General features: G+C 61.0%; 44 protein-coding genes and 1 tRNA gene. 25 read left to right on the forward strand and 20 right to left on the reverse strand.

Features of this window, described 5'->3' with window-relative positions; genetic code table 11:
• Window positions 1–646 precede the first annotated feature (646 nt).
• The 3 genes from imuA to BM438_RS40980 are packed head-to-tail and all read left to right on the forward strand — an operon-like array spanning window position 647 to window position 6,790.
• Window positions 647–1,486, forward strand: a complete 840-nt coding sequence (imuA, locus tag BM438_RS40970) for a translesion DNA synthesis-associated protein ImuA (protein ID WP_093646570.1) — start codon at window positions 647–649, stop codon at window positions 1,484–1,486.
• Window positions 1,386–3,170 (forward strand): Y-family DNA polymerase, encoded by a 1,785-nt coding sequence (locus tag BM438_RS40975; RefSeq protein ID WP_093646572.1) that lies wholly within the window; start codon window positions 1,386–1,388, stop codon window positions 3,168–3,170. The genes imuA and BM438_RS40975 overlap by 101 nt, the downstream gene beginning before the upstream one ends.
• A 5-nt stretch (window positions 3,171–3,175) precedes the next feature.
• On the forward strand, window positions 3,176–6,790 hold the full coding sequence (locus tag BM438_RS40980) for an error-prone DNA polymerase (RefSeq protein ID WP_093646574.1): 3,615 nt from the start codon (window positions 3,176–3,178) through the stop codon (window positions 6,788–6,790).
• Here BM438_RS40980 and BM438_RS40985 read toward each other — a convergent pair.
• Entirely contained in the window at window positions 6,784–7,716 is a 933-nt protein-coding gene (locus tag BM438_RS40985) for a dTDP-4-dehydrorhamnose reductase family protein (RefSeq protein WP_093646577.1), read from the reverse strand. The two genes, BM438_RS40980 and BM438_RS40985, sit on opposite strands and share 7 nt — an antisense overlap.
• 13 nt (window positions 7,717–7,729) lie before the next feature.
• Window positions 7,730–7,948: a heavy-metal-associated domain-containing protein gene (locus BM438_RS40990; protein ID WP_093646579.1), complete on the reverse strand. Its 219-nt coding sequence runs from the start codon at window positions 7,946–7,948 to the stop codon at window positions 7,730–7,732.
• A gap of 123 nt (window positions 7,949–8,071) precedes the next feature.
• Between BM438_RS40990 and cueR the strand changes: the two genes are divergently transcribed.
• The 4 genes from cueR to BM438_RS41010 all read left to right on the forward strand — a co-directional run bounded on the left by cueR (window position 8,072) and on the right by BM438_RS41010 (window position 10,846).
• Entirely contained in the window at window positions 8,072–8,494 is a 423-nt protein-coding gene (cueR, locus tag BM438_RS40995) for a Cu(I)-responsive transcriptional regulator (RefSeq protein WP_054042147.1), read from the forward strand.
• Window positions 8,495–8,788: 294 nt separating this feature from the next.
• Window positions 8,789–8,935 (forward strand): DUF3563 family protein, encoded by a 147-nt coding sequence (locus tag BM438_RS41000; RefSeq protein WP_012432419.1) that lies wholly within the window; start codon window positions 8,789–8,791, stop codon window positions 8,933–8,935.
• A 228-nt stretch (window positions 8,936–9,163) separates the two neighbouring features.
• On the forward strand, window positions 9,164–9,517 hold the full coding sequence (locus BM438_RS41005) for a hypothetical protein (protein WP_093646582.1): 354 nt from the start codon (window positions 9,164–9,166) through the stop codon (window positions 9,515–9,517).
• A gap of 279 nt (window positions 9,518–9,796) precedes the next feature.
• Window positions 9,797–10,846: an ABC transporter substrate-binding protein gene (locus BM438_RS41010; RefSeq protein ID WP_093646584.1), complete on the forward strand. Its 1,050-nt coding sequence runs from the start codon at window positions 9,797–9,799 to the stop codon at window positions 10,844–10,846.
• An 81-nt stretch (window positions 10,847–10,927) separates the two neighbouring features.
• Here BM438_RS41010 and BM438_RS41015 read toward each other — a convergent pair whose 3' ends face one another.
• Complete coding sequence (locus BM438_RS41015; protein ID WP_054042170.1) at window positions 10,928–11,773, reverse strand: 23S rRNA (adenine(2030)-N(6))-methyltransferase RlmJ; 846 nt, start codon at window positions 11,771–11,773, stop codon at window positions 10,928–10,930.
• 222 nt (window positions 11,774–11,995) lie between these two features.
• Complete coding sequence (locus BM438_RS41020; protein WP_093646587.1) at window positions 11,996–12,967, reverse strand: potassium channel beta subunit family protein; 972 nt, start codon at window positions 12,965–12,967, stop codon at window positions 11,996–11,998.
• A gap of 222 nt (window positions 12,968–13,189) precedes the next feature.
• On the opposite strand from BM438_RS41020, the gene BM438_RS41025 reads away from it, so the two are divergent.
• Both BM438_RS41025 and BM438_RS41030 read left to right on the forward strand, forming a co-directional pair.
• On the forward strand, window positions 13,190–13,987 hold the full coding sequence (locus tag BM438_RS41025; protein WP_093646589.1) for a 3-hydroxybutyrate dehydrogenase: 798 nt from the start codon (window positions 13,190–13,192) through the stop codon (window positions 13,985–13,987).
• Window positions 13,988–13,997: 10 nt separating this feature from the next.
• A complete protein-coding gene (locus BM438_RS41030) occupies window positions 13,998–15,236 on the forward strand; it encodes a DUF3734 domain-containing protein (protein ID WP_093646591.1) in 1,239 nt (412 codons plus the stop codon).
• Between the two features lie 182 nt (window positions 15,237–15,418).
• Here BM438_RS41030 and BM438_RS41035 read toward each other — a convergent pair whose 3' ends face one another.
• The gene (locus BM438_RS41035; protein WP_093646594.1) at window positions 15,419–16,618 is read right to left on the reverse strand and encodes an amino acid aminotransferase; all 1,200 of its coding nucleotides are present in this window, start codon (window positions 16,616–16,618) and stop codon (window positions 15,419–15,421) included.
• A gap of 404 nt (window positions 16,619–17,022) precedes the next feature.
• Here BM438_RS41035 and uvrB point away from each other — a divergent pair, with 404 nt between their 5' ends.
• The 5 genes from uvrB to BM438_RS41060 all read left to right on the forward strand — a co-directional run bounded on the left by uvrB (window position 17,023) and on the right by BM438_RS41060 (window position 22,797).
• Window positions 17,023–19,116, forward strand: coding sequence for an excinuclease ABC subunit UvrB (gene uvrB / locus BM438_RS41040; RefSeq protein ID WP_093646596.1), 2,094 nt, complete (start codon window positions 17,023–17,025; stop codon window positions 19,114–19,116).
• 341 nt (window positions 19,117–19,457) lie between these two features.
• Window positions 19,458–20,006: an iron transporter gene (locus BM438_RS41045; RefSeq protein WP_054042141.1), complete on the forward strand. Its 549-nt coding sequence runs from the start codon at window positions 19,458–19,460 to the stop codon at window positions 20,004–20,006.
• Window positions 20,007–20,127: 121 nt separating this feature from the next.
• The gene (locus BM438_RS41050; protein WP_093646599.1) at window positions 20,128–20,460 is read left to right on the forward strand and encodes a cupredoxin domain-containing protein; all 333 of its coding nucleotides are present in this window, start codon (window positions 20,128–20,130) and stop codon (window positions 20,458–20,460) included.
• A gap of 88 nt (window positions 20,461–20,548) precedes the next feature.
• On the forward strand, window positions 20,549–21,394 hold the full coding sequence (locus tag BM438_RS41055) for an FTR1 family iron permease (RefSeq protein ID WP_093646601.1): 846 nt from the start codon (window positions 20,549–20,551) through the stop codon (window positions 21,392–21,394).
• Window positions 21,391–22,797 (forward strand): 4Fe-4S binding protein, encoded by a 1,407-nt coding sequence (locus BM438_RS41060; protein ID WP_093646604.1) that lies wholly within the window; start codon window positions 21,391–21,393, stop codon window positions 22,795–22,797. Before BM438_RS41055 ends, BM438_RS41060 begins: the two co-directional genes overlap by 4 nt.
• Before the next feature lie 301 nt (window positions 22,798–23,098).
• Here BM438_RS41060 and hemP read toward each other — a convergent pair whose 3' ends face one another.
• The 4 genes from hemP to BM438_RS41080 all read right to left on the reverse strand — a co-directional run bounded on the left by hemP (window position 23,099) and on the right by BM438_RS41080 (window position 25,567).
• Complete coding sequence (hemP, locus tag BM438_RS41065; protein ID WP_093646606.1) at window positions 23,099–23,359, reverse strand: hemin uptake protein HemP; 261 nt, start codon at window positions 23,357–23,359, stop codon at window positions 23,099–23,101.
• Between the two features lie 129 nt (window positions 23,360–23,488).
• Window positions 23,489–23,971: an SRPBCC family protein gene (locus BM438_RS41070; RefSeq protein WP_093646609.1), complete on the reverse strand. Its 483-nt coding sequence runs from the start codon at window positions 23,969–23,971 to the stop codon at window positions 23,489–23,491.
• Between the two features lie 125 nt (window positions 23,972–24,096).
• On the reverse strand, window positions 24,097–24,495 hold the full coding sequence (locus BM438_RS41075) for an OsmC family protein (protein WP_054042165.1): 399 nt from the start codon (window positions 24,493–24,495) through the stop codon (window positions 24,097–24,099).
• A 193-nt stretch (window positions 24,496–24,688) separates the two neighbouring features.
• Window positions 24,689–25,567: a pirin family protein gene (locus BM438_RS41080; RefSeq protein ID WP_093646611.1), complete on the reverse strand. Its 879-nt coding sequence runs from the start codon at window positions 25,565–25,567 to the stop codon at window positions 24,689–24,691.
• Window positions 25,568–25,690: 123 nt separating this feature from the next.
• Between BM438_RS41080 and BM438_RS41085 the strand changes: the two genes are divergently transcribed.
• Entirely contained in the window at window positions 25,691–26,680 is a 990-nt protein-coding gene (locus BM438_RS41085) for a LysR family transcriptional regulator (RefSeq protein ID WP_093646614.1), read from the forward strand.
• A gap of 403 nt (window positions 26,681–27,083) precedes the next feature.
• On the opposite strand, the gene BM438_RS41090 is transcribed toward BM438_RS41085, so the two are convergent.
• The 8 genes from BM438_RS41090 to BM438_RS41125 form a co-directional block, all read right to left on the reverse strand.
• Window positions 27,084–27,503, reverse strand: a complete 420-nt coding sequence (locus tag BM438_RS41090; protein ID WP_093646616.1) for an ExbD/TolR family protein — start codon at window positions 27,501–27,503, stop codon at window positions 27,084–27,086.
• 16 nt (window positions 27,504–27,519) lie between these two features.
• Complete coding sequence (locus tag BM438_RS41095) at window positions 27,520–28,248, reverse strand: MotA/TolQ/ExbB proton channel family protein (RefSeq protein ID WP_093646618.1); 729 nt, start codon at window positions 28,246–28,248, stop codon at window positions 27,520–27,522.
• Between the two features lie 27 nt (window positions 28,249–28,275).
• Complete coding sequence (locus tag BM438_RS41100) at window positions 28,276–29,001, reverse strand: energy transducer TonB (RefSeq protein WP_093646621.1); 726 nt, start codon at window positions 28,999–29,001, stop codon at window positions 28,276–28,278.
• A gap of 288 nt (window positions 29,002–29,289) precedes the next feature.
• The gene (locus BM438_RS41105; protein WP_054042125.1) at window positions 29,290–29,526 is read right to left on the reverse strand and encodes a (2Fe-2S)-binding protein; all 237 of its coding nucleotides are present in this window, start codon (window positions 29,524–29,526) and stop codon (window positions 29,290–29,292) included.
• A 216-nt stretch (window positions 29,527–29,742) separates the two neighbouring features.
• Entirely contained in the window at window positions 29,743–30,630 is an 888-nt protein-coding gene (gene murI / locus BM438_RS41110) for a glutamate racemase (RefSeq protein ID WP_093646623.1), read from the reverse strand.
• Between the two features lie 100 nt (window positions 30,631–30,730).
• Window positions 30,731–31,210 carry a bacterioferritin gene (gene bfr / locus BM438_RS41115; RefSeq protein WP_054042121.1) on the reverse strand — a complete coding sequence of 160 codons (480 nt, stop codon included), beginning with the start codon at window positions 31,208–31,210 and terminating at the stop codon, window positions 30,731–30,733.
• A 198-nt stretch (window positions 31,211–31,408) separates the two neighbouring features.
• Window positions 31,409–32,932, reverse strand: coding sequence for a fumarate hydratase (locus tag BM438_RS41120; RefSeq protein ID WP_093646625.1), 1,524 nt, complete (start codon window positions 32,930–32,932; stop codon window positions 31,409–31,411).
• 57 nt (window positions 32,933–32,989) lie between these two features.
• On the reverse strand, window positions 32,990–33,598 hold the full coding sequence (locus tag BM438_RS41125) for a TIGR00645 family protein (protein ID WP_093646628.1): 609 nt from the start codon (window positions 33,596–33,598) through the stop codon (window positions 32,990–32,992).
• Between the two features lie 803 nt (window positions 33,599–34,401).
• Here BM438_RS41125 and acs point away from each other — a divergent pair.
• The 8 genes from acs to BM438_RS41165 all read left to right on the forward strand — a co-directional run bounded on the left by acs (window position 34,402) and on the right by BM438_RS41165 (window position 44,662).
• Entirely contained in the window at window positions 34,402–36,384 is a 1,983-nt protein-coding gene (acs, locus tag BM438_RS41130; RefSeq protein WP_093646653.1) for an acetate--CoA ligase, read from the forward strand.
• Between the two features lie 148 nt (window positions 36,385–36,532).
• Window positions 36,533–36,925: a DUF4212 domain-containing protein gene (locus tag BM438_RS41135; RefSeq protein ID WP_093646631.1), complete on the forward strand. Its 393-nt coding sequence runs from the start codon at window positions 36,533–36,535 to the stop codon at window positions 36,923–36,925.
• A 4-nt stretch (window positions 36,926–36,929) separates the two neighbouring features.
• On the forward strand, window positions 36,930–38,948 hold the full coding sequence (locus BM438_RS41140; RefSeq protein ID WP_093646633.1) for a sodium:solute symporter family protein: 2,019 nt from the start codon (window positions 36,930–36,932) through the stop codon (window positions 38,946–38,948).
• 60 nt (window positions 38,949–39,008) lie between these two features.
• Window positions 39,009–39,099: transfer RNA gene (locus BM438_RS41145), tRNA-Ser, on the forward strand.
• Between the two features lie 424 nt (window positions 39,100–39,523).
• Window positions 39,524–40,786: an MFS transporter gene (locus BM438_RS41150; RefSeq protein WP_093646636.1), complete on the forward strand. Its 1,263-nt coding sequence runs from the start codon at window positions 39,524–39,526 to the stop codon at window positions 40,784–40,786.
• 109 nt (window positions 40,787–40,895) lie between these two features.
• A complete protein-coding gene (locus tag BM438_RS41155) occupies window positions 40,896–41,840 on the forward strand; it encodes a LysR substrate-binding domain-containing protein (protein ID WP_093646638.1) in 945 nt (314 codons plus the stop codon).
• A 204-nt stretch (window positions 41,841–42,044) separates the two neighbouring features.
• Window positions 42,045–43,352, forward strand: a complete 1,308-nt coding sequence (locus BM438_RS41160) for an MFS transporter (protein ID WP_093646641.1) — start codon at window positions 42,045–42,047, stop codon at window positions 43,350–43,352.
• A 62-nt stretch (window positions 43,353–43,414) separates the two neighbouring features.
• Complete coding sequence (locus BM438_RS41165; protein WP_093646643.1) at window positions 43,415–44,662, forward strand: metal-dependent hydrolase family protein; 1,248 nt, start codon at window positions 43,415–43,417, stop codon at window positions 44,660–44,662.
• 46 nt (window positions 44,663–44,708) lie between these two features.
• Here the strand turns inward: BM438_RS41165 and BM438_RS41170 are convergent, their stop codons facing one another.
• Window positions 44,709–45,620 (reverse strand): DMT family transporter, encoded by a 912-nt coding sequence (locus tag BM438_RS41170; RefSeq protein ID WP_093646646.1) that lies wholly within the window; start codon window positions 45,618–45,620, stop codon window positions 44,709–44,711.
• 124 nt (window positions 45,621–45,744) lie between these two features.
• Here BM438_RS41170 and BM438_RS41175 point away from each other — a divergent pair, with 124 nt between their 5' ends.
• Together BM438_RS41175 and BM438_RS41180 are read left to right on the forward strand one after the other, a co-directional pair.
• The gene (locus BM438_RS41175) at window positions 45,745–46,665 is read left to right on the forward strand and encodes a LysR family transcriptional regulator (RefSeq protein WP_093646648.1); all 921 of its coding nucleotides are present in this window, start codon (window positions 45,745–45,747) and stop codon (window positions 46,663–46,665) included.
• 148 nt (window positions 46,666–46,813) lie between these two features.
• Window positions 46,814–47,923 carry an asparaginase gene (locus tag BM438_RS41180; RefSeq protein ID WP_093646649.1) on the forward strand — a complete coding sequence of 370 codons (1,110 nt, stop codon included), beginning with the start codon at window positions 46,814–46,816 and terminating at the stop codon, window positions 47,921–47,923.
• A gap of 24 nt (window positions 47,924–47,947) precedes the next feature.
• Here the strand turns inward: BM438_RS41180 and BM438_RS41185 are convergent, their stop codons facing one another.
• Together BM438_RS41185 and BM438_RS45960 are read right to left on the reverse strand one after the other, a co-directional pair.
• The gene (locus tag BM438_RS41185) at window positions 47,948–48,727 is read right to left on the reverse strand and encodes a hypothetical protein (protein ID WP_093646651.1); all 780 of its coding nucleotides are present in this window, start codon (window positions 48,725–48,727) and stop codon (window positions 47,948–47,950) included.
• 501 nt (window positions 48,728–49,228) lie between these two features.
• The coding region (locus tag BM438_RS45960) for a hypothetical protein (RefSeq protein WP_208620761.1) at window positions 49,229–49,446 on the reverse strand (218 nt) is incomplete at its 5' end.

Raw genomic sequence — 49,446 nt, forward strand, 5'->3', positions numbered from 1 at the left:
TCCCGAACAGGACCGTGAAACGACTCCACGCCGATGATAGTGCGGATTCCCGTGTGAAAGTAGGTAATCGTCAGGCTCCCCAGCATGACCAGAAACCCCACCCCGCAAAGGTGGGGTTTCTGCGTTTACGGCACGAAACGCAGAGGCAGAACGAGTCTTCTGCCTCCAGCCGGGTCATCACGACGACGATGGCATGCTCACGCCGGGACTTAGTCCGGGCGTCTGTCCGTCCATCACAATGGTCGGATCTGAAAACATCATTCCGCGCAGCTTTGCCCAATGCGCCTCAGTTCTCCTTGCCTTACTTCTCCCCGATCCGCAGCACGATCGCGTAACCGTTGGCTCTTATCAATTCCGCGACATACATGCGCAGGCTCTCTGCTCTTCTCATTCCTCCCAGAGCACGTGAGATTGGACCCTACTTGCTGAGCGACAGCGCCAAAAAGTAGCTCTCCCGCAGGCGAAAAATCTGCAACAAAAACAGCTTCGCCACCCCTTTTTATTTCCCTCTTGCGCGCGCTTCGTCGCATCGCTTTGCCTTAACATCCGTCCCAGAATACTGTATAAATATACAGTGAAAACTCGTCACCCCATGCTTGCCCGATGCCGGGCAGGGTGGAGTATTCCCTATTGAACGAGCGTGTCTATGGCAGCAGCGATTCATCTGGCGACGACAGCGTTGTCGTCGAGATTGCGGCGTCAGGTGTGGCAGGGCAATGAGCTTGCCGAGGCGGACTCGCGGGTGATTTCCAGCGGCTATGCTGCGCTGGATCAACTGCTGCCTGGGCAGGGCTGGTCGGCCGGCGGCCTGACAGAGTTATTGATTGAGCACGAAGGAGTCGGCGAACTGCGCCTGCTGGCCCGCGCGCTTCGGCATCTTACGGCACAAGCTGAACGGCACGTCATGCTCGTGGCGCCCCCTTACCAGCCCTGTGCTTCGGCATTGAGGTCGTGGGGTATCGATGTCGAACGCGTCTTATGGGTGCGTTCGAGTGAAGACCAGTCTCTGTGGGCTGCTGCTCAGGCATTGAAGCAGGATGGCATCGGCGCTGTGCTGGTATGGCTACCGAATGCGCGCGCCGATAAGGTTCGGCGTCTGCAGGTGGCGGCTCAGGAATCGGGATCGCTGGCATTTTTGATCCGGCCTGTCGAGGCAGCCACGCAATCTTCACCGGCGCCATTACGAATGATCTGCGAGCCGCTCTTGCCGGCCAATGCGCAGACGATCAACCGTCGTGAATGGTTGCAGGAGATTGGTATTTCGATCGACATCTTCAAGCGTCGCGGCCCGCCGTTAGCGGAGCCTCTGCGTCTCATTTTGCCGTTACAAAGCGTCTTGTTGCCGGAAAGCGGGATCGGTAGCAATCAAGGACGAGAGATCAAACATGTTGTGGATCGCAGTCACATTGCCACTCTTATCGCTGGAAGCGGTGAAGCCTCTCGAGCCGCTTCCGGATGGTTCGCTCGCGAAGCCGAATCGGTGTGAGTCCGGCGAGACAAGCCAACCTCCGGGTGCCGACAGCGTTACCGAGGCGCGCTGCTATGCGTTGGCCGATCACGCGCACATCGTGATGCCGGATTTCGACGCATTGCGTGCCGGGGTGCACGTGGGGCAATCGCGCTCGTACGCATTGGCCTTGGCGCCCGGTCTCAAGATGCTTGCCGCAGACACAGTCCGCGAAACGCAGGCGTTCGAAGCGATGGCGCTCGCTTTGCTGACGTACACCCCGAAGGTGTCGCTCGGGCACGCGCATACCTTGTTGCTGGAAGTCGGCTCCGGCTTGCGGTTGTTTGGCGGCTTGCGGGCGTTGTTGTCGCAGGTGTCCACGACGGTGGCTGAATTCGGCTATACGGCGCGCATCGCGTGTGCACCGACAGCCTGGGGCGCGTGGTTGTTGGCTCAGGCGCACGCCGATCGGCAGGGGCATCGTTGGCATGTGATAAAGGAGACGTCGCTTGCTCGGGTCCTCGACCGCTTATCCGTGTTGTTGTTGCCGGTTTCGCAGGCGGATCGCGATGCGTTTACGCATGTTGGTTGCGCGACACTGGCCGATTTGCGTCAGTTGCCAAGGTCGGGTGTCGTGCGGCGTTTCGGCAGCGGAATTCTGGATCTGCTGGCGCAGGCATATGGTGCGCGTCCGGATCCGCGCGAATCGTTTCGCGCGCCGGCATCGTTTCATGCTCAGTTGGAGTTGCCGTCGCGGGTCGACAATGCCGATGCATTACTGTTCGCCGCGCGTCGGCTGATTGTGCAACTGGCCGGATGGTTGAGCGCGCATCATGCAGCGCTCAGTGGTTATACGTTGTTGCTCGAACATGAATTGGCATCCCGTCATGCGCCGAAAACGTCGAGTCTGAAGGTCGCTTGGGCCATACCGTCGCGCGATGCCGAGCATCTGATCTGGCTGTTGCGTGAGAAGTTGAATCAGACGGTTCTGGTGGCGCCCGTGATCGAGTTGAAGCTGGTCGCGGATCAGATCGGCGACCATGCAGGGCGGTCGGACACTTTGTTTCCAATGCCCGAATCAGACGGCGATTCGATCGCACGTCTGCTCGAACGCTTGAGCGCGCGTTTGGGGCCGGAGAACGTGTTGCAGATGTCGGTGCAGGACGATCATCGGCCCGAGCGGGCAATGCGCGTCGAGGCCTATCAGGCGCAAGCGTTTTCGCGCAAGAAGCGCTCATCTGCGAAGACTAAGACAAAAATCAAAGCGGATAAAACCTGGCTGACCGATGAGTTGCAGCACGCTGCATTGGAGAGCGTGGGTGCAGACGACGATGGGGCGAGACACGCGGAACGCACAGCACACCCAGAGCACATATCCCGAGAGCCCGAAGAAGCGAGCGACGCTAAAAGCAGCTACCTATTCGTAACACAAGCGGCCGATGCTCAAGCCTCACTCGATCTGCCCGACAGTGCATTGCCATCACAGCCTCGCCCCGTCTGGATGCTCGACAAACCGCTGCACCTGATGATGCGCGACCAGCGGCCGATCTATCGTCGGCCACTGAAAATGCTCACGCGTACCGAACGGATTGAAGCAGGGTGGTGGGACGGTAACCTCGTCGAACGGGATTACTACGTTGCGGCAGACGATCGTGGGCATATGTTCTGGGTGTACCGGGAACGCCTTGGCGGCGAGTGGTATCTGCAGGGTTTATTCGGCTGAGCATCATGGCAGATTCCCAAGTCTCAGGTTCATTGGAGCAGGCGCTTGTGCCCCAATTGCCTCCGTATGCGGAGTTGCACTGCCTGACTAATTTTTCGTTTCTGCGTGGCGCTTCGCACCCGCATGAACTGGTCGAGCAGGCGATGTCGTGCGGTTATAGCGCGCTCGCGATCACCGATGAATGCTCGCTGGCGGGCGTCGTGCGCGCGCACACGGCGGTGAAAGAAATCGAACAGGAGCGGGAGCGCCAACGGAAGGAGCGCGATGACAAGGCGAAAACCGCGCAGGCAGGAGCGGCTTTGGAAGAAGCAGTAGAGCCGGCGGCCGCGAAGCCAACGTGCACCCCACAAGCAACCACCCAACAAGCAACCACCGAGCCAGAAACCCCTGACCAAGAGAAGCTAAAACCCATCCCCCACCTCATCATCGGCAGCGAACTCAATCTAACCGACGATGCAGGCGAGCCATTCTGCACACTGGTTGCGCTCGCAACCAATCGCAATGGTTACGGCAACCTTTCCGAACTGATCACGCTGGCCCGTTCGCGTGCAGACAAAGGCAGCTATCGCCTCGGTCCATCCGACTTCACCGACTCGCTACCGCATCTCGAGCATCTCAAAGCCTTGCCCGATTGCCTCCTGATCCTCGTGCCGCAGCGCACGGCGACGCTCTCGCACACATTGCGTTGTGTGCACTGGCTGGCATCGTTCGCGCCGCAACGCTCATGGATCGCACTCGAACTTTGGCAAACCGGTAGCGACGATCTTCAGATCGACGCATTGCGAATGATTTCAAAAGCGAGTGGTTTGCCTTTGGTCGCAGCAGGAGGCGTCCTGATGCATGTGCGATCGCGCAAGCCGTTGCAGGACACCCTAACCGCGATTGGCCTCGTCACACCGCTATCGGCATGTGGTCACGCGCTCGAGGCCAATGCCGAACGGCATATGCGTACTCGCGTGCGGCTCGGCAAACTGTATCCACGCGACACGCTCGAGGAAACGCTGCGTATCGCCGCCCTGTGTCGCTTCTCGCTCGACGAACTCAAGTACGAGTATCCGGAAGAACTGGTGCCCGCCGGTGAATCGCCATCAAGCTATCTGCGCAAACTGGTCATGGCCGGCGCGATGGAGCGCTGGCCGAAGGGAATAGATCTCAAACGAATCGATCAGATCGAGAAAGAGCTGCAACTGATCGCCGACCTGAAATACGAAAAGTACTTCCTGACGGTACAGGATATCGTGAGCTTCGCGCGCTCCAGAAACATTCTCTGTCAGGGACGAGGCTCAGCGGCCAATTCGATCGTGTGCTACTGCCTGCACGTGACGGAAATTGATCCGGTGCACATGAACATGCTAATCGAACGGTTCATCTCGCGTGCGCGTAACGAACCGCCTGATATTGACATCGATTTCGAACATCAGCGTCGGGAGGAGGTGATTCAATATATTTATGGGAAGTACGGCCGTCATCGCGCGGCGCTCACTGCAACGCTGATCACCTATCACGCCCGCAGTGCGCTGAAGGACGTCGGCAAGGCGTTAGGGCTCGAAGCGTCATTGATCGAGCGAATCAGTAAATCGCAGCAGTGGTGGGACGGCACGGATGCGGTCGCCAAATATCTGGCCGAAGCGGGCTTCGCTGCCAACTCGCACATCACGCAGAATCTGATTCGCCTCACCAAAGAGTTGCGCAACTTTCCGCGTCATCTGTCGCAACACGTCGGCGGCTTTGTGATCGCGAAAGACAAGTTGTCACGGCTAGTACCTATCGAGAACGCGACGATGAAAGACCGCAGCGTAATTGAGTGGGATAAGGACGACATCGATGCGCTCGATCTATTGAAAGTCGACGTGCTGGCGCTCGGCATGTTGTCGGCGATTCGTCGTGCGCTGGAATTCGTCGCCTTGCGGCGCGGTTTGCTGAAATTCAGGATGCAGGATATTCCGCGCGAAGATCGCGGTGTCTACGAAATGTGCGGTCATGCCGATACGATCGGCGTATTCCAGATCGAATCGCGTGCGCAGCAAAGCATGCTGCCGCGGCTGAAACCGAACAAGTACTACGATCTTGTGATCGAAGTTGCGATCGTGCGGCCCGGACCGATCCAGGGCGGCATGGTGCATCCGTACCTGCGTCGCAAGCAGGGTCTGGAGGCGGTGGACTACGCTAAAGATGAGTTACGCCCCGTGCTCGAGCGCACGCTCGGCGTACCGATTTTCCAGGAGCAGGTGATGCACCTCGCGATGGTTGCCGCGCTCTACACCGGCGAGCAGGCCGATCAATTGCGGCGCGCGATGGCCGCGTGGCGGCGCACCGGCAATCTGGCGAAGTATCAGCAGGATCTGACTGACCGCATGTCGGCGCGCGGCTACGAAAAGGAGTTCATCGCGCGCATCTGCAAACAGATCGAAGGCTTCGGCGAATATGGTTTTCCTGAAAGCCATGCGGCGAGCTTTGCCTTGCTCGTCTATCTCAGCGCGTGGTTGAAACGTTATGAGCCGGCCGCCTTTCTGGCGGGGTTGCTGAACAGCCAGCCGTTGGGATTTTATTCGCCGTCGCAACTCGTGCAGGATGCCAGGCGTCACGGCGTCCAGGTGTTGCCGCCGGACGTAACCTTGAGCGATTGGGAGTCGACCTTCGAAAGACGCGGCCATGAAGGGCAGCGGATTTCATCGAGCGAGACCTGTTTGCGTCGTCAGCAGGGCGCATTGTCTGCACAGCAATTCCGTGACATGTCGTTGCGGCGCTTCACATTGGCCCGGACGATCCGGCGTGCGGCAAAACAGCTGACCGCCCGCGTATTTCAATCGTCGAAAACCTATGGTGCACGCGGTCCGGCAGTACGCATCGGCATGCATCTGATCAAAGGTCTTTCGCAGGTAGCGGCCGAACGCATTATGGCGGCTCGCAGCGACGCGCAGTTTACCGACGTCGACGATCTGGCGCGTCGCGCGGCATTGACGCGGCGCGATCTCGAAGCGCTGGCCGCGGCGAACGCGCTGGTCAGCATTGCGGGCCATCGGCGCGAAGCGTGGTGGCAGGTGACCGCGCAGCACACGGTACCCAAGCTGCTGCGCGATGCGCCGATCGCCGAAGCGCCGTTGACATTGCCGCAGGCAACAGAAAGTCGCGAGATCGTCGACGACTACGCGAGCATCGGCCTCACGCTCAATCGTCATCCGCTCGCGCTATTGCGCGAGCGTCTTGCCAAGCAGCGTTTTCGCACGGCCGCAGAACTTGCCGCGTGCGGACACGGCACGCTGGCACGCGCCTGCGGCATCGTTACCGTGCGGCAGCGGCCGGGCACGGCAAACGGCACCGTGTTCGTTTCCATCGAAGATGAAACCGGTTCGATCAATGTGATCGTCTGGCCGGCGCTGGTGGAAAAACAGCGCAAGGTACTGCTGGGTTCATCCTTGCTGGCGGTGTATGGCGTCTTGCAGCGTGACGACGGCGTTTCTACCGGCGGTGACAGCGCCGGCAATGCGATGAACGCAAGTAAAACGGGCAACGCGAAACGGAAACAGAAGGGCGAGGTGATCCATCTCGTCGCGCATCGACTTGAAGATCACAGCGACTGGCTCGGCGAACTGGCTACGGCGAGCCGTGATTTTCATTGAGGCTGATCTGCCGCCGGCTCGCCCCGCCATGGAAATGCGGCCAGCACTTGCCGGATCGCAACGTCGAACGGCGTGCGGCGACCAATGCCGAGCGCCTCGAGCCGGTCCGACGCCAGGTGGCAGTTATGCGGACGCGGCGTCGCGTCGGTGGGCGTATGTTGTGGCGTCAGTTGCGCATCCAGTTGCAGTGCTTCGGCCAGCCGCACGGCGATTTCATACTTGTTCATCGGCTCATCCCCCGACCATTGCACGATGCCGCCGATCGCATCGCCACGCGCATGTCGTTCGAGCATCTGCCGGATCACGAACGCGACGTCCGGCGTAAAGGTCGGGTAGCGAATCGCCCATGCATCCATGATCGCGGCTTTGCCCTCGCGTGAAGCCGACGCGGCAATCGCCGGCACGAGACTCGTCACCGCCGATTCTGCCCAATCGACGATCGGCCCATAGAGCAGCGGCAAACGCAGCACGCAGCCGAGATCGGTAGATTCCGTCAGCGCGCGCTCGCCTTCGAGTTTGCTGCGCCCATAGGCATTGAGCGGCGCGGGCGCGGAATCGTGCTGATAGGGCGGGCGGGTGCCGTCGAACACATAATCGGTTGAGATCGAGAGCGTCCACGCGCCGCGCCGCGTTGCCGCCGTGGCCAGGGTGCGCACCGCATCGACGTTCAACGCCCGGGCGAGCGCCGGATCGTGCTCGCACACATCCGGCCGACGCTCTGCTGCGGCAATCACGAGCGCGTCCGGCGCTTCACGCTCGACAAATTGCTCGACCGCCCGCGCATCGCGAATATCCAGCGCGACCGTGTTCGGCCCCGGCCGGCTGAACGCCGTGGCGACAACTTGCCAATCAGCCTGCTGCGCCAGTTCGTCGACGAGAGCCCGGCCGAGCAGTCCGGAAGCACCAATGACGGCAACTTTGAACATAACGGTCGCTCGCTTAGCGGGCTGGGCCGCTGGTCACGCCGGTCACCGTGTAACCGGCCTCGTCGATTGCGGCTTTGAGCGTGTCGACCGGTTGTGCCGATTCGACTGCCACGCGGCCGGATGCCAGATCGACCTCGACCTGAGCGGCGCCATCGTGTTCACGGATCGCGTTCGTGACCGCAGCCACGCAATGCTGGCAGCTCATGCCTTCTACCTGGAATTCGATCGTCATCGGGATTGCCTCAAAAAAATGAATATTGCGATGCTTGAATTATGCCTGCCGATGCGCAATTGAGTGGCTGACCTTCCCACTATGGGAAGGTGTACGATCGACGCACACACTGGGGAAACAGTCATGAACATCGGTGAAGCGGCCCGCGCCTCGGGCGTCACGGCGAAGATGATTCGCTACTACGAAAGCGTGGGCCTGTTGGCGGCGAAGGCGCGTACGAGCGCTGGCTATCGCGTATACGGGCCGCAAGAGGTTCATTCGCTGCGTTTTATTCGGCAGGCGCGCCGTCTTGGTTTTCTGGTCGAAGACATCCGCCGCTTGCTGGCGCTGTGGCACGACCGGTCGCGCGCCAGCGCCGAAGTGAAGGCGATTGCGCTAGAGCACGTTGCGGAGCTCGATCGCCGTATCAACGAACTGACCGACATGCGCGACACATTGGCGCATCTGGCGGACCATTGTCACGGCGACGAGCGCCCGGATTGCCCGATTATCGAGCGGCTCGCCGATACCGATCTGGTGTCGGGGAAGGGTTGTCATCCGATCTGAAAGCGCGGAGTGCAACCTGTCGAGGACGTTATCGCAACCGAGCCTCAAAAAGCACCTAAATGGTGCAATTTAATGTGGGGCAGCATCAATCGCCGCAAGAAAATCGTCTTGAATTCAGATAAATCAACAGCTTAAGTGCACCACGGGCGTGCACCATTCCAAAACGGAATGCACGTCATGCGGGCATTTCACTAGCAAGGTTGCACCATAGGGCTATAATCCGGGTTAACCCTTTTACGGGAAATCCCTGATGCCGAACTCACCGGGGATTCAATCTGATCCTTGGAGAACATCATGTTTGCATACGTACTTGAAAAGCTGAGCACCTGGTTTGAAACTGCAGAACGCACTCGTCGTGAAGCCTATCTGGCGTCGTCGTCGGATATCGTTCAGCTCGAACAGCGCATCCGCTCGCTCGAAACCAACGGCTACTCGCTGTAAGTTTCAACTGCATCAAGTTTGACCCGGCAGCGCTCGTGCGCGGCCATTGCAGTAAAGTGTTGAGCCCCGTATAGACGGGGCTTTGTCACATCTGGACCACGAAAATCCACAGCAACTGGCGCTTCTTGGCGACTCATGGCTAATAACGACTAGCCTGAAGGATGCCGCCGCGGTAAGGTAAAGCGTTTTCTGCGCAATCCGGCATTCTCAAACTCAACCGGTCCGCCCATGCGTCCTGTCCGCTTGCTCAAATCCGTCCTGGCCATGACCGCCGCAGCTTCGCTGACAACGGTTTTTGCCGTATCGGCAACGTTCGCCGCGTCGAGCACTACCGCCCGCAAGCCCGTGATACTCGACTCGCAGAGCGGTATCAGCGATGGTCAGAGCGGTACCGTGCTTCAGACCGCGCCGCTCTCGCGGCAGCCGATCGTAGGGGCGCAGCCTATCGCAACGCCCACGGAGCTGGCGCCGAATTCGTCGGTACCGTTCGTTGTCGCGCCTTACATTCCGGTGCCTGTTGGCGGCGGCACGCCGTCGACACAACCGCAGCCGCAGACTCGTCCTGTACTTCGCGCGCAATAAGTCGCAAGAAGCGACTCCGCCGCGATATCTCCTAGTAGTTCTTTCCATCCATCCGTTGATGGTTCGAGCGGCAGGCCCTCTGCCGTGCTGCCGCATGTGCACGCGCGTCTTTATCTTCAGCTAACGCGCGAGACACTGCATACGCTATTCGGGTTTCGATGCATGGCGTGCGCGACACCGTCCGACGACAATCGTTGCGCGCTCTCTCGCCAACGATGTGGACCATGCATCGTACGTAGCGCCATCGCATCGAATGAAAACAGAACAAGGAGACATCACATGCCTATTCACTGGATGCGGCGTGCCGCCAGCACCTGCGCCACGTTGCTCGCGCTGAGCGTACCCGCGACGCTGCCCGGCGTCGCGCTGGCCAAAGACACTCCGGAAAAGCCCACGCTCACGATGGCCGTTGGCGGTTTGCCGGGCCTTTACTATTTGCCGGTACTCGCCGCCCAGCAGTTGGGCTACTTCAAGGACGAAGGGCTCGACGTCACGCTCGAAGATTTCGCGGGCGGCTCGAAGGCGTTGGAAGCGGTCGTAGGGGGCAGTGCTGACGTGGGAGCCGGCGCATTCGAGCACACGCTGTTCATGCAGGCAAAAGGGCAACACTACCGCGCGTTCGTACTGATGGGCCGCGCGCCGCAGATCGTTGTCGCGGTGCTGAAGTCGAAGGCGGATCAGATCAAGACATTGGCGGACTTCAAGGGCGCCAAAGTCGGTGTGAGCGCACCGGGTTCGTCGACGGATCTGGTGCTCACCGTGGCTTTGCGCAAGGCAGGCGTGCAGCGTAACGAGATTTCGGCGATCGGCGTGGGCAGTGGCGCCACGGTACTGGCCGCGGTGAGCGGCGGTCAGCTCGACGCGCTGTCCAATGTGGATCCGATGATGACCAAGCTGGCGCGTAGCGGCGCGATCAAAGTGCTGGTCGATACACGTACTGTGCAGGGTACGCAGGAGGTATTCGGCGGGACGATGCCGGCAGCGACGCTCTACGCATCGGAGACTTTCATCCAGAAGTATCCGAAGACGACACAGGCGCTCGCCAATGCGATCGTGCGCGCGGACCACTGGTTGCAGACCGCGAGCGACGCCGACTTGCTGAAGATGGTGCCGCCGGCCTATTTGCTCAACGATTCGGCGCTCTACGTGGAGGCATTCCACAACGTGCGCGACGCGTATTCACCGGATGGCTTGATGCCCGCGGATGGCCCGGCGACTTCATTGCGTGCTTTGTCGTCGTTCGATAACCGCCTCGATCCGAAAAAGATCGATCTGAACGCGACCTATACCAACGATTTCGCCCGCAAGGCAGCGGCGCAACTCAAGTAAGTGGACTGATGGCGGGTGATTTACCCGGCCGCGCGCGCGTCATACCTCTGGTAAGGCGCCCACGTGCGGCCCGGGGCGTGCTCAATCCCCGCGATATTCGACCTTGAACTGCGCGGCCTTGTCCTCGCCGAGCGCCTCGACCAGCCAGGGCATCTGGTCTTTCAGCGTTTTTGCCAGCGTATACGGCGGATTCAGGATGAACATGCCACTGCCGAACAACCCGAAGCCGTCGGTCGGCGGATTGCTGACGGTCAGGCTCACATGCAGCCAGTTGCGCTCCTGCAGCTTCTTCAACTGATCGGGGAAGCGCTGCGATTCAAGGCGTCTTACCTGCGGATACCAGACCGCATAGGTGCCGGTCGGAAAGCGCTTCAGGCTTTCTTCGACGCAGCGCAGTGTGCGCGTGTAGTCGCGCTTGTCTTCGTACGACGGATCGAGCAGCACCAGCGCGCGGCGCGGCGCCGGCGGCAGCAACGCGAGAATGCCGTCGAAGCCGTCGCCCGCATAAAGCATTGCGCGTCTGCCTGCGTCGCGGAAGTTATGGCGCAGCACGTCGATTTCAGTGGTATGCAGCTCGAACAGGCGCATGCGGTCCTGCTCGCGCATTTGCCGCCACGCGATATACGGCGAGCCCGGGTAGAAGCGCAACTGGCCGTCCGGATTCAGCGCGCTCACTTCGTCGACGTACTCCGCGAAGACCGACGGCAGGTCGTTACGCTCCCACAGTTTGGCGATGCCGGTCTGGAACTCGCCGGTTTTCGTCGCGTAGCCTTCCTTCAGCGAATAGACGCCGGCGCCCGCGTGCGTGTCGATATACCAGTAGGCTTTGTCCTTCTGGCCGAGGTAGCGCAGTAGCTGCAACACGACGGCGTGTTTCAGAACGTCGGCGTGATTGCCTGCATGAAAGGCGTGGCGGTAGCTGAGCATGATGAGGAGACACTGAAAGAGGGCGTGCCGGTCCACGGCGGATTCGGCGATGCGAGTGCAATGCGGCAGCACAACTGAAGTGCAGCGCGGTCGCGTATTGTACGCGACGCCGCGCTGCACTCCGCAGTGCGTTGCGCGTGACACAGTCCCGATAGTGCGTGGGCCATGCTCCGCGGACCGGTCCGCGCCCCGATCGGATCTGGACCAGTCCGGCGCGGCCGATCAGTCGTAGGCGTCGCCGATGACCGCCTCGATCCGCTCTTTGATCTCCGGCGTGATCCGTTCCGCCACCTCGGCGGATTTCATGTTCTCACCGATCTGTTCGACGCGCGACGCGCCGGTGATCACGGTGCTCACATTCGGATTCTTCAGAATCCATGCAATCGCCAACTGGCCGATCGTGCAACCCAGCTCGTCGGCCACTTCGCCCAGCTTGCCGACCACGTTGTTCTTGCCGGCGTCGGTGACCTGCTTGCGTAGCCAGTCGTAGCCTTGCAGTTGCGCGCGGCTATCGGCAGGCACGCCGTTGCGGTACTTGCCGGTGAGCAGGCCGGACGCGAGCGGGCTCCAGGTGGTCAGCCCAAGGCCGATATCCTCGTAAAGCCGTTTGTATTCCTGCTCGACGCGCTTGCGGTGGAACAGGTTGTACTGCGGCTGCTCCATGACCGGTTTGTGCAGATGATGCCGTTCAGCGATCTCGTAAGCGGCGCGGATTTCGTCGGCGCTCCATTCAGAGGTGCCCCAGTACAGGGCTTTGCCGCGCGTGATCATGTCGCTCATGGCCCAGACGGTTTCTTCGACCGGCGTGTTTGGGTCAGGGCGATGACAGAACACGAGATCGACATAATCGAGTTGCAGGCGTTTGAGCGACGTGTCGATGGCGTTCAGCAAATATTTACGGTTCAGCGTGTGGTACTGGTTCGGCGCTTCGTTGAGGCCCCAGAAAAATTTCGTCGAGACCACGTAGCTCACACGCGGCCATGCCAGTTCCTTGAGCGCCTGACCCATGATTTCTTCGGATTGGCCGGCGGCGTACACCTCGGCATTGTCGAAGAAGTTGACTCCCGCATCGCGCGCGGCTGCGAGTGACTCGCGCGCTGCACGATGACCCACCTGATTGCCGTAGGTGACCCACGAGCCGATGGACAGTTCGCTGACTTGCAGGCCCGAACGGCCTAGACGTCGATAATTCATGCATTCCTCCTTGGTAGTCATGCCGCCGGAATCCCGCTGAAACGTCCAGTTTAAAGAGATAAAGCGCAATGTGCAGTTTACGGATGCAGTTCACACGGTTCATGCACAATAGCAGCGTTGGCCGCAGTGCAGCATTCAGCCAAACGGTCTATGCCGTTTGGCTGACTTCACGCCGCCCGCGGTCCGTGGTCTCATTGCTCATCAACTGCATGGAGGTTCTGGATGTCGTCACTGAACACGAATCTGAATGGCAAGGTTGCGGTGGTTACGGGTGCCGCGAGCGGCATCGGCAAGCAGATTGCGCTCACGCTTTCCGCCGCGGGCGCAGCGGTCGCGATTGCCGACCTGAACCAGGACGGCGCGAACGCCGTCGCTGAAGAAATCAAAAAGGGCGGCGGCAAGGCAATCGGCGTGGCAATGGACGTCACGAACGAAGACGCCGTCAACCAGGGCATAGATAAAGTCGCGGCCGAATTCGGCTCGATCGATATTCTGATTTCCAACGCCGGCATCCAGATCGTCAATCCGATCGAAAACTATTCGTTTTCCGACTGGAAGAAGATGCAGGCCATTCACGTGGACGGCGCCTTCCTCACCACCAAGGCCGCGCTCAAGCACATGTACAAAGACGATCGCGGTGGCATCGTGATCTACATGGGCTCGGTCCATTCGCACGAAGCGTCGCCGCTGAAGTCCGCCTATGTGACGGCCAAGCATGCGCTGCTGGGTCTTTCACGCGTACTGGCCAAGGAAGGTGCGAAACATAACGTGCGCTCGCATGTGGTGTGTCCGGGTTTCGTGCGTACGCCGCTGGTCGACAAGCAGATTCCCGAGCAGGCCAAGGAGCTCGGCATCAGCGAAGAAGACGTGATCAAACGCGTGATGCTGGGCGGCACGGTCGACGGCATCTTCACCACGGTGGAAGACGTCGCACAGACGGTGCTGTTCCTGTCCACGTTCCCGACTGCGGCGCTGACCGGCCAGTCCTTTATTGTGAGCCACGGCTGGTACATGCAATAAGGAGGCGCCCATGGCGCAACGCAATCTCAAGCGGGCACGCGTCGGCGCACCCGGCGGCGGGGAAGGCGAGGGCGCCGGTCCGGCGCCCGCCGCGCATCCCGGCAAGCATCTCCAATTGCCGAACTACGAAACCGTCGCGTTGATGCTGCAAGGCGGCGGCGCGCTGGGCGCCTATCAGGCAGGTGTCTTTCAGGGGCTTTACGAAGCCGGTATCGAGCCGAACTGGCTCGCCGGCATTTCGATCGGCGCGCTGAATACGGCCGTCATTGCCGGCAATCCGCCGGAGAAACGCGTCGAGCGGCTGCTGCAATTCTGGGAGACGATCTGCCAACCGGCGTTCGGACCGCCGTTGCCGGCCTTTATCGAGCACGCGCTGTTTAATTCCAGTGAAGCCGTGCGCAAGGCTTTTACGGCGACCCAGGCGATGGGCGCGATCGTGGAAGGGCAAAAGGGCTTTTTCGTGCCGCGCTTCCCGCCGCCGTTGCCTACCGTCTCAGGGCCGCCGCAACTCGCGAGCTACTACGACACCACGCCGCTCAAGGCCACGCTGGAAGCGCTCTGCGATTTCGATCGGATCAATTCCGGTGAGATGCGTGTGTCAGTGGGGGCGGTGAATTGCGGTACCGGCAATTTCGCCTACTTCGATAACAAGCATACGAAACTGAGGCCTGAGCATTTCATGGCGTCAGGTGCGTTGCCGCCGGGTTTCGCGGCGGTCGAAATCGACGGTCAGTTCTACTGGGACGGCGGCTTGATGTCGAACACGCCGCTCTACGAGGTGATTCAGACCACACCACGTCGCGATACGCTTGCGTTCCAAGTTGATCTCTGGAGCGCGGTTGGGCCGGTGCCGGACAACATCACCGATGTTCAGGGGCGCATGAAGGACATCCAGTACTCAAGCCGCACACGTCTCGTGACCGATATGCTGCAACGTTCGCAGCGTTTCCGGCATGTGCTGCGCGAGGTGCTCGATCGTGTACCGGCTGACCAGCGCGACGATCCGTGGTGCAAGCTGGCAGATGATCTGTCCTGTTCGAAACGCTACAACGTGATCCATCTCATCTATCGGCAGAAGGAATACGAAGGGCATTTCAAAGACTTCCAGTTCGGCCTTTCTACAATGCGTGAACATTGGAGCAGCGGCCTGGAAGATATCCGCCAGTCGCTCGCGCAACCGGACTGGCTCGACATGCCTGATAACGACGCAGGTTTTGTCACGCACGATATCCATCGGGATTCGCGCTGAAACGGACCTAGGTGACAGAAGGAGTGCCGGCAGCGGGGCCTATCGGCGGGTCACACTCACACGTCCGGCAACAACAGCCGGCCAATAAAAAACGGCGCCCGAAAGGGCGCCGTTTTTACATGCAGCTTAAGCAGCAACAGCAAAGTAAAGCGCGTGCGACTAACGCCCGCGCCCTGAAAGCCTTACTTCAGCACATGAGCGATCGCGCTAGCCACCACGTCGAGGTTGCGCGTATTCAGCGCAGCCACGCAGATGCGGCCCGTACCCACTGCATAGATGCCGAACTCTTCACGCAGACGGTCCACTTGCGGAGCCGTCAGACCCGAGTACGAGAACATGCCGCGTTGTGCGTTCACGAAGCTGAAATCGCGATCCACGCCGCTGGCCTTCAGACGTTCGACCAGACCGTTGCGCATTGCGCGGATACGGTCACGCATTTCGGCGAGTTCGCTTTCCCATGTGGCGCGCAGTTCAGCCGATGCGAGCACCGCAGCAACCACCGAGCCGCCGTGCGTCGGCGGGTTCGAGTAGTTCGTGCGGATCACGCGCTTCAGTTGCGACAGCACACGAGCTGATTCTTCCTTGCTTGCCGTGATGATCGACAGCGCTCCGATGCGCTCGCCGTACAGCGAGAACGACTTCGAGAACGACGACGACACGAACACGTTCAGTTCCGATGCCGCGAACAGACGAACCGCTGCAGCGTCGGATTCGATGTTGTCGCCGAAACCCTGGTAAGCGATGTCGAGGAACGGCACCAGATTGCGCGCCTTGACGACTTCGACGATCTGCTTCCATTGGTCAACGGTCAGGTCGACGCCGGTCGGGTTGTGGCAGCACGCGTGCAAAACGACAACCGTGCCGGCAGCGTAGCTGTTCAGCGCGTTCAGCATGCCTTCGAAGTTCACGCCGTGCGTGTGCGCGTCGTAGTACGGGTAGTTCACGACTTCGAAGCCGGCGCCTTCGAACAGCGCGCGGTGGTTTTCCCAGCTCGGATCGCTGATCGCGACCTTGGAGTTCGGGTTCACACGCTTCAGGAAATCGGCGCCGATTTTCAACGCACCCGTGCCGCCCAGTGCTTGCGCCGTCACGACGCGACCTGCGGCGATCAGCGGCGAGTCGTTGCCGAGCAGCAGCGTTTGCACGGCAGCGTCGTAGGCAGCGATGCCTTCGATCGGCAGATAACCACGCGGCAGCGCGGCTTCGACGCGAGCCTTTTCCGCGTCGCGCACGGCGCGCAGCAGCGGAATCTTGCCTTCTTCATTGAAGTACACGCCAACGCCAAGGTTGACCTTGGTGGTGCGCGCATCGGCGTTGAAAGCTTCGTTCAGGCCCAGAATCGGGTCGCGGGGAGCAAGTTCGACGGCGGAGAACAGAGACATGATGGATGGGCAGCAGTTGTGAAAAGAGGGCGGCTTCAAGCCCGGGCGGGCCGGCCAACGGTGTCTGACGGACAACAACGGACAATTCAGACGGCGGGCGGGCATCGACAGGCGAGCGCAACTTGCCATTGTAGCGAATTCACGGGCGTTTTTCGGGCGACAAAGCCTGCTGGACTGAATTATTTGCTTGAAAAACAGGCACTCCGGCGTCATGTCGTCATAGCGGATTTGCCTGGAGCGAAGCCGGCGAAGGCCGAACAGCGGCCTCGAGCCGTCGGGAAATCGCCTCCGCATCGGCCAGCTGGCCTGCATCGTCCACCCCGCAATCCCTACGCAGACCCGCTCAGCCCGGGTTCCCGCAACCCGTTAGAATAGTTCTTTGCCCAAGGCCCGGTGCCGCCCCCATGTCCGAACAACATCTGACTGAAGTCGACGAGACGCTTGATGAATCCAAATTCATCACGTTCGAAGGCTCGCCGTTCCAGCTTTACCAGCCGTATCCGCCCGCGGGCGACCAGCCGACGGCAATCGACACGCTTGTCGAAGGCATCGAGGACGGTTTGTCGTTCCAGACGCTGCTCGGCGTGACCGGCTCCGGCAAAACCTTCACGATGGCCAACACCATCGCGCGGCTCGGCCGGCCGGCGATCGTGTTCGCGCCGAACAAGACGCTCGCCGCGCAGCTTTATTCCGAGTTTCGCGAGTTCTTTCCGCGCAATGCGGTCGAGTACTTCGTCTCGTACTACGACTACTACCAGCCGGAAGCGTACGTGCCGCAGCGCGACCTGTTCATCGAGAAAGATTCGTCGATCAACGAGCACATCGAGCAGATGCGGCTGTCGGCCACCAAGAGCCTGATGGAGCGGCGCGACGTGATCATCGTCGGCACGGTGTCGGCGATTTACGGTATCGGTAACCCCTCCGAATACCACAAGATGATTCTGACGCTGCGTACCGGCGACAAGCTCGGCCAGCGCGACATCATCGCCCGCCTGATCGCGATGCAGTACAACCGCAATGAAGCCGACTTCCAGCGCGGTTCGTTCCGCGTGCGCGGCGACACGATCGATATTTTCCCGGCCGAGCACGCCGAAATGGCGGTGCGCATCGAGTTGTTCGACGACGAGGTCGAGACGCTGCAACTGTTCGATCCGCTCACCGGCCGCGTGCGGCAGAAGATTTCGCGCTTCACCGTCTATCCGTCGTCACACTATGTGACGCCTCGCGACACCGTGGTGCGCGCGGTCGAAACGATCAAGACCGAACTGCGCGACCGGCTCGAGTTCTTCTACAGCAACGGAAAGCTTGTCGAAGCGCAGCGGCTCGAGCAGCGCACCCGCTTTGATCTGGAAATGCTGCAGGAATTGGGCTTCTGCAAGGGCATCGAGAACTACTCGCGGCACTTCTCGGGCGCCGCACCCGGCGAGCCGCCGCCGACGCTGGTCGACTATCTGCCGTCTGACGCGCTGATGCTGCTCGACGAGTCGCACGTGCTGATCGGGCAGTTGAACGGCATGTACAACGGCGACCGGGCGCGTAAAGAGAATCTGGTCGACTACGGTTTTCGCTTGCCGTCGGCGCTCGATAATCGCCCGCTCAAGTTCAATGAGTTCGAGCGCAAGATGCGCCAGGTGGTGTTCGTGTCGGCCACGCCGGCTGACTACGAAAAGAAAACGGCCGGGCAGGTGGCCGAGCAGCTGGTGCGTCCTACCGGCCTCGTCGATCCGGAAATCGAGGTGCGTCCGGCGCGCACCCAGGTCGACGACGTGCTGGCCGAGATCAACGAGCGCGTCAAAGTGGGCGACCGTGTGCTGGTCACGGTGCTGACCAAGCGGATGGCCGAGCAGCTGACCGAGTTTCTGGCCGACCACGGCGTCAAGGTGCGCTACCTGCACAGCGACATCGACACGGTAGAGCGGGTGGAAATCATCCGCGACCTGCGGCTGGGCACATTCGACGTGTTGGTCGGGATCAACCTGCTGCGCGAGGGGCTGGATATTCCGGAAGTCTCGCTGGTCGCGATTCTCGACGCGGACAAGGAAGGTTTCCTGCGCGCCGAGCGTTCGCTGATCCAGACCATCGGCCGGGCGGCGCGTAACGTGAACGGCAAAGCGATTCTCTATGCGGACCGGGTGACCGACTCGATGCGCCGCGCCATCGACGAAACCGAGCGGCGGCGCGCCAAGCAGATCGCCTACAACCTGGAGCACGGCATTACGCCGCGCGGCGTGGTCAAGCGGATTCGCGACATTATCGACGGGGTGTACAACGTCGACGACGCCCGCGCTGAACTGAAGGAACAGCAGACTCGGGCGAAATTCGAGGACATGTCCGAGAAGCAACTCGCCAAGGAACTCAAGCGCCTCGAAAAGCAGATGATGGAGCACGCCAAGAACCTCGAGTTCGAAAAGGCCGCACAGACCCGCGACCAACTGGCGCTGCTGCGGCAGCGCGTATTTGGCGCGAACGTCGGCGACCACGTGCCCGGCGTCGAATAAATTCTTCCTACGTATCAAGCAAGGTGCGAAGAAAGGCGCGGCAATGTGCCGCGCCTTGTCTTTCCTGCGCTTTACACCCGCCAACACCTTCGCCCGCGCTTTCCTTAACACAGCCTTAAGTCCCTGCTGCCGTAAGGCTTTGCGAGCGTCCTCGTTTGTTCTCCCTGCCGATCAATGATAAACTTGACCAATATTGAGAATGGTTCGCATTAACGTTCGTAATGCGATTGTCTGTGGTCTGTCGCCCCCTGTCGGTGGATGTGGGGCCGCGGCTTAAAACGCACGCGCACCGCACTGTTCCAATGAGTTCGATTCCAGTCTGATAAAAACAAGGAGTTTCAATGCGGATTTCTTCATTTGTGCGCGGTGGCGCAGCAGCGGTGGCCGCAGTAGCGGCGCTTTCCGCAACGGCAGCGGAATACCCGATCGGGAAGCACCAGATTCAGGGCGGGATGGAAATCGGCGCGGTCTATCTGCAGCCGATCACGATGGAACCCGAAGGCATGATGCGCAAGGCGTCGGACTCGGACGTCCACCTCGAAGCCGACATCCACGCGGTCAAGAACAACCCGACCGGTTTCGCCGAAGGCGACTGGATGCCGTATCTGCAAGTTCGTTATGAATTGACCAAAGCCGGTTCGAATCAGACCCAGAAGGGCGACATGATGGCGATGGTCGCCAACGACGGTCCGCATTACGGCGACAACGTCAAGCTGCAGGGCCCCGGCAAGTACCACCTGAAGCTGGTGGTCGAAGCGCCGATGCAAACCGGCCACATGGCGTTCGGCCGTCACGTCGACAAGGAAACCGGCGTGGGCCCGTGGTTCAAGCCGATCACGCTCGAATACGACTTCACGTACGCGGGTATCGGCAAGAAGGGCGGTTACTGATCAACGCGGATCAACGCGGATCAACGCGGTTCGCCGCGCCAAACGCGGGGCGGACCGCATGAATGAATGCAGCAGACGGCGCCGGGCGTAAACTCCAGCGCCGCGTTTTCCGGAAAGGCTAATGAGAATTGACCGAAAGATCGCGATCCTCGCCATGACCGTTTTGACGGTGGGGGCCGCGCACGCAGCGGATCTGCCGACCTTCAACCTGGAAATGAACGACGGCAAGCTCAATCCCGCGCGCATCGAAGTGCCCGCAGGGCAGCGCATCAAGATCGCGATACGCAACACCGGCAAGGGCGCGGCCGAATTCGAAAGCGTGCAATTGCGTAAGGAAAAAGTGTTGGCGCCGGGCGGCGATTCGTTCGTCGTCATCGCACCGCTCTCGCCGGGCGAGTACAAGTTCTTCGACGATTTCCATCAGCAGGCGCAGGGCGTAATCGTCGCGAAGTAAGAGTGGTGGCTTGGGGTGCGAGCGCATGCCTTGAACAACCGGATTGTGCGTTCGCCGAAGCAGTGGAAGGGTAGAGGGGAGAGCTTGGATGGGTCAGATTCTGTTCATCGTGTGGCGGGAAAGCGTTGAGGCCTTGCTGGTCGTCGGCATCCTGTACGCGTGGTTGAAAAATGGTGACGACGATGCGCGCCGCGGTTTGCCGTACCTGTGGGGCGGCGTCGCGGCCGGTGTGATCGCGGCGGTCGCGCTCGGCGCGGCGCTGGTTGGTTTCACCGAAGTGCTCTCCGGTGACGCGCAGGATTATTTCCAGACCGGCATGGTGCTGGTCGCGTGTGTGCTGATCGTGCAGATGGTGCTGTGGATGAAGCAGCACGGCCGGTCGCTCAAGCGCGACATGGAACAGTCGCTGCAAAAGAGCAAGCGCGATTCGAACTGGTGGGGTGTCGCATTGCTGGTCGCGTTGGCTATCGCGCGCGAAGGCAGTGAAACGGTGATCTTCCTGTACGGTCTCGGCTTTGGCCAATCGGGTCACGTGGATGGCAGCCAGATGCTCGCTGTGCTCATCGGCCTCGGTCTCGCATTCATGACCTTCTATGTGCTGCAGTTGGGCGGCAAATACTTCTCGTGGCGGCTCTTTTTCCGCGTCACTGAAATCATGCTGCTGTTCCTCGGCGCGGGCCTGTTCCAGACCGGTGTCGACAAGCTGATCGACAAGGAAATCCTGCCGACGATCATCGACCAGATGTGGAACTCGTCAGCCATCCTCGACGATTCGAGTACCTTCGGTTCGCTGGTTGCGACGCTCACTGGCTATCGCGCCCACCCTGCACTGATGAATCTGGTCGCCTACGCCGCGTACTGGGCGGTCGTCTATCTGCTGGTGCGTCGCGCGAATCGCAAGCCGGCGCAGCAGGCTGCAGGGCGCGCGGCATGAGCACCGTCATGACCCGTCCGGGCCGCCTTGCCGCGGCCGGGCAGTGGATGCAGCGTCACGGCGGTTTGATCCGCGGCATTCAGTGGGTTGTGGTGGCGGTGTATGCGTTCCTGATTCTCGTGCCGGCGGTGACACCGCTGCCGGACGACACCGCGCATTTGTGGAACAACCTGACGCTTGCCGCGCAGTTCGTGTTCTGGGGCATCTGGTGGCCGTTCGTGCTGCTGTCGATGGTGATGCTCGGCCGGGTCTGGTGCGGCGTGCTGTGTCCGGAAGGCGCGCTCGCCGAATTCGCCAGCAAATATGGCCGCGGCTGGGCGATTCCGCGCTGGATGCGCTGGGGCGGCTGGCCGTTCGTCGCGTTCGGCATCACCACGATCTACGGGCAGATGGTAAGCGTCTACCAGTATCCGAAAGCGGTGCTGCTGGTACTCGGCGGCTCGACCTTCGCGGCAATGATCATCGGCTTGCTGTACGGACGCGAGAAGCGCGTCTGGTGCAAGTACCTGTGCCCCGTGAACGGGGTTTTTTCGCTACTGGCGCGTCTCGCGCCGTTTCACTACAAAGTCGATGAAGAAGCGTGGCGCCGTTCGTACAAGAACGGCGAACATGGGCATCGCGTGATTCCGATCAACTGCGCACCGCTGGTGCCGCTGCGCAATATGAAGGGCGCGTCGGACTGTCATATGTGCGGCCGTTGCAGCGGACACCGCGACGCGATCGCGCTGACGTGGCGCGCGCCGTCGTCGGAAGTCGTACAGCTCGGCGACAAACAGGCGAACCCGTGGGACACCGCGTTGATCCTGTACGGCCTGCTCGGCATCGCGATCGGCGCATTCCACTGGACCGCTTCGCGCTGGTTCGTGGACCTGAAGATGTTCTTTGCAACCTGGCTGGTCGATCACGACATCACCTGGCCGCTCGACACCAACGCGCCGTGGTTCCTGTTCACGCATTACCCCGAGCAGAACGACGTGTTCTCGTGGCTCGACGGCACGATGGTGATCGGTTACATCCTCGCCACGGCGCTGGTGTACGGCACGGTGCTGCTCGTACTGCTGATGGGGGCGTCGCGCATGCTGGGACGCTTCAGTTTCGTGCGTCTGCATCATTTGACGCAGGGCCTGATTCCGATTGCCGGCGCAGGTGTGTTTCTCGGCTTGTCGGCGACCACCCTGTCGCTACTGCGCGCGGAGCATCTGTCGTTGTGGTGGGCGTCGGATATGCGTATCGCGATTCTGGCGATTGCCAACCTGTGGAGCGCGTGGCTCGCCTGGCTCGTCACACGTCGCTATAGTGAGCGCTTCGTTCAGCGCGGCCTTGCGATGGTGTGGTTCGCAGCGGCGCTGGCGGTGGTCGATAGCGCATGGTGGCTGATGTTCTGGGGCTGGGCTTCGAAGTAAGTCTCAAAGAAAGCTTCAACGCGCTGCCGCGACCGGATCGGCACCCTGTAAAACAAAAGCCGTGGAGATGACAGCATCCCACGGCTTTTTCATTTTCTGCATGTGCGACACACGTCGTTTCGTATGTCCGCATTGGGTGAGAACCAAAAAAGCGGCCTGGCTGGCTGCGACGACTGGCTTGGTGTCTGCACGAAGGGGTCTAGTTCTCACGTGCAAGCCGTCGTGGCTGGCTAATGCCTAACACCTCTCGAGGAGGTGGTCCCCACAATACCCGGTACATACTGCTATTCGGTGTTGCCTGTTACTTCGTCAGGATCAGCTTGCCTAAGCGCGTCGCACGCAGCTGGTAGGTTTCGCCGTTATGCAGGATGCTGACGTGGCTATGTCCTTGCAGCAGCGCGTCGCTGCGCACCACCCGATCCGACTTCTCGCTCGTACCGCTCGCGTGATCCGCTGCAGGCTTCGCGGCGGTTGCCGTCGCCGTCGATGCTTTCGGACGGCTGGTCAGCGCGGCCGCCGGGCGGCGCAGGCTGAGTGTGGAAGAGCGGTTGAGATCGGTCATTCGTTTTTGCTGTTGGTCGATTCGATGGATTAATTCTAAATGATAACTATTCCCATTTACAAGAAAGAGAAATTCATCGGATTCGACTTTCGATAGTTGAATGACGCGGGCGGAATGCCCGCGCATGCATCAATGCAATGAACCGGGTTCCTGCTTGGCCTGCACGTACTGGCGGATCAGCCGCACGGTATCGATATCGTTCTCGCGATACGCCGACTTCACGATTTCCTGCGTCTGCACGGCGTCCTGGTCGTCGGATACGGGCAGGGTGGTCGTGTATTCGAAGCGCAGGAACAACTGCAGTTCGTCAGGCTGCTCGATCGTCATGGTCAGCGAGCCGCCGACATAGTCCGCCGTCGGCAGAATGTCGTAGCGCACGCTCTGGCGATCCTCCAGCGTGACACGGTCGCGCACGGTGGCCTGGCCGTAGTGCAACTCCCGTTCGAGCGTGTCGCCTTGTCGCGAAAGGATGGTGCAGCTGTCGAGTCCGATCACGAACAGTTGCGGCTGTTCGGCGCGCAGCACGAGACCCTCCCACAACTGCTCGCGGGTCATCGAGTCGACAAACGGATTCAACGGATCGTTGATCTGGATAAGGTGTTCGAAATTCAAAACGGCGGCTTCCTATGAAAGCGTTGCATAACGTTCAGCCCGGTTGAGCCGATCACGCCATTGTCGCGCTCCGCGAGCTATCGCGCCAATGTGCCGGCAACGAGGCCCGAATGGCCCGCACGACTTCAGACGACGGCAAGACCCGAGCGGATCGTGATCGAATGCGTGAGGATCTTGTGAACCGGGCACGCATTGGCAATTTGCAAGAGCCGTTCCCGCTGCTCGTCGGATAGATCGCCTTCCAGCATGATCTTGCGGTCGATGGTCGAGCCCGCGTCGCCGGTTTCGAGCGACAGCGCCACGCGCACGTCGGCGAGCGGCCAGCCCTTGCGCTGAGCGTACATCTTCAGCGTAATCGACGTACAGGCACCGAGGCTCGACAGCAACAGCGAGACGGGCGTCGGCCCGCGATCGCCGCCGCCAAGCGACTCGGGTTCGTCGGCGAGCCATGTGTGCTTGCCGTCGTCGAAAAGGACCTGGAAATTCGTCGAACCGATGTGGGCGGTGACGGTGGACTCTGCCATGCGCGCTCCTGAACAGGGACGGAAATCGCCGCGCGCCACGAGTCGTCACGTCTGGACGGTGTGGTGCGCGGCATGAATTGCTATTGTGAACGAATTCACCGGCCTTCGTGCCTATGCGCGGCGGCGGCGCGGGCGGCATGGTGAGCGCCGTGCCACCGCAATCGTGCGCGGCGGCGCGTGCCGGCGTGGCAGATCAGTGGGTGATCGCGCCCATGCGCCCGGCCTGGTAATCGGTCACGGCCTGACGGATTTCGTCTTCCGTGTTCATCACGAACGGACCGTAGCGCACCACCGGTTCTTTCAGCGGTACGCCACCCAGCAGCAGCACTTCGAGCGGCTCGGCGCCGGCCGTCAGCGTGATCGAGTCGCCGTCGTTCCCAAACACCACCATCTTCTGCGCGTCGATTTCCTGGCGTGCTTCCCCTTCGCCGTAGAAGCCCTTACCGGACAGGCTGTAAGCAAACACGCGATAGTCGGTCGGCACCGGTTGCTGGATCGTCGCGCCCGGTTGCAGCGAGAAATGCTGATACAGAATCGGCGTGCGCGTTTCGATCGCCGCCTTCACGCCGAGCGCTTCGCCCGCGATTACCTTCACGCGGACCTTGCCGTCCACGGACGTTGCGACCGGAATGCTTGCCGACGGTATCTCCTGATAGCGCGGCGCGATCATCTTGTCGCGGCGCGGCAGATTCACCCACAGTTGCACGCCATGCACGCGCCCACCGTCGCGCACGAACGACGGGTCCGGCATCTCACTGTGCACGACGCCTGCGCCCGCGGTCATCCATTGCACGTCGCCGGCACGCAGCGTGCCCGAATGGCCCGCCGAGTCCTTGTGGCCGAACTGACCCTCGAGCGCGTACGTGACCGTTTCGAAGCCGCGATGCGGATGATCCGGCGCGCCTTTGGCCTCGCCTGGCGCGTAGTCGATCGGCCCCATTTCGTCGAGCAGCAGGAACGGATCGAAATCCATCAGCAAGCGGGTCGGAAACGGACGGTGGACGATAAACCCGCCGCCTTCGGTCGTGCGAACGGCGGGAAACGTGCGTTCGATCGTGCGTGTCGTGCTCATCAAAAGTCACCTTAAAAAATGGGGAATAGCGTTATTTTTGAAACATAGAGCTATTATAGGGACCGTTTTCCTAGGCGCCAGCCACCCTCACGCAATGGATTGTTCTATTACTGGAACGATGAGATGAAGATCGATTCACACAATCTGAATGACCTGATGTATTTTTCGCAGGTCGTCGAACATGGCGGTTTTTCTGCCGCCGAGCGCGTGCTGGGCATTTCCAAGTCGCGCCTGTCGCGCCGGCTCACTGAGCTGGAGGCGTCGTTAGGCGTACGTTTGTTGCAGCGTTCCACCCGCAAGCTGGCGCTCACTGAAGCCGGCCAGCTCTTCTACCAGCACTGTCAGGCGATGCTGAGCGAGGCCCAGGCGGCGGTCAATGTCGTGCAGCAACTTCGCTCTTCGCCGCGTGGCACGGTGCGCGTGAGCGTGCCGGTGACGATTTCGCAGACCATCCTGTCGCAGATCCTGCCGGAATTCATGCATCGCTACCCGGAAGTGCGGGTGGTGATGCGCGTGACGAACCGTGTGGTTGATCTGTTCGAGGATTCGATCGATATCGCGTTGCGTGTGCGCTCCGCTCCGCCTGAGAACGCCAATATCGTCGTGCGGCCGTTGTGGCGCACGCAGCAGATGCTGGTCGGCGCGCCGAGCCTGTTGCAGCAGAATGCGCCGCCGCTATTGCCTGCCGATCTGAGCCGCTTTGAAACGCTCGACGTGCCGACCGGCGACGGACGCCACGTCTTCGATCTGATCGCCCCCGACGGCACGCGCCACGCGCACGAACACGAGCCGCGCCTCGTCACCGCCGATCTGATGACGATTCGTGAAGCCGTGCTGTCCGGCGTGGGTATCGCGGCATTGCCGGAGATGATGTACGGCAGCGCGCTGCGCGCGGGGCAATTGTCGCCGGTGATGCCCGGCTGGACCCTTCCGACGCCGCAGTTGTACGCGGTATTCGTGTCGCGGCAGGGAATGGTGCCGGCTGTGCGCGCGTTCGTCGATTATCTGGTCGAAATGCTCGATCCGGACGAAGGTAAGCACATTACGGGCGAGTGCCCGACGCGTGCGGCGGCGCAAGACGCAGCGCAGCCTGTTCTTGCAGTCGCGTCATAGCACTTATTAGACACGGCAACATCGCTTTTAGCATTTAAGCGCCGCCTGTCATGAGTACTTTCAATGGCAGTTTGCTTGAATGCGCGCGCTCGCAGGCCTATAGTGAAATCCCTTCGCTAAGGAGTCTCTTATGCGAAAACTCATGGCCTCTATGATAGTGGGCCTGATAGGGCTGACCGCGCTGTCCGTGTCGATCACGGCTGTCGCATGCGGTGACTCGAGCTATCAGTCATCTTCTGATGGTAAATGATCCCGCCGCCCGAAGGCGCCGAGTGCGCAAAAAAAAGGCCTTCATCTGACGATGAAGGCCTTTTACTTTTAGCCCTTGAAACAAGGGCTTTTCTGTTTTTTCGGCAGGCGCTGCGTAACAAGGGCAGCATTGCTGCGCTCAGATCACTTGCGCTTATTTGCCTTTGGGCTGCGTGACGAAACCGATCTTCGTGAGACCGCCGGCCTGCGCCGCCGACATCACCTCCGCCACTTTCTCGTACGCGACCTTGCGGTCCGCATCCAGATGCAGCTCCGGCTGCGGATTCGCTTGCGCAGCCTCTGCAATCTTCGCGCGCAGCGCTGCGTCGTCGACCTTCTTGTCGTCCCACAAGACGTTGCCGTCAGCATCGACGGAGACCGTGACTTGCGCGGGCTTGGTGTCTTCTTTCTGACTGCTCGCGTGCGGCAGATCGATTTTGACCGCGTGACGAATCACCGGAATCGTCACCATGAAGACGATCAGGAGAACCAACATCACGTCGACGAGCGGCGTCATGTTGATTTCGTTCATCAGGCCGTCGTCATCGTCGCTGGCGAAAGGGCTCATTGCCATCGGAGTGCCTCGTCGATCAGTTGGCGCGCGCGAGGCGCAAACCGTCGCCGCGCTTGGATGACGACAGGCGGGCGCCCGTCACGAAGAACGCATGCAGACCGTGTGCAAAGCGGCTCAGCTTGGCGACGATCGCCTTGTTGGCGCGCGTCAGTGCGTTATAGCCGAGCACGGCCGGAATTGCGACGAAGAGGCCAAACGCGGTCATGATCAGTGCTTCACCCACCGGGCCCGCGACCTGATCGATCGACGACTGGCCGCTTGCGCCGATCGCCAGCAGTGCGTGATAGATGCCCCACACCGTGCCGAACAGGCCGACGAACGGCGCCGTACTGCCGATCGAGGCGAGAATCGCCAGACCGCTTTGCATGCGCGCAACGCTTTCGTCCATCGTGTCCTTCAGGCAGCGCGTCACCCAATCCGACACGTCCATGCGATCGTGCAGATGCGGCTGCGTCTGATGATGGTGATCGGCAGCTTCCTGTCCCGACAGCGCGAGTGCGAGGAACGGGTTGTCGTGCGGCGTCGACGCTCCGGCGCCGAGCTTCTTCACCCCGTCGGCGAGATCGTCCGAATGCCAGAACTGCTGCTCGGCATTCTTCGTGAGACGCTTCAGGCGCATCACATTCCAGCCTTTGATGACGATCACGCTCCACGACATAACCGACATGATCAACAGCGCGAGCGCGATACCGCGCGTCACGAAATCCCCTTGCGCCCACACGTGCGCCAATCCGTAGTTTTGCATTGCAATTCCTTGTTTTTAAAATCTGCCTCAATCGTTCAGATTGAAGTTATAAGGCTGGGTGGCCGTGGCCCGAATGGCCTGACCGTTCTCGAGATAGGGCTTGCACGAGCTCGCATGCGCGGCGGCGATGGCGGCGTCGTCCAGGCGGCTGAAGCCGCTGCTCTTTTTGAGCGAGATGCTTTCAACCTTTCCTGTCGGTCCGATGACAAACGTCACATAGGCCGTACCGGTTTCGCCGCGGCGCTTCGACAGCGCGGGGTAGTCCGGCGTGATCATGCTGCACTCGATATGCGAGACGTTCTTCGGCGCCGTGATGTCCATGGTCGGACGGCCGATCGCCGGCGCGGCCTGAGCGGCTGGCGCCGCCGGTGCGGCAGGCGCGGGCGTCGGTTCGGGCGCGGCGACAGGTGTCGGCGACGGAGCCGCGGCGACCGGCAGCGGCGTGGGTGTCGGCGTAGGAGTCGGTTTGGGCTGGACCTTCGGCTTGGTGTGAACCGGCGGTGTCGGCTTGGGCGGCGGCGGGGCGATCGATTGCACCGCGACGGGCGCGGCGACCGGCGCCGGCGCCAGCAGCTGCGCGGTCATCACCTTCGCTTCGATCACGGGTTGCAGCGGTTCATGACGCAGCGTCAGGATCACCGCAAGCAAAGCGATGTGAATTGCCGCGACCGCAGCAGTCGCGGACAGCGCACGGGAATTCATTCGGGGGGACGAAGCCGACGTGGCGGCTGAAATGGTATGCGAGGCCTGCATGTTAGCGTGGCGGCGTGCCGTCGATGCGGCACGTCAGACAAGACATCGTCATGTTCGAAAGATCAGCAGCGAAATGAACAAAGTAGTCACGAAACCAATCAGCAATTCCATCTCGAACTCCTTTTAACGGGTGAGCGGGTAGCTGGCTGGTACGGATACTGGCTTGCTGACGGCAGTGGGATAACGCGTGAAGCAGCGCGTGAAACCGCGCTTAGAAACTGAGCATGAGGCAGTGAGGCAGTGAACACCCAAGGCGCGCCGCGTGGCGCCGCGCCCTCAAGCCGCGATTCAGGCGGCCTTGCGTTCGTAAAACGTCAGCGGGATAGCCTGCGAGTGATGATCGAAGCCGCAGCGGCTCGCGCACACGCCGCTTTCCATCATGACGCCGCGCACGGAATCCGCGCACTTGCCACAGCAGGAAGCGACGCCGAGTTCGAACTGGAGTTCGTCGAACGAATCGACGCCATCCGCGATCGAGGCACGGATCTTTCGGTCAGAAACAGACTTGCAGACACAGACAATCATGGCAGGGCGTCATAGCTAACGTTAATGCGAACTATTATCATTTTGATTGGCCGGTTTGGCAAGCGTCCTGCATGATTTTTTGTAACAAAACCAGACTCTTAGAAGGGTTTCGACTAAGGAGCGGGGGCCCGGCCAAGCGCCGGAGAAGGGGCGAAAACGGCTAAAAAGCGCCCCAAAAGGCCATGCGGCGGCGGGAAAACGCGCTGGCGAGAGGTTTTATGCGGCTTGGGAATCCGGCGCTGCCGTGCGGCGCGACGGGATTACAACCTGGTCGACTGCGGCGTCGATTTGCAGAAGGGTCGCGGCGAGCTGTTGCTGATGGGTGCCGTCGCTGGTCGAATAAAAGCGGGGCAGAACAGCGGCGGCGCTTTCCGGGGCGGCGCGCAATCCGTGCTGGTCGAGTACCCGCTCCAGCTGACGCGCAATGGCGACGCTTGTGTCGATCAGCATGAGCCGGTCGCCGACGATATCGCGGATCGCCGCATCGAGAAACGGGTAGTGGGTGCAGCCGAGCACCAGGGTGTCGGCGCCGGCATCGAGCATGGGTTGCAGGTAGCTGCGCAGTAGCGCGCGCAGTTCGGCGGAGTCTACGTCGCAGCGTTCCACTGCCTGCACGAGCCCGTGGCCCGGCTGGCAAAGAAAACGGCAATCGGCGGCGTAGCGCTCCAGCAGCCCCTGAAAGCGGGCGCTGCGCAAGGTGACCTGGGTGGCGAGCACGCCGGCTACGCGTGTTTTCGACTGCAGCGCGGCCGGTTTGATGCCTGGCTCGACTCCCACCAGCGGAATCGCCAGCTTTTCGCGGACCAGTGCGATCGACTGCGCGGTCGCCGTGTTGCATGCGACCACCAGCGCCTTCGCGCCCTGGCTGGCGAGCCATTGCCCGATTGCAAGGGTGCGGTCGGCGATGAAGTCGTCGTCGCGTTCGCCGTAGGGGGCGTAGAGCGAGTCGGCGACATAGATGAGCGCCTCGCCGGGCAGTTGCGCCCGGACCGCTCGCAGCACCGACAAACCGCCCAGACCCGAGTCGAATATGCCGACCGGCGCTCGCGAACCGCCACCTGAGGTGGCAATCGTGGCACTTGAGGACGGCGATTCTGCGGTCATAGGCGATGAGGACACGCGCGGCACAGCGGTCACGGCAAACTCACAAAACGGGGAAGTGCGCAAGTATACCGCCCGCGCTGGCCGTTCCAACGTGGTCCGATCAGGACTCGATCGAACCCATTGCGGTTTGCTGGTAGTTCTGGATGCCGACCTTGTCGATCAGGTCCAGCTGCGTTTCAAGCCAGTCAATGTGTTCTTCGGTGTCGTCGAGAATCTTCACGAAGATTTCGCGCGAGATGAAGTCACGCACGGATTCGCAGTACGCGATGGCTTCCTTGCAGGTGCTTTGCGAAATCTGTTCGAGCTTCAGATCGCACTCGAGGATTTCTTTGGTTTCTTCGCCGATCAGCAGCTTGTGCAGGTCTTGCAGGTTAGGCAGACCGTCGAGCATGAAAATGCGTTCGATCAACCAGTCGGCGTGCTTCATTTCGCCGATCGATTCGTCGTATTCATGCTTGCCGAGTTTCTCGAGTCCCCAGTGCTTGTACATCCGCGCGTGCAGGAAGTACTGATTGATGGCGGTGAGCTCGTTCTTGAGCTGGGAGTTCAGATACTCGATAACTTTCTTGTCGCCTTGCATGGGGTTTCCTTATTAGAGACTTGAATTTCCCAGAACAATAAACGCCGAAGGACAAAAAGCCAAGGCAAAAAAACAGTTTTTTGCCTTGATTTGCAAGGTTTTGTGCGTGATGCGTACCGTTCTCATTTCATCATAAAAAAGCCGGGGTTCGAGGCCCCGGCTTCTACTTTCCAGCTGTTACCGCCGATCAAACGCTGATCAAACCGTCGCGACTAGAATCTTGCCAATCTTGGCTTGCCATTCCTTCGGGCCAGTCTGGTGCACCGAGGTGCCGTTCGAATCGACGGCGACTGTCACCGGCATATCCTGCACGTCGAACTCGTAGATGGCTTCCATGCCGAGGTCTTCGAACGCGAGAACCTTCGCGCTGCGAATTGCTTTCGACACGAGGTAAGCGGCGCCGCCCACGGCCATCAGATACGCGGCCTTGTGCTTCTTGATCGCCTCGATCGCAACCGGGCCACGCTCGGCTTTGCCGATCATCGAAATAAGACCGGTTTGCGACAACATCGTCTCGGTGAACTTGTCCATCCGCGTGGCGGTGGTCGGGCCTGCCGGGCCGACGGCTTCGTCACGCACCGGATCGACCGGGCCGACGTAATAGATCACGCGATTCGTGAAGTCGACCGGCAGCTTTTCGCCCTTCGCGAGCATGTCGGCGATGCGCTTATGTGCCGCGTCGCGGCCCGTCAACATCTTGCCCGACAGCAGCAGCGTCTGGCCCGGCTTCCATGCTGCGACTTCTTCCGGCGTCAGCGTGTTCAGATCGACGCGCTGGCTCTTTTCCGTATCCGGTTCCCACTGCACTCTCGGCCATGCGTCGAGCGACGGCGCTTCGAGCTTGGCCACGCCCGAACCATCCAGTGTGAAGTGCGCGTGACGGGTCGCTGCGCAGTTCGGGATGATTGCGATCGGCTTGCTCGCCGCGTGCGTCGGCGCGGCCATGATCTTGACGTCAAGGACCGTAGCCAGACCGCCGAGACCTTGCGCACCGATACCGAGCGCGTTGACCTTCTCGTGCAGTTCGACGCGCAGTTCTTCGATCCAGTCCTGCGGGCCGCGTGCGATCACGTCCTGAATGTCGATCGGATCCATCAGCGATTCCTTCGCCATCACCATCGCTTTCTCAGCGGTGCCGCCGATGCCGATGCCGAGCATGCCCGGCGGGCACCAGCCTGCGCCCATGGTCGGCACGGTCTTCAGAATCCAGTCGACGATCGAATCCGACGGGTTCAGCATTGCGAACTTCGACTTGTTTTCCGAGCCGCCGCCCTTCGCCGCAACCTGCACGTCGACCTTGTCGCCCGGCACGATCTCGTAGTGGATCACGGCCGGCGTGTTGTCTTTCGTGTTCTTGCGCGCGCCTTCCGGCGGGCTCACGATCGATGCGCGCAGCACGTTGTCCGGGTTCAGATAACCGCGGCGCACGCCTTCGTTGATCATTTCGGTGACGCCCATCGTCGCACCGTCCCAACGCACGTCCATGCCGACCTTCACGAACACCGTGACGATGCCGGTGTCCTGGCAGATCGGGCGTTTGCCTTCGGCGCACATGCGGCTGTTGGTGAGAATCTGCGCGATCGCGTCCTTCGCGGCGGGGCTCTCTTCGAGCTCGTAAGCGCGGCCCAAGGCCTGGATGTAATCGAGCGGGTGGTAATAGCTGATGTACTGAAGCGAATCAGCAATGCTCTGAATCAGATCTTCCTGTTTGATGACGGTCATGATGGCTAGCTCAGTGGGGACAATGGCGCTTGTTATCAGACTCGCAGGGCAGTGCGGTCAGTCGTGCGCCTTCAGGGGAGTGGAACCGTTAGAACCCAGCGGCTGTATGCCGACGGGTTCCTGAAAATGTTTTGGATGCGTATGCGTGGTCAGGCGGTCGACCAGCGCCATCACCACCGCCGAGAGAAGGAACGCGACGTGGATGATGACCTGCCACATGATGGTGTGCGTCGAATTCTGGTCGGGGCTGATGAAGGTCTTCAACAGATGGATCGACGAGATGCTGATCAGCGCCATCGACAATTTAACTTTCAGCACGCCGGCGTTCACGTGGTCGAGCCATTCCGGTTCGTCCGGATGACCCTCAACGCCCAGGCGCGACACGAAGGTTTCATACCCGCCGATGATCACCATGATCAGCAGGTTCGAGATCATCACCACGTCGATCAGGCCGAGCACCACCAGCATGATGTTGGTTTCGTCGAGCGTCATGGACGCGCTGACCAGATGCCAGACTTCTTTCAGGAACAGGACGACGTACACGCCTTGCGCGACGATCAGGCCGAGGTAGAGCGGCACTTGCAGCCAGCGGCTCATGAAGATGAGGGCGGGGAGCGGGCGCAGCGGGCGGCGCTGACGGGCTGAGTCGAGGCGCGGAGCGGACATAGGCAAGAGTCAGATGAAACGCAGGTGACGGAACACGAACCAAATGCGCTGACCCGAAGCGCAAACAAACGCGCGGATCATGCACGCAAACGAGGCGCAGACGGCGCGGTACGCGGCCAGGGAAGGCCGGAAAAGCTCGCGTCAGGCGCGCTATTGTACAGCGTCGGGTGAATTTGCTGCGCCGCCGCGGGCAGTGCGGCGCTTATGAGGCCACCGGCGGCATCGCTTGACCTTCAGGCTCGCCGGTCCGATCCCTGCCGTCGCGCATCACGCAGGCGAGGTAATGAGACGCAGGGAGTAGCGATTCAAGCTGGAATCCACACGGCTAGTTCAGTTAGCATTGTAAGAGGGCGTGTGAGCCAGCATAAAGGCGAAGTGCCGGTGGGGCGCAAGTGATGCTTCCCGTGGACCCGATTTCGGCATGGATCGCTTGTATCGGCATGTCGATCAGTACGCATGAACGGACCGTAACGCGTAGCATGCCGTGCGTGACCAGTCTGAACCGCGTAAGGGTTTTCGCCCGTCACGCGATGCACCGCACGTAAGTGGCCGGTAAGTTGCAAAGTTTATGTTTAAGCATGAGAGCGGAACGCCAGCCATTCATTTATGTTGCGGTGCGGCATAGATGGAAGTGAAAGGTGAACGGGCCGCGGCGCAGCGATCGGTGATTGCTGCGCGAGGGTTGGAGACAGCGCGCGGCCTATCGATCACGAATGATCACGAATGGCGGCGGCATCATGACATGGCGAGCCACAGGCGCGCCGGCACAGGTTTTACGTTTCATCTTCACCAAGGGGTTGTCGATGTCTGCGATTGAATCGGTTCTTCAGGAACACCGTGTTTTCCCGCCCTCCGCTGAAGCAGCGGCAGGCGCGTCGATCTCCGGTATGGATGCGTACCGGGCGCTTGCCGCCGAAGCGGAGCGCGATTACGAAGGTTTCTGGGGGCGCCTCGCTCGCGAGACGCTCAACTGGAACAAGCCTTTCAGCAAAGTGCTCGACGAATCGAAGGCGCCTTTCTACACATGGTTCGAAGACGGTCAGCTGAACGCGTCGTATAACAGCATCGACCGTCATGTCGAAGCCGGTAACGGCGAGCGCGTCGCGATCATCTTCGAAGCCGACGACGGCACCGTCACCAATGTCACCTATCAGGATCTGCTGCAACGTGTGTCGCGCTTTGCGAACGCGCTGAAAAAACGCGGCGTGAAGAAAGGTGATCGCGTCGTGATCTATATGCCGATGTCGATCGAAGGCATTGTCGCGATGCAAGCGTGTGCGCGGATCGGTGCAACGCATTCGGTCGTGTTCGGCGGCTTTTCGTCGAAGTCGCTCAATGAGCGTCTGGTGGATGTTGGCGCCGTCGCGCTCGTCACCTCCGACGAACAGATGCGCGGTGGCAAAGCATTGCCGCTAAAGAATATCGCCGACGAAGCCATTGCCATGGGCGGCTGTGACGCAGTGAAGAGCGTGATCGTCTACAAGCGCACCGGCGGCAAGATCGCATGGGACGAAAGCCGCGATCTGTGGATGCACGAACTCACGCAGGCTGAATCGGATCAATGCGCGCCCGAGTGGGTCGGCGCCGAGCATCCGCTTTTCATCCTGTACACATCGGGTTCGACCGGCAAGCCGAAGGGCGTGCAGCACAGCACCGGCGGCTATCTGCTGTGGGCCGCGCAGACCATGAAGTGGACGTTCGACTGGAGGCCCACGGATGTGTTCTGGTGTACCGCCGACATCGGCTGGATCACCGGCCATAGCTACATCACGTATGGTCCGTTGACGCTTGGCGGCACGCAGGTCGTGTTCGAAGGCGTGCCGACCTATCCGAATGCCGGCCGCTTCTGGGACATGATTGCCAAGCACAAGGTCACGCTGTTCTACACCGCGCCGACCGCGATCCGCTCGCTGATCAAGGCCGCTGAAGCGGACGCGAAAGTGCATCCGAAGAGCTACGATCTGTCGACGCTGCGCATCATCGGCACGGTCGGCGAGCCGATCAATCCGGAAGCTTGGGTGTGGTATCACGAGAACGTCGGCGGCGGCCGCTGCCCGATCGTCGATACGTGGTGGCAAACCGAAACCGGCGGCCACATGATCACGCCGCTGCCGGGCGCGACGCCATTAGTGCCGGGTTCGTGCACGCTGCCGCTGCCGGGCATCATGGCGGCTGTGGTCGATGAAACCGGTCAGGACGTGCCGAACGGACAGGGCGGCATTCTGGTGGTGAAGCGTCCATGGCCATCGATGCTGCGCAACGTATGGGGCGATCCGGACCGCTACAAGAAGAGCTACTTCCCCGAAGAACTCGGCGGCACGCTATATCTCGCCGGCGATGGCGCGGTGCGCGACAAGGAAACCGGCTACTTCACGATCATGGGCCGCATCGACGATGTGCTCAACGTGTCCGGTCACCGCCTCGGCACGATGGAGATCGAATCGGCGCTCGTGTCGAACCCGATCGTGGCTGAAGCGGCCGTGGTGGGCCGTCCTGATGCGACCACCGGCGAAGCTGTGTGCGCATTCGTGGTGCTCAAGCGCGCGCGTCCTGAAGGCGAAGAAGCAGTGAAGCTCGCCAACGAACTGCGCGCCTGGGTCGCCAAGGAGATCGGTCCGATCGCCAAGCCGAAGGACATCCGTTTCGGTGAGAACCTGCCGAAGACGCGCTCGGGCAAGATCATGCGCCGCCTGTTGCGCTCGCTTGCGAAGGGCGAGGAAATCACCCAGGACGTGTCGACGCTGGAGAACCCGGCGATTCTCGATCAGCTCGGCGAGTCGCTCTGAGCTTAGGTTTGCCTGGGTTTTCAGCAAGGGTATGTCGAACGATATGCCCTTGGCTGGAGCCAGGTATCGACCACTTAGGTCAGGCAGTTAAAGCCATCGCGCGGACAATCCCGATTGCCTGCCCGGTGGCTTTTTGATACATAGGCGCATGGCTGCGCCACACCACACCTCTCACGCCACGCTCAATCCCGCACCCGAACCCCCTCCGGTCTCGGCAGCGATGGCGCGCGCGCATCAGAAATACTGGCGCTTCAATCTCGCGTTGATCGCGACGTTGATGACCTTGGGCTTCGTGGTGTCGTTCGTCTTGCCGCTGGTGGCGCCGGCGTTGGATCAGGTGCGCTTCATCGGCTTCCGGTTGCCGTTCTACTTCGGTGCGCAAGGGGCGATTCTGATCTACGTGGCGTTGATCGTCGTTTATATCCTGCTGATGCAGCGCGCCGACCGCCGTCTGCAACGCGCTTTCGATGCGGATGCCAGTGCTGGTGCCAACGCTGGTGCCAGTACCGATTCCACCGCGCCCACTGCGCGCGGAAGCTGAGCCGATGAAGCTCACGAACCGGCTGATCCGCTCATACGCGCTCTATACGCTCGGTTTCCTGCTTTTCATTTATGTGATGTGGCGCATCGAGCGGACCACCGGTCCCGGTGTATGGATCGGCTATGTGTTCCTGTTCGTGCCGATCGCGGTGTATGCGGTGATCGGATTGCTGTCGCGCACGTCCGACCTCGTTGAATACTACGTAGCGGGGCGGCGCGTGCCGTCTGTCTTCAACGGCATGGCGACTGCGGCCGACTGGTTGTCCGCCGCATCGTTCATCGGCCTCGCCGGGTCGATCTATGCGACCGGATATGACGGTCTTGCGTATCTGATGGGGTGGACCGGCGGCTATTGTCTCGTCGCGTTCCTGCTGGCGCCATATGTGCGCAAACTCGCGCGCTATACGATTCCCGACTTTCTCGGCACGCGCTTTTCGAGTAACGCGGTGCGTGGACTCGCTGCGTTAGCGGCGATTCTCTGTTCGTTCGTTTATCTGGTCGCGCAGATTCAGGGCGTCGGCTTGATCGCGACGCGGTTTATCGGCGTGGATTTCGCCGTCGGCATTTTCTGCGGACTCGCGGGCATTCTCGTGTGTTCGTTTCTGGGCGGCATGCGTGCGGTGACGTGGACCCAGGTCGCGCAATACATCATCCTGATCGCGGCGATTCTGATTCCCGTGTCGATGATCGCGCATAAAGATGGTCTCGGCTGGGTGCCGCAGTTCAACTACGGGCGCTTGATGGAGCGCGTCGAAGGTCTGGAGAAGCAGGTGCGCGACGCGCCGCTCGAGCAGACCGTACGCGACGACTATCGGCGGCGCGCCGAGTTGATGCAGATGCGGCTCGACACGTTGCCGCAATCGTTCGTCGACGAGAAGCTGCGCCTCATGCAGGAAGTCGCGGACTTACGGCGCCACAATGGCCCGCTGCGTGAGATCAAGGAACGCGAGCGGGCGCTCGAACAATTTCCGCGCGATGCCGCCTCCGCGCAGATCGTCTGGACCCAACGCCGCGATGAGATGCTGATGCGCGCGGCCGCGCCGGTGCCGATGCACGAGCCGTTTCCGGTCACGAGCGAAGAAAACAGGCGCACACACGAACGCAATTTTCTGTCGCTGCTGCTGTGTCTTTCGCTTGGTACCGCGAGCCTGCCGCATATCCTGACGCGCTACAACACGACGACCTCGGTGGCGTCCGCACGACGCTCGGTCGGCTGGACGCTGTTCTTCGTCGCGTTGTTCTATTTGACGGTGCCTGTGCTGGCAGTGCTGATCAAGTACGAGATGCTAACCAACCTAGTGGGCCATCACTTTTCCGATTTACCGCAGTGGCTTACGCAGTGGCGTAGGGTCGAGCCGAGTCTGATCAGTCTTGCTGACACGAACGGCGACGGTATCGTGCGCTGGAGCGAGATCCAGATGCAGCCGGATATGGTGGTGCTCGCCGCGCCCGAGATCGCGGGGCTGCCGTATGTGATGTCCGGACTGATCGCGGCCGGTGCGTTGGCCGCGGCGCTCTCGACTGCGGACGGTTTGCTGCTGACCATCGCCAACGCGTTATCGCACGACGTCTACTACCACATGGTCGATCCGACGGCATCGAGCCAGCGGCGCGTGACGATCTCGAAGATTTTGTTGTTGGGGGTGGCGTTATTCGCCTCGTATGTGGCTTCCCTGAATACGGGGAATATTCTGTTTCTGGTGGGCGCGGCATTTTCGCTGGCGGCTTCGAGTCTGTTTCCTGTGCTGGTGCTGGGGGTGTTCTGGAAGCGGACCACGCGGCTTGGGGCCGTGGCGGGTATGGTGGCGGGGCTGGTGGTGTGCATCTACTACATCGTGTCGACGTATCCATTCTTCACGCAGATGACGGGCTTTGCTGGCGCGCGGTGGTTCGGGATCGAGCCGATCAGTTCGGGCGTGTTCGGCGTGCCCGCGGGGTTTCTGGTTGCGATCGGGGTGAGCCTCGTGGACCGGAAACCGGACGCCTATACGAGGGCGCTGGTGGACTACATCCGGCATCCTTAAGCCGGTTTGCGCATGGGTCTGGCGCAGGGCCCGAAGTTTGCTATAATTCGGCTCCCCGCCGGAGAGATGGATGAGCGGTTTAAGTCGCACGCCTGGAAAGCGTGTATAGGTTAATAACCTATCCGGGGTTCGAATCCCCGTCTCTCCGCCACGAATTGAATGAGAAGCCGTTGAATCTAAAGAGATTCAACGGCTTTTTGTTTTATCGACCCACAAATCGACTATCAGGTGATTTTCTTCATTCGCTGAGTACGCGACAGAAAGCTCCTTACGACCGCACGCGGGCATCGTTCAGATTGGCCGGCATGAGAACATGCTTAGCCTGAACGACCGGCGATGTACTCGCATGCTCCACAAGCGCTCATTGAGTTTGACTCACTATCAATCGGCCACGAAACCAGGCCCGTGAACTGAGCGTGGTAGCGCCGCCATCTATTGATGAACCTCGACCTGGCTCGCGCCCGAACGCCGAACGCCGCACCTAAAAATCCCCCGCATACCCATAAAAACAAAATAAACAAACTTGCTCTAAACTACCTGCCGCCCCAGCCAGCCTAGTCGAGAGCAAGACACCAATGCCCATACCCCCAGCCGACCCCGCCGGCGACCCTAACTTCAGTCTGCCAAAACACCCCGCATTCCAGCGTTTCTGGTGTACCCGTATCCTTTCATCGCTGTCGTTCCAGATGCTCGCCGTGGCCATGGGCTGGCACATCTACGCACTCACGCATAGCGCCTTCGCACTGGGCCTAGTCGGCCTCGCCCAATTTCTGCCGATGTTCGTGCTGACGCTCGTGGTCGGCCACGTCGCTGATCGTTACGACCGTCGCCGGATTGCGGCCATCTGTCAAAGCCTCGAAAGCGTCGCTGCATTGTTATTCGCCTTCGGCACCTTCGGCGGCTGGATCAGCGCGCCGGTCATCTATGTGCTGGCCGCATGCGTGGGCGCGGCGCGCGCCTTCGAATCGCCCGCGGTTGCATCGCTGTTGCCGGGCGTCGTGCCACGCGGACAATTGCCCAAAGCGACGGCATGGGCCACCTCCGCAAATCAAACCGCCCAGATCGCAGGTCCAGCATTGGGCGGCCTGCTGTACGGTGTCGGTCCGGGCGTGGCCTACCTCGCGTGCACGCTGTCATTCGCGGCCGCCGCTGCCACTGTGTGGGCCATTCCGTTGCAGGCCAAGCTGGCGAGCCGCGCGCCGGTGACGCTCGAATCGGTGTTCTCGGGCATCGCCTTCATTCGCAAAGAGCCCGTGATACTCGGTGCACTATCGCTTGATCTGTTCGCCGTGCTGTTCGGTGGCGCGACAGCGCTGCTGCCGGTTTTTGCGCGTGACATCCTGCATACCGGACCGCTCGGTCTCGGCCTGTTGCGCTCAGGCACCGCCATCGGCGCGCTCGCGGGCACCATCTGGCTCGCGCATTTCCCGTTACGCAACCGGCCCGGCGCTGCGATGTTCGGCGGCGTGATTGCGTTCGGCGCGGCCACCGTGGTGTTCGGTTTGTCGCATCAATTCTTGCTGTCGCTCTTCGCGCTCATGGTGCTGGGCGCATCGGACACCATCAGCGTGGTGGTGCGCCTGTCGCTCGTACAACTGCGTACGCCGGACGAAATGCTGGGTCGCGTCAGTGCGGTCAATTCGCTTTTCATCGGGACGTCGAACCAACTGGGTGAATTCGAATCCGGTGTGACGGCAGGGTGGTGGGGCGCGCAACCGGCAGTACTGGTGGGCGGCATCGCAACGATTGCCGTCGCTCTGCTGTGGATGCGATTCTTTCCGGAACTCAAGAACACACGCTCGCTGGAGCGGGAAGAAGCGTTGGCGCCAAGTCATTGATCGCAACGTTGGAGGCGAAACCCTGCAATTGCGCGCTGCATCGCACGCGTGATTCGACGTGTGCTTCGACCCGCTATGATGGTGGCAACCTCACTCGGCCACCTTCATCATGCGGATCGCCCCTTTACCCCCGCTTCAATGCCTGATCGCGTTCGAGTCGGCCGTACGCCATGCCAGCTTCACTAAAGCGGCCGTAGAACTGCATCTGACGCAAAGCGCGGTCAGCCGCCAGATTGCGCAGCTCGAAGACTTCCTCGGCCGCTCGCTCTTCGTGCGCGAACATCGCGCCCTACGGTTGACGATCGCCGGCGAACGTTACGCGAAGCATGTGCAGTGGCTGCTTGCCAATTGCTCGGAAGCCACACTCGACGTGATGAAGCGATACGGCGATCTGGAGTTGACGATCGCGTGTTCGTCGGGCGTGGCGGTGTTGTGGCTTACACCTCGCCTCGGTGCGTTTCGCGCCGCCCATCCTAACGTGAAGATCCGGATGATCGTGCGCGACGGGCTCGCATCTTTGTCGCCCGCGGAATTCGACGTAGGTCTGTACTACATCCGCCAGCACGCTGAGCCGCATTTCACCGCCCGCCGCATTTTCGACGAAGACGTGTACCCGGTATGTTCACCCGGATATCTCGCCGGCCGCGTGCTGGAGCCCGCCGATCTCGCGCATGAAACATTGCTGATGCAGGAAGACGGCCAGCGGCAATGGATGTCGTGGCCCGAATGGTTCCGGCTTAACAATGTGCAGATGCCTGGCTCGCCACAGTCGGTCGTCATTAATCACTATCCGCAACTCGTGCAGATGGCGATTCTCGGCCAGGGTGTCGCGCTCGGCTGGCGTCACATGATTGATGCGTGTCTGAACGAGGGGCTGCTGGTGCGCGCCACGCGAGCATCGGCGAGCCACGGTGGCGGCTACTACGTCGTGTCGCCAAACGACCGCGCTGAGAACCAGGCGGCGCGCCTGTTTACGCGCTGGCTTTTCGAGCAGGCAGAGGCGCAGGCAAGCGGGCAAACACTCGCTGAGACGAGCAACACACGCGCAACCTGACTGCCTTTCGCATGCGCTACGCGCATGCGTGCATGCGAATCTTTCGTTTCGAAAACAAATCAGGTCTCTCTACGATCGGCTTTATGCATGCAGAGGCGACGTTCTATTCCGACGTGCCGCCTTGCTGGCAAACGCTCGCCCGACCCGTAGCCACGCAGCAGCCGCATCAATAGCGGCACAAGCAGCCTGATAAGGAAAGAGACCATGCAAGGAACGCTTTCATCCAACGTCGCGATATCCGTGGATTCGCTCGCGCAGCAGCGGCGCCGCGCGATTATCGCCACTGTGCTCGGCAACGGGCTCGAGTGGTTCGACTTCACCGTCTATAGTTTTTTCGCGGTGATCATCGCCAAGCTGTTCTTTCCGACCGGCAATGAACTGACCTCGTTGTTGCTTGCCGTCGCGACGTTCGGTGTGGGCTTTTTCATGCGGCCGGTGGGCGGCATGGTGCTCGGCGTGTACGCGGATAAAGTCGGACGAAAAGCGGCGCTCTCGCTGACCATTCTGCTGATGGCGGGCGGCACCGCACTCATCGGCCTCGCGCCGACCTATGACCAGATCGGTCTGTGGGCGCCGGTGCTGATCGTGGTCGCCCGCTTGCTGCAAGGTTTTTCGGCTGGCGGCGAAATGGGCACCGCCACCGCGTTTCTCACCGAATATGCGCCGGCGGGCAAGCGCGCATTCTATTCGAGCTGGATTCAGTCGAGCATCGGCTTTGCCGTGCTGCTGGGGGCCGGGGTCGGCACTTTTGTAACGTCGAGTCTGAGCGCCGATGCGCTGCATTCGTGGGGCTGGAGAATGCCGTTCCTCATCGGCATTCTGATCGGACCGGTCGGCTATTTCATTCGCAGCCGCATGGACGAAACACCGGCGTTCAGCGCGGTTACGGAAGAAGCCAAAAGCGATTCGCCGCTCGCGGAAGTGTTCCGTCGCTTTCCGCGCGAGACGTTCGCGAGTTTCTCGATGGTGATTTTGTGGACGGTGTGCACCTACGTGCTGCTGTTCTATATGCCGACTTATTCGGTGCGCACGCTGCATCTGCCGCAATCGATGGGCTTTCGTGCCGGCATGTTCGGTGGCCTGATGATCATGTGTTTCTCGCCGGTGGTCGGCAAGCTCGCTGACCGCTTCGGCCGCCGCCGCTTCCTCTCCGGCGCCGCGGCATTGATCCTGGTGCTCGCATGGCCGATGTTCGCTTACATCAACAGCGCGCCTGGGCTGGTTTCGCTGATGGTGTTTCAGGGCGTGTTCGGCTTGCTGATCGCCGCCTACACCGGCCCGATTCTCGCGGCCTTCTCCGAGCTGTTTCCGACCAAGGTTTTGTCGACGGGTCTTTCCGTTGCGTACAACTTCGCAGTGACGATTTTCGGCGGCTTCGCACCGTTCTTCATCACGTGGCTGATCGCGTCGACGGGCAGCAATATGGCGCCCGCGATCTACGTGATGATCGCCGCGACCATCAGCCTCGTCGGCACGTTCTATGTGCGCGATCCGCGCCGTAGCCACGCCTGAGAGGCAGCGCGTCCGGCGAACAATGGCCGGACGGATTCCTTCATCCAGTCAGGAAGATATCAATGAGCATTACGGTAATCAGCGGCGGCAACGTACTCGATCTGGTCCAGGGTGTGTTGCTCGAACACCATCACGTCGTGATCGAAAACGGCCATATCGTCGAAGTCACCGATCGTCCTGTCGATCTGCCGAATGCGTGCGTGATCGACGCACGCGGCAAGACGGTGATGCCCGGTCTGATCGATTGTCACGTGCACGTGCTGGCTTCGCGCGCCAACCTCGGTGTGAATGCGACGCAGCCGAATATCCTCACCGCGATTCGCGCACTGCCGATTCTGAAGGCGATGGTCGGCCGCGGCTTTACGACGGTGCGTGATGCGGGCGGCGCGGATTGGGGTTTGACGCAGGCGCTGGAGAGCGGATTGATTCCGGGGCCGCGTATTTTTCCGTCGGGTAAGGCGTTGTCGCAAACCGGCGGTCACGGCGATTTCCGTCCGCGTGGCGATGTACTCGAACCCTGTTCATGCGCCTTCCGCGCCGGGGCAATTGCGCGAGTGGTCGACGGTGTCGATGCGGTGCGGCTTGCCGTGCGTGAAGAGATTCAGAAGGGCGCTACGCAGATCAAGATCATGGCATCCGGTGGCGTCGCTTCGCCGACCGATCCGATCAGCAACACGCAATACTCCGAGGATGAAATCCGCGCGATCGTCGCTGAAGCGGAAGCAGCCAACACATACGTGATGGCGCATGCGTACACAGGCCGCGCGATTTCGCGTGCGATTCGCTGTGGCGTGCGCACGATCGAGCACGGCAATCTGGTCGACGAAGCCGCCGCAAAACTGATGCGCGAGCACGGCGCATTCGTCGTGCCAACGCTGGTCACCTACGACGCGTTGGCCAAACACGGCGCCGATTACGGCTTGCCGGCCGATTCGATTGCCAAGGTCGAGACCGTGCGGCAAGCGGGGCGCGACTCGCTGCAGATTTATGCAAATGCCGGTGTGCCGATGGGATTCGGTTCGGACCTGCTCGGCGAAATGCATACGTTCCAGAGCGACGAATTGCGCATTCGCGCCGAGGTGCTCGGCAATCTGGAAGCATTGCGCTCGGCCACCACGATTGCCGCCGATATCGTCGATCAGAGCGGCAAGCTCGGCGTCATTAAAGCAGGCGCAATCGCGGACGTGCTGGTGGTCGACGGCAATCCGCTCAAGGATATCGGCGTGTTGACCGGGCAGGGCGAGCGCCTCGAGTATGTCTTCCAGCATGGCGAGGTGGTGAGCGAGCGGGGCACGGTCGCGTCGCGCTAATCGGCAGATGCGTGTGCAGCGATCGGGCGCGGGCCCGGGAAATTCTCTAAGCCTCCGCCGCGCTCACACGCAACGCGGTCCATCGCACCGTCGCGAGAATCGATGCCGTAACGATCAACGCACCGCCGATCCATGCCGCCGTCGAAATCCGTTCACCTAACCAGATGCACGCGAACAGCGCACCAAAGGCGGGTTCGCTGCCCATCAGCAACGACACGCGCGTTGGGCTGCTGCGTTTGATCGCAAAGTTCTGTGCGAAGAAGGCGAACAGCGTACACGCGATCACCAGATAGCCGATGTAACCCCAGAACATGGCATGCCCGGCAAGCGACGGCAGCGGTTGCCACTGTTGCGGCACAAACAGCACCGCCACCGCCGCGCTGCCAAATGCCACCACGCCTGACTGAACCGCCGTCACCGACAAAGGCGGCAACGCGGAGTCGCGCATCACACGTTTAGTCACGCACACGTTCAGCGCGCGCAGCAGCGCGGCGAGCAGAATCAGCGCGTCGCCGGGATTGAAACTCAGCGCGCCATCCCCCGCTAGCAGCCAGGCGCCGAATAGCGAAAGCGCGACCGCCGCCCATTCGATGCGAGTCGGCTTGCGCTTGAGCAGCCACCATTCGACGAGCGGCGTCAGCACCACACATAAGCTGATCAGAAACGCTGCATTGGCCGCGCGCGTCAGCAGAATGCCGAACGTCTCGCAGAGAAAGATACCGAGCAGCAAGGCGCCCGCGATCAGCACGCCGCGCAGCGTGCGGGCATCGGCGGCGCGCAAATGACGCAAGGCGGGCGACAGGATCAAGAAGGTGATGCCGAAGCGGATCGCGAGCAAACCCAAAACTGGATAGAACACCAGGGCGCTTTTGACGACGCCGTAACTGGTGCCCCACACCACGGCAACCGCTAGCAGCATCAGATCGGAGAGCAGAAGCAGGCGTTCTTGTTTCGACATGGCTGACCTCGTGCAGATGAGCGCATATTGTCGAACTTTGCCTGTAAGGCGATAATCGGGTCGCTGCGCATAGCATTTATGTTTCAGATGCATCAATCGGCTCAAACCCCGCGAGCACCCGACGATGAACCCAACCGATCTTTTTGCGTTGCTGCCGGATATGGCGGTTTTCGCGCGCGTCGTCGATGCCGGCAATTTTTCGGTCGCCGCACGTCAGCTCGGCAGTACGCCGTCCACGGTCAGCCGTCAGATCAAACGGCTCGAGGACGCGTTGGCGACACGCCTGCTCGAACGGTCCACGCGCACGGTGCGGGTCACGGAATCCGGTGCACAGGTGGCGCGTTTCTGCCGCGACATGTTGAGCGCGGCATCGGGCGCGGTGGATGCCGCCGGGCAACTGGCGGCGCGGCCGCAAGGCAAAGTCCGCGTGAGCGCGCCCACCGCGTTCGCGAAGACCGTGATTCATCCGCTGATTCCCGGCTTTCTGCGCGCTTATGACGAAGTCGACCTGCAACTGCTGTTCACCGATCACGACGTCGACCCGCTCGCCGACGATGTCGATCTGGTGATCCGTCTGACCGAGCATCCTCCGCAAGGGCTCGCGGGACGCAGGCTGGGGGCCGTGCGCTGGCTGCTGGTTGCATCGCCGGCTTATTTGCGTGAGCACGGCACGCCGGTGCAACCGCGCGATCTCCTCAAGCACGATTGCATCTACCTCGGCGAAACCGCCGACGACAACCGCTGGCGCTTTCGCCGCGGCACGGAGACGCAAACCGTCGACGTGAAAGGGCGTTACATCGCCAATCATGCGGGCGCGCGACTCGAAGCCGCGCAGCAGGGTTTCGGCATCGCGAACCTGCCCGAGTTTGCCGCCACGGATGCATTGCTGAGCGGCGAACTCGTGCAGGTGCTGCCGGATTGGAATCTCGAAGCGCGCGCTTACGTGGGGTCGGTGTGGCTGTTGTATCCGCCGAACCGCTTCTTGCCGCCGAAGGTAAGGGCGCTCATCGACTATCTTGCCGAGCATATTCACGAAGCGGCTTAAGCACTGGCTTATCGCGTCGCGTAAGTCGTTTGCATGCCGTGGCCGGCCAACGGAGATTTGGATTGCGCGAAAGACGAACGTAGAATCGCTCGCGTCACCATGATTGATAACGATCGCGACGACCGACGCGACCAGGAGGAGAACGAACATGACTTTGCGTGAAACCGGGCCGATTGCGGCGACTGTCTATCGCGGCGAAGCGATAGAGAATACACATATCGCCCATGTCGCGGTGGTTCAGGCCGACGGCCGCCTGCTGTATTCATTCGGCGATCCGTCGCGTATCACGCTGGCACGCTCAGCGGCAAAACCGGCACAAGCTTTGGCGGTAGTCGAGACGGGCGCGCTCGAGCGTTTCGGTTTCGACGAAACGGATCTTGCACTCATGTGCGCCTCGCATAGCAGCGAGCCGCGCCATATCGAACGCACGAGACAGATGCTGGCCAAGGCACAGGTCAGCGAAGCCGATCTACGTTGCGGCGGCCATCCCCCATTGTCCGACGCGGTGTACGTCGACTGGTTGAAGCGCGATTTCAAACCGGACGCGGTGTGCAGCAATTGTTCGGGCAAACACGCCGGCATGCTGGCCGGGGCGCGTTCGATCGGCGCGGCAGTAAGGGGTTATGAACTGCCGGAGCACCCGCTACAGGTGCGCGTGAAGCATACCGTCGCGGAGGTGTGCGACTTGCTGGACGATGCCGTGCAATGGTCGATCGACGGTTGCAATCTGCCGACGCCGGCGTTCCCCCTCGACCGACTCGCCCGACTGTTCGCGAAGCTCGCAGCCGCGGAGGATGAGGTTTCGGCTTCGTCCGCGGCTTCTTCGTCCATTCCTTCTTCCATATCGCCACGCACCGCTGCGCTCGCACGCATCTATCGTGCGATGGCTGCGCATCCGGAGTGGGTAGCAGGCGAGGGGCGTTTCTGTACCGCCTTGATGCGCGCGTTCGATGGCGCGCTGATCGGCAAGGTCGGCGCCGACGGTAGCTACGCGATCGGCGTGCGTGCGTCCCGGCAAACTAAGCAGCTCGGCGCCAACGGTGCGCTAGGCATTGCGGTGAAGGTGGAGGACGGCAACATTGGCGTGCTGTATGCAACCGTTGCTGAACTGCTCGCGCGACTCGATATCGGCAGCCCTGAGCAACGTGCGCAACTAGACGCGTTTCATAAGCCGCGCATGATCAATACCATGGGCATCGAAATCGGCCACATGGCCTTTTCGCTTGCGCTTGAAGCGCATTCACACCGCGAGGCGTGAAGCTATGCGGGGCGCTGCAGCGGGTTACGCATCATCTTTCTTGAAGCGATCTTGTATGGCGATCAGTTGATCATCGCTGGTGGCCACGATCCACAGACGGGCGCGCTCGGCCATCAGGCGATTGTGATCTTTTAGCACGCCCATCGACACGGCCGTTTTCCACGCTACGGGTGCGGCGCGACTGGTTCTTCCGGACGGCGTGCCGACCAGCAATGCATAGGGTCCGAGGGGCAGCGAGACGAACGGCATAGCGGGCTTGACGCGCACGCGCCAATCGATGAAGGGTGAATCGCTGAAGAGAAGCGGCGTGGGCAGACCGTGCAGCACGGTGAAGTCATAGAGCGCCAGTTGTTCGCGCATGGGCGTGTAGACCCGTCGAATATCGTCGACGAGGGCCGCACGGATTTCGTCGTCGAACATTGCTTCTTGGGTGTAGTGGTCGACTGCTTGCAGCGCGTCGTGCTGATAGGCGCTGAAGATTGCCAGGTCGAGGCAATCGTGAACGGCGCGTTGGACTTCTGTGGCGGAGCCGGCTTCTTCGGGTTTGCCGAGTTGCGCGGCGCGCAGGAAGCGGGCGAGGGCGGCGTCCTGGGTTGCGGGGCCGGTGGCCAGTGGGTCGTCGGTGGCGTCTTTGTCGAGCGGGACGTAGAGGTATTTTTCTGCTGCGAAACGGGATTTTTTGCCGTCATCGAAGCTGATTTCGCCGGTGGCGCAGTTGAGGTAGCGAGTGCCGATGTGGCCGTGTTCCCACACGAAGTTTTTCAGGAAGGGGCGAAGGGGATGGAGTGGGTCAGGGTGTTGCATTTTTTTGTTGCACTCCGTGCGGGTTCTAGTTTGGGTATGGTCACATAGAAATTGGGGTTTATGGTTTTTTTCCCTGCGGGGCGGTTGTTTGTCAGTGTTCTTAGGGCTTTGGGCTTTCCTTGTTCTGGCTTTGGTGCCTTTCCTTGCATTGTTAGCGGTCTATTAGCGTTGCCCCTGTGCGGGGCGGCACCTACTTTTCTTTGCCGCCGCAAAGAAAAGTAGGCAAAAGAAAGCGGCTAGAAGCCTCTGCTAAGCGGGCACCGTGGTTTGCCAGGGGTAGTGGTGCGACTGGAATCCGTGTTCTCTCACATTCGGCGTTAGTGACAAAGGAGTCATCAGCCCCCACTCCGCACTGCGTGCGTCGCGGACGGGTCTGCAGGGGAAACCACCGGCTTCGGCTGAGGTCTGTGGGGGCCGTCGGCTTCGCCTCGGCGAGGCGCCTCTGCACTCGCGCCGGAAACCCGATGGCGAGGCGCGAACGTGAAAACGCAGCGATCGGTTTTATGAATGGCTCTTCGGCGCGCGCAGCGCCGCCGGAAGTATGACGCCCTTGTCACAAGCACGTGCGCGGGCACGAACCCAGATTCCAGATGCACCACTACCCGCAGCAGACCACGGTGCCCACTTAGCAGGGGCTTCTAGCCGCTTTCTTTGCTTATCTTTCTTTGCGGCGGCAAAGAAAGTAAGTGTGTAGTGGTTCAATGAACCTGGACACCTCT

This window comes from Paraburkholderia aspalathi (assembly GCF_900116445.1).
Classification (GTDB): domain Bacteria; phylum Pseudomonadota; class Gammaproteobacteria; order Burkholderiales; family Burkholderiaceae; genus Paraburkholderia; species Paraburkholderia aspalathi.

Bases quoted from the DNA above. Each gene is read 5' to 3' on its own strand.
- imuA (WP_093646570.1), top strand. From the start codon at position 647: ATGGCAGCAGCGATTCATCTGGCGACGACAGCGTTGTCGTCGAGATTG.
- BM438_RS40975 (WP_093646572.1), top strand. From the start codon at position 1,386: ATGTTGTGGATCGCAGTCACATTGCCACTCTTATCGCTGGAAGCGGTG.
- BM438_RS40980 (WP_093646574.1), top strand. From the start codon at position 3,176: ATGGCAGATTCCCAAGTCTCAGGTTCATTGGAGCAGGCGCTTGTGCCC.
- BM438_RS40985 (WP_093646577.1), bottom strand. From the start codon at position 7,716: ATGTTCAAAGTTGCCGTCATTGGTGCTTCCGGACTGCTCGGCCGGGCT.
- BM438_RS40990 (WP_093646579.1), bottom strand. From the start codon at position 7,948: ATGACGATCGAATTCCAGGTAGAAGGCATGAGCTGCCAGCATTGCGTG.
- cueR (WP_054042147.1), top strand. From the start codon at position 8,072: ATGAACATCGGTGAAGCGGCCCGCGCCTCGGGCGTCACGGCGAAGATG.
- BM438_RS41000 (WP_012432419.1), top strand. From the start codon at position 8,789: ATGTTTGCATACGTACTTGAAAAGCTGAGCACCTGGTTTGAAACTGCA.
- BM438_RS41005 (WP_093646582.1), top strand. From the start codon at position 9,164: ATGCGTCCTGTCCGCTTGCTCAAATCCGTCCTGGCCATGACCGCCGCA.
- BM438_RS41010 (WP_093646584.1), top strand. From the start codon at position 9,797: ATGCCTATTCACTGGATGCGGCGTGCCGCCAGCACCTGCGCCACGTTG.
- BM438_RS41015 (WP_054042170.1), bottom strand. From the start codon at position 11,773: ATGCTCAGCTACCGCCACGCCTTTCATGCAGGCAATCACGCCGACGTT.
- BM438_RS41020 (WP_093646587.1), bottom strand. From the start codon at position 12,967: ATGAATTATCGACGTCTAGGCCGTTCGGGCCTGCAAGTCAGCGAACTG.
- BM438_RS41025 (WP_093646589.1), top strand. From the start codon at position 13,190: ATGTCGTCACTGAACACGAATCTGAATGGCAAGGTTGCGGTGGTTACG.
- BM438_RS41030 (WP_093646591.1), top strand. From the start codon at position 13,998: ATGGCGCAACGCAATCTCAAGCGGGCACGCGTCGGCGCACCCGGCGGC.
- BM438_RS41035 (WP_093646594.1), bottom strand. From the start codon at position 16,618: ATGTCTCTGTTCTCCGCCGTCGAACTTGCTCCCCGCGACCCGATTCTG.
- uvrB (WP_093646596.1), top strand. From the start codon at position 17,023: ATGTCCGAACAACATCTGACTGAAGTCGACGAGACGCTTGATGAATCC.
- BM438_RS41045 (WP_054042141.1), top strand. From the start codon at position 19,458: ATGCGGATTTCTTCATTTGTGCGCGGTGGCGCAGCAGCGGTGGCCGCA.
- BM438_RS41050 (WP_093646599.1), top strand. From the start codon at position 20,128: ATGAGAATTGACCGAAAGATCGCGATCCTCGCCATGACCGTTTTGACG.
- BM438_RS41055 (WP_093646601.1), top strand. From the start codon at position 20,549: ATGGGTCAGATTCTGTTCATCGTGTGGCGGGAAAGCGTTGAGGCCTTG.
- BM438_RS41060 (WP_093646604.1), top strand. From the start codon at position 21,391: ATGAGCACCGTCATGACCCGTCCGGGCCGCCTTGCCGCGGCCGGGCAG.
- hemP (WP_093646606.1), bottom strand. From the start codon at position 23,359: ATGACCGATCTCAACCGCTCTTCCACACTCAGCCTGCGCCGCCCGGCG.
- BM438_RS41075 (WP_054042165.1), bottom strand. From the start codon at position 24,495: ATGGCAGAGTCCACCGTCACCGCCCACATCGGTTCGACGAATTTCCAG.
- BM438_RS41080 (WP_093646611.1), bottom strand. From the start codon at position 25,567: ATGAGCACGACACGCACGATCGAACGCACGTTTCCCGCCGTTCGCACG.
- BM438_RS41085 (WP_093646614.1), top strand. From the start codon at position 25,691: ATGAAGATCGATTCACACAATCTGAATGACCTGATGTATTTTTCGCAG.
- BM438_RS41090 (WP_093646616.1), bottom strand. From the start codon at position 27,503: ATGGCAATGAGCCCTTTCGCCAGCGACGATGACGACGGCCTGATGAAC.
- BM438_RS41095 (WP_093646618.1), bottom strand. From the start codon at position 28,248: ATGCAAAACTACGGATTGGCGCACGTGTGGGCGCAAGGGGATTTCGTG.
- BM438_RS41100 (WP_093646621.1), bottom strand. From the start codon at position 29,001: ATGCAGGCCTCGCATACCATTTCAGCCGCCACGTCGGCTTCGTCCCCC.
- BM438_RS41105 (WP_054042125.1), bottom strand. From the start codon at position 29,526: ATGATTGTCTGTGTCTGCAAGTCTGTTTCTGACCGAAAGATCCGTGCC.
- murI (WP_093646623.1), bottom strand. From the start codon at position 30,630: ATGACCGCAGAATCGCCGTCCTCAAGTGCCACGATTGCCACCTCAGGT.
- bfr (WP_054042121.1), bottom strand. From the start codon at position 31,210: ATGCAAGGCGACAAGAAAGTTATCGAGTATCTGAACTCCCAGCTCAAG.
- BM438_RS41120 (WP_093646625.1), bottom strand. From the start codon at position 32,932: ATGACCGTCATCAAACAGGAAGATCTGATTCAGAGCATTGCTGATTCG.
- BM438_RS41125 (WP_093646628.1), bottom strand. From the start codon at position 33,598: ATGTCCGCTCCGCGCCTCGACTCAGCCCGTCAGCGCCGCCCGCTGCGC.
- acs (WP_093646653.1), top strand. From the start codon at position 34,402: ATGTCTGCGATTGAATCGGTTCTTCAGGAACACCGTGTTTTCCCGCCC.
- BM438_RS41135 (WP_093646631.1), top strand. From the start codon at position 36,533: ATGGCTGCGCCACACCACACCTCTCACGCCACGCTCAATCCCGCACCC.
- BM438_RS41140 (WP_093646633.1), top strand. From the start codon at position 36,930: ATGAAGCTCACGAACCGGCTGATCCGCTCATACGCGCTCTATACGCTC.
- BM438_RS41150 (WP_093646636.1), top strand. From the start codon at position 39,524: ATGCCCATACCCCCAGCCGACCCCGCCGGCGACCCTAACTTCAGTCTG.
- BM438_RS41155 (WP_093646638.1), top strand. From the start codon at position 40,896: ATGCGGATCGCCCCTTTACCCCCGCTTCAATGCCTGATCGCGTTCGAG.
- BM438_RS41160 (WP_093646641.1), top strand. From the start codon at position 42,045: ATGCAAGGAACGCTTTCATCCAACGTCGCGATATCCGTGGATTCGCTC.
- BM438_RS41165 (WP_093646643.1), top strand. From the start codon at position 43,415: ATGAGCATTACGGTAATCAGCGGCGGCAACGTACTCGATCTGGTCCAG.
- BM438_RS41170 (WP_093646646.1), bottom strand. From the start codon at position 45,620: ATGTCGAAACAAGAACGCCTGCTTCTGCTCTCCGATCTGATGCTGCTA.
- BM438_RS41175 (WP_093646648.1), top strand. From the start codon at position 45,745: ATGAACCCAACCGATCTTTTTGCGTTGCTGCCGGATATGGCGGTTTTC.
- BM438_RS41180 (WP_093646649.1), top strand. From the start codon at position 46,814: ATGACTTTGCGTGAAACCGGGCCGATTGCGGCGACTGTCTATCGCGGC.
- BM438_RS41185 (WP_093646651.1), bottom strand. From the start codon at position 48,727: ATGCAACACCCTGACCCACTCCATCCCCTTCGCCCCTTCCTGAAAAAC.